This is a genomic window from Camelimonas fluminis (assembly GCF_014656355.1).
Lineage (GTDB): Bacteria > Pseudomonadota > Alphaproteobacteria > Rhizobiales > Beijerinckiaceae > Camelimonas > Camelimonas fluminis.
This window is the reverse complement of the sequence record NZ_BNCG01000002.1, coordinates 358,879-415,248: the sequence shown is the minus strand read 5'-3', so window position 1 is coordinate 415,248 and position 56,370 is coordinate 358,879. Positions and strand designations below refer to the sequence as shown.

The following is a 56,370-nucleotide window of genomic DNA, read 5'->3' as shown; positions in this document are numbered from 1 at the left end:
CGGTGGAAGGCGCCGTTGGCGTCCGTATCAGCCAGGCGGCGCGGGACAGGGCATGGGACGAAACCGGGTTGGTCATCAGCACGAAGCCGATGACCAGCCCCAGCTTCAGGGCCCAGCCCGGATGATGGACGGCCAGTCCGGCCAGCACCAGAATATTGCCGAGAGTAGTGGCCTTGGTGCCCGCCTGGATGCGCGTGAAGGCGTCAGGCATGCGCAACAGGCCAAGACCCGCCGAAAACAGGAACATGGCGCCCAGCAGGATGATGAGGCTGCCAAGCAGGTCGGTCATTCCACGCCTCCGGCGCCGGTTTTGCGAATGGCGTAAATGAACACGAAAGTGCTGAGGCCACAGCCGATGGCCGCTTCCGCCATCGCCACGTCCGGCGCGGCCAGCAGCAGGAAGGACACGGCCGCGAACAGGCTCGCAAGGCTGGAGCTCACCATCGCCGCCATCAGATTGTTGAGGCACACCGCGAGCACGCCGCTGAGCAGGATGCCGGCGCAGACCACAAGGATCAGGAGCTCCAGCATGTCAGAGCCCCTTTTCCAGGAAGCGGGCGATGGCAAGCACGGCCAGAAAACTGAGCAATCCATAAACCAGCGCCACGTCGATATAGACAAAGCGGCCGGAGACGTGAGCGTAGAGGGCGATCAGCGACAGTGAAATCACGGTCAGCATGTCGATGGCGACGATGCGGTCGACGAGGGTGCGGCCAATGGCCAGCCGGACGCCGCCAAACAGCAACGCCATGAAAATCAGCGCCGCGGCGATCTGGGTGATGACGGCTGCCAGGGAGGCGGTCCAGGAAGAATCAGCCAAAGACCTTCTCCAGATGCCGCTCGAACGGCGCGACGATCGCCTCGGTCGCCGCGTCGGTATCCGTGGTCTTCACGTCAAGCCAGTGGACGAATAGCAGATCGTCCTCCAGCGCCAGCACCAGGGATCCCGGCGTCAGCGCGATGGTGTTGGCGAGCGCGAGGCGTCCAAGGGGAGAGACAAGGCGCGTGCGGACCTGAACAATGCCGGGGTTGATGTCGATGCGCCGCGCATAGACATAACGCAGCATCTGCAGGTTTGCCTTGACCAGCTCAACAAGAAAAACGCCGACATACGCCAGCAGATGATACAGGCCGCGCGGCGTCCAGCGGACGCTACACCACGCGTCGTTATGTGTGGTGAACGCCCATGCCAGCGCGCCGGTGATCGCCGCGCCGGTGAGGGCGATGTCGAGCGCAAGGCTCGTATTGGCGATCGTCCACACCGCGAACAGAACCAGCCACAGCGTGAGCATGCCGTGCAGACGCGGCTTTCTGGCCCCGGCGCGCCCATCAAGGCCCGCGCGCGAACCGGCTTCACCTTCTGGAAGGCCATGTGCCGCCAAGATGCGCCCCCGTTCCTGCTTTTGCCTGCCGTCCCGAGTCGTTTTCACGGGCCTCCAGTTGCGCCTTCCTGGAGTGGAACGTTTCCTGGAGCGGGACACTGTGGCGGATGCCCGATGCACGCCGCCCCACCGCCGTATCAGGGGGTGGGGCTGGCGTTTATGTCAGGCGTAACCTGCCTGCCCCGACGGCAAAGCCGCCGGGGGGCGCCGCTGCGGCGCGCGCGCCGCGGGACCAGGCGCCGGCGTCAGCACTCCTGATAGGTGCGGCCGCGATAGACATAGCTCCTGCAGGTGGGCGTCGTCGCATTGCCGACGATGGCGCCGCCGACGCCGCCAATGGCCGCGCCAGCAAGCGCGCCGCCCGCGCGACCCGTGGCAAGGCCGCCAACCAGGGCGCCGGCGCCGGCGCCGATGGCCGCGCCGCCAATGGTGCGGTCCGTCCGGTCATTGGGGTTGCAGGCCGCCAGACCAAGCGCAAGCAGTCCGATAACGATGAGGCTCTTCATGATGATCCCCTTGATCTAGCCGGGTTGAGCAAGACGGCTGTATTTGCCGGATATCTTATAGAGTATCTGTCATATTGAAGTGCATGTGAAAGGCCAATTATATGCGTGATCCCCAACTTGTGTGATGCGCTTCGACCGGCTGGCCGCGTCCGCCGCCGCCTCGCCGGCGCCATTGGGCGATGATGCGGACGCGGGGCGTCAGGAAACAGGCTGCAGCCGGGATGGCGGCGAACTGAACCATGGAGAGGACTGGGGATGGAGGTTGACGCGGTGGCCGAAAAGGGCCTGCCGGATGGCGCGTTGCTACTGGTCGTCTGCGGGCTCGCAGCGATCTGCGTCGTATTTGGATTCGTTGTTTCGGGACCCGCGGACGTTTTTCACGGGCTCGGCAAGATCCTCTTCGTTCGCGACACGTTGATCACCGATTACATGGGGGTGGGGGGCGTTGGCGCGGCGTTCGTCAACGCCGGCCTTCTGACGCTCGTTGTGGCGGGCGTCTACCGCGTGTCCGGGGTGGCCATCGGCGGCGGGGCCATCGCCTGCCTGCTGCTGATACTGGGGTTTGCCCTGTTCGGCAAAAACCTCCTGAATATCTGGCCCATCGTCGGCGGGGTCTGGCTGTACTGCCGGTTCAAGCGGGAGCCGTTCGCGCAGCATATCAACACAGCGTTTTTTGGGTGCGCCCTTGCGCCGGTGTTCTCCGAGATACTGTTCAGTTCGCTGATGCCGATCTATCAGTCCCTGCCGCTGGCGCTCGGCTCCAGCCTGCTGATGGGATTCGTGTTGCCGCCGGCCGCCGCGCAGCTTTTTCGCGCCCATGACGGTTTCACCCTCTACAACATGGGGTTCACGGCGGGCATCGTCGGCACGGTGGCGGTGGCGATTTACCAGTCCTACGGCTTTGTGCCCCAGCCGGCGTTCATCTGGACCAGCGGCAACAATGTGTTGCTCGGCGGGTTTCTCTCGTTGCTGTTCGCGGGTCTGATCGGACTTGGGCTGTTCATCGACCGGCGGGCCTTCGTCAAAATGAAGGACCTGCTCGCCCTCGACGGGCGGTCGCCCTGCGATTTCATCGCCCTGGTCGGGCCGGGGCCGACATTCGTCAACATGGGAGCCAGCGGCTTTGTCGGAACCGCTTATGTGCTGCTGGTGGGCGGCGACCTGAACGGGCCGGTGATCGGCGCCATCCTGTCGATCGTCGGCTTCGCGGCCTTTGGCAAACACCCGCGCAATTTTATCCCGGTCATGGTCGGGGTGTTCATCGGCTCGCTGGCCAAGCCCTGGAGCGCCGGTGATCCGTCCATCGTGCTGGCGGCGCTGTTCGGCACCACGCTGGCGCCGATCTCAGGCCGTTTTGGCTGGCATTGGGGCATTGTCGCCGGCTTCATTCACTCGTCCGCCGCCCTCAGCGTCGGCGTCGTCCATGGCGGCCTCAACCTGTACAACAATGGTTTCGCCGCTGGCATCGTCGCCTCAGTCCTGAAGCCGGTGATCGTCGCCATTCAGTCCAGGTTTGGGGTCAATCCACCGGAGAGGCTTTGAAGCGCCTTTTTGCTGAACCTCTCCGGGCGCCGGGGCCGTCCCGCGTTTTTTGAAAGGCCCGGCTCCGCACGCGCCCGCAAGGCGGGCCCCGGGTTGCGTCAGCGCAGCATGCCCATCCGGGCGCCCCGGCGACGCATGGATTGACGCGCTGCTCGCGGCTCAGGGCGTCAGCGCCGCCTTCGCGCAGGGAACGCGGAAAAGAAAAAGCCTGGCCGCTGGCCAGGCTTTCTTGCGATCTGCGGCAGGCTGCGCCGGGGCTCAGCCTTCGTCGTCGTCGGTTTGCGCCGGCGGAACCAGCCCGTCGAGACCGCGCAGCAGGTCTTCCTCGCTCATGCGATCGAATTCCTGGAGGTCGTCGTCGTTGCGGGCGCTGACCGAGGAACCGATGGAGGCGCGGCTCGGCACGGCGTCCTCTTCCGGCTCGTCCACCTCAACATGCTTCTGCATGGAGTGGATGAGGTCTTCCTTGAGGTCGTCGACGGAGATCGTCTCGTCGGCAATCTCGCGCAGCGCGACAACCGGATTTTTATCGCGATCGCGATCCACGGTCAGCGGCGCGCCGGACGAGATCATGCGGGCGCGATAGCCGGCCAGCAGGACCAGTTCGAAACGGTTATCAACCTTGTCGATGCAGTCTTCGACGGTGACGCGAGCCATTAAGGGCTCCCTTCAAAGGATCTGAATGGTGCGGAATCAGGTTCAGATACACGTTGGCGCCCGCTGGCGCAAGCTTTTCCGCCCCGTGCGCCCGCCGCGGCACTTGACAGGCCGCCAGGTCGGCGCCACTGGCCGCCGCAGCGAACCAGGGCGTGAAAACGTCAGCCACCATGCGGGCGTTTCCCGGTTTTTCCTGCCGGCGCATGCTTTTCCCGCTGGCGCGCCCTGGTCATGATGCAAAACAGACGTCGCAGCATGGATGGAAACACGATGAAACCAGCTTTCACCTTCCCGGGACAGGGCAGCCAGGCTGTCGGCATGGGCAAATCGCTGGCGGACAATTTCGCGGTGTCGCGTGACGTGTTCGCTGAGGTCGACGACGCCCTTGGGCAGCGCCTGTCGCAACTGATGTGGGAAGGGCCCGCCGACGAGCTGACGCTGACCGCCAATGCCCAGCCGGCCCTGATGGCGGTGAGCATGGCGGCGATTCGGGCGCTTGAGGCTGAAGCCGGGCTCGATCTGGCGAAGGAGGCCGCGTTCGTCGCTGGCCATTCCCTTGGCGAATATTCGGCGCTGGCCGCCGCCCGCAGCCTGACGCTGGCGGATACCGCCCGGCTGCTGCGCATTCGCGGCGACGCGATGCAAAAGGCCGTGCCGGTGGGACAGGGCGCCATGGCGGCCCTGATCGGTCTGGAGTTCGACGCGGCTGACGCCGTGGCGCGCGAGGCGGCGCAGGGCGACGTCTGCTCGGCCGCCAACGACAATGGCGGCGGACAGGTGGTGATTTCCGGTTCGCGCGCGGCCGTCGAGCGCGCCTTGCCGATCGCCCAGGAGCGGGGCGCCAAGCGCGCCATGCTGCTGCCCGTATCCGCTCCCTTCCATTGCGCCCTGATGCAGCCTGCCGCCGAAGCCATGGCCGAGGCGCTGGCGAAGGTGACCATTTCCGCGCCGCTGGCGCCGCTGGTCGCCAATGTGACCGCCCAGGCGGAAACCGATCCGGACGCCATCCGCGCCAATCTGGTGAAGCAGGTGACCGGCACCGTTCGCTGGCGCGAGTGCGTGGCGTGGATGGCCGGTCAGGGCGTTGAATCGTTTTATGAGGTGGGCGCCGGCAAGGTGCTGACGGGCCTCGTGAAGCGCATCGCCAGCAACGGCAAGGGCGTGGCGATTGGCTCGGCTGATGACGTGAAGGCGTTCGTCGCCGCCCGGAGTTGAACCGGCGCGGCGGGAACCGCGTTTCTCCATTTTATCTTAATTATGACGTTATTTCAGTGTTATGGCTTGATGTATAAACGTAACGCATCAAGCCTGTTCCTCCGCTCATATGGAGTTTGGCATGTTTGATCTGACTGGCCGCAAGGCGCTTGTGACGGGCGCGAGCGGCGGTATCGGCGGGGCGATTGCCCGCGCGCTGCACGCCCAGGGCGCGGATGTGGCGCTCTCCGGCACCCGCCGGGAAGCGCTGGAGGCTCTGGCCGCCGAACTGGGCGCGCGCGCCCACGTCGTTCCGGCGGACCTGTCGAGCGTCGAATCGGTCGAGGCGTTGATCCCGTCGGCGGAAGCGGCGCTTGGCGGCCTGGACATTCTCGTCAACAATGCTGGCGTGACCCGCGATAACCTGTTCATGCGCATGAAGGACGAGGAGTGGGACGCGGTGATCGCCGTCAACCTCACCGCGTCTTTCCGCCTGATGCGCGCCGCGACCAGGGGCATGATGCGCCGCCGGTTTGGCCGCATCATCAACATCGGTTCGGTTGTCGGAACCACGGGTAATCCGGGCCAGGGCAATTACGCGGCCTCCAAGGCCGGCCTGGTGGGAATGACCAAGGCCCTGGCGGCCGAGGTGGCGAGCCGCAACATCACGGTGAATTGCGTGGCGCCTGGCTTCATCACCTCGCCAATGACCGACGCGCTCAATGACAAGCAGCGTGAAGCCATTCTGACCAATGTCCCGGCCGGGCGTCTCGGCGACGGCGGCGATGTGGCGGCGGCGGTGGCCTATCTGGCTTCGACCGAGGCCGCCTACGTCACCGGCCAGACCCTGCACGTCAATGGCGGCATGGCGATGATCTGAGGCCCCACGGGGCTGGCAGTGGAGATCCGGCGTCGGCCCGGCCGTGCGTCCGTAACCTGGGGGGGCCTGGCGACTGCGTTGTGGCGCGCGCCATGATTCGGCTGGCGGCCGGGGCTTCGGATCCGGCTGTCTTCGCGCGCCGGATCTGGCCATCCACGCCTCTGGAAAGCGCCGGAGCGCCACTCGTCAGGCGGTTTCCGGTGTGTTAACAGGGCCGGCCTGCCGCGTGGGTACTTGACGCGACAGGCAAAAGCAGGCTTGCACTAGCAATGGACAAGGCGCCTTGACGGGCAGGATTGATCCGACGATTAACGGCGCGAACTGGCCATGGCTTCCGAACCAGGCAACTCGAAGATCGGGCGGCCATACGCCATCTGCAAAATGAAACGAGGACCGAACGATGAGTGACATCGCTGAACGCGTTAAGAAGATCGTTGTCGAGCATCTCGGCGTGGAAGCCGACAAGGTCGTGGACAACGCCAACTTCATTGACGATCTCGGCGCCGACAGCCTCGACACGGTCGAACTGGTGATGGCGTTCGAGGAAGAGTTCAACGTCGAGATCCCGGACGACGCCGCTGAGACCATCGTGACGGTCGGCGACGCGATCAAGTTCCTGGAGAAGAACGCGGCCTGAGCCTGCGTCTGTTCCTGAACATTACTGGTGGTTGTTCCTGAGCTGACGCGCCAACGCGTGAATCCGCCGGGAGCGGCCGCATATCTCGGGGGCCTTGCGGCCCTCGAAGCATAACTGACCGCGTTGGACACGTTCTGTTTTTTGCACGGGTTGCTGGGTAAAAGGCAGGGCGCGCCCAAAGTATCGATGCATTCAAAAGGCGCTCCCTGCATGCGCGCGGCGATGGCTTTGCCCGTCCCGCCCATCTGCAGCCGGCTCCGGGACAGAACGGCATGACAATGAGACGGGTTGTTGTCACAGGTCTTGGCATGGTCACCCCACTTGGGGGCAATGTTGAGGCAACCTGGAGCAATGTGCTCGCCGGCAAAAGCGGCGCCAGCGCCATCACGAAGTTCGATGTCTCCGATATCGCCTGTCGCATCGCCTGCCAGATTCCGCTGGGCGATGGCTCCGCGGGAACCTTCAACGCTGACCAGTGGATGGACCCGAAGGACCAGCGCAAGGTTGATCCCTTCATCGTCTACGCCATGGCGGCCGCCCAGCAGGCGCTCGAGGACGCGGGCTGGGAGCCGAAAACCTCTGACGACCAGAACGCCACCGGCGTGCTGATCGGCTCGGGCATCGGCGGCGTTGGCGGCATTTACGAAGCGGCGACCATTCTCAATGAGAAGGGGCCGCGGCGCCTGTCGCCATTCTTCATTCCTGGCCGCCTGATCAATCTGGCCTCCGGCTACGTCTCCATCCGTCACGGCCTCAAGGGCCCCAATCATTCGGTTGTCACCGCCTGCTCGACCGGCGCGCACGCCATCGGCGACGCGGCCCGTCTGGTGGCGCTGGGCGACGCCGACGTGATGGTGGCTGGCGGCACGGAATCGCCGCTCAACCGGCTGTCGATCGCCGGATTCGCTTCCTGCCGGGCGCTGTCCACAAATTTCAACGATGATCCGACCCGCGCCTCGCGCCCCTATGACAAGGACCGCGACGGCTTTGTCATGGGCGAGGGCGCTGGCGTCGTCATCCTGGAAGAGCTTGAGCACGCAAAAGCGCGCGGCGCCAGGATCTACGGCGAAATCATCGGCTATGGGCTCTCTGGCGACGCCCATCACATCACCTCGCCGGCAGAAGACGGCGACGGAGCCTATCGCTGCATGCAGGCGGCGCTGAAGCGCGCCGGCATTTCGGTCTCGGACGTCGACTACGTCAACGCGCACGGCACCTCGACGCCGTTGGGCGACGAGATCGAGCTGCGCGCTGTCGAGCGGCTGCTCGGCAATTCCGCCAGCAAGATCTCCATGTCGTCGACCAAGTCGTCGATCGGCCATCTGCTGGGCGCCGCTGGCGCGGTCGAGTCGATTTTCGCCATTCTGTCCATCCGCGACCAGATCGTGCCGCCGACTCTCAATCTCGATAACCCATCCGTGGAAACGACGATTGACCTGACGCCGCACGTGGCCCGTCAGCGTGACGTGAATGTGGCGCTGTCGAACTCCTTCGGCTTTGGCGGCACCAACGCCTCCGTGATCTTCCGCGGCTTCGCGGCCTGATCAGGCCTGCTCCGCCTGGCCGGCGCGTTTTCGTCGCAATCGACGTTCATGCTCCGCGCCAGTTTCGAGACCGCCAGAAACGGGTTGCCTCTGGACCGGGGGGCCATCTGGCGGTCAATGCGAAGGGTTGGGCGCGCAGCCGCTGGCGGAATGGTACAGTTCCGCGGGCTGGACGTCAGGCAGCCGATTCGTCTGCCTGACGCGACGCTGGCGCCATCTGACGCTCCCGATACATGTCTTCTGGACCTGTGCAGCAGGTTCGTCCCCAAAACGGTGATTCCGGGCATCGTGGATCAGGCATGTGAGCCGGAGCGGTTTTGAACGGACCAGGGATGAGCGACAACAACAGGACGTCCATTGGCAAGGCAAACCCCGCTCCGGAGAAAGGCGCGCGGGTCCGTTCGCTGAAAAGCCCGACGGAAGCCATCAAGCCGGAGGCCGTGCCGCCGCCTCCGCCGTCGCGCCGGCGTCGTGATCGCGGTGGTTTCGTCAATGGCGTGAGCAATTTTCTCACCGCGATCGTGGTCGGGGCCGTGGCCATCGGCGGCGGCGTCTATGTGCTCAAGAGCGAGTTCAACGCCGCCGGACCGCTGACGGCGGACAAGGTCGTGATGGTCAAGGGCGGCGCCCGGGCCGTGGCCGATTCGTTGCAGCGCGAAGGCGTGATCTCCCAGCCGACCCTCTTCCTCGCCGGCGTCTACGTCTCCGGCGTCAACGACGAGGTGAAGGCCGGCGAATACCTGTTCCGCAAGGGCGCCAGCCTGCGCGAGGTCATGGACACCCTCGTCAGCGGCAAGACGGTGCTGCACAATTTCACCGTGCCGGAAGGGCTGACCAGCGAGCAGATCGTTTCCCGTTTGCGCGAGGTCGATCTGCTGACCGGCGACATCACTGAAATCCCGCCGGAAGGCGCCCTGTTGCCGGAGACCTACAGGATTTCTCGCGGCGCCTCACGCCAGCAGATCCTTGACCGCATGCGCCAGGACGGCCGTCGGGTGCTTGCCGAGGTCTGGGCCCGCCGTGCGCCGGACCTGCCGTTGAAAACGCCAGAGGAGATGGTGACCCTGGCCTCGATCGTGGAGAAGGAAACCGGGCGCGCCGACGAGCGCACCCGGGTGGCCGGCGTCTTCATCAATCGCCTGCAGAAGGGCATGCGCCTGCAGTCCGACCCGACGATTGTCTATGGCATCGTTGGCGGCAAGGGAGCGCTCGGCCGGCCGCTGTCGCGGACGGACATCACCACGTCGACGCCCTACAACACCTATACGATCAACGGCCTGCCGCCGGGCCCCATCGCCAACCCCGGCCGCGCCGCGCTGGAAGCGGTGGCCAACCCGTCGCGCACCCGCGATCTGTATTTTGTCGCCGACGGCACGGGCGGGCATACCTTCACCGAGACGCTGGACCAGCACAATCGCGGCGTCAGCCGTCTGCGCCAGATCGAGAGCGATCGCCGCGCCCAGGAAAACGCCGCCGGCAAACCGGCGGACGGCGAAGCGGGCGCCGCTGCGACGGATCAGGGGCGGACGGACCAGTCGTCGCCGGCCGGCCGGCCGCGCGCCTTTGACGCCTCCGAGGGAACGGACAAGGATCCGCTGCGTAACAAGACATACGATCTGAACTCGCCGCAGGTCGTGCCCAAGATCCGCTGAGACAGCTTCAGGACGCTTGTCCGCGCCGACGGGGGCGGGGATCCAGCGCACCGCGGGCGCATCCTGCTCCACCCTGTGGATTTGAGGCGTTTTGCATGGCGGAGTGTTTTCGCGGAAAGTGGTCTCCAGCTTTCGTGAAGTGAGTGCTTCCAGACAGATCGCGCGCTTTCTCCAACGCAGCGTGACATTCACGTGCGGGGAGCGCGCAAGGCCGGCGGAGTGACGCCAGATCGCAGAACGCGTGGCCGCGCCGTCCCATGGATGGCGCGGCGCCGTTTTGCCAACAGAAAACCAGGCGGACTCCGCCCTGGTTCGCGACAGACGACGACAGGAGCACAGGCGGTATGGCCATTGCCAGCATGACCGGTTTCGCAAGGGCCGACGGCGCGCATGGAGCGCTTTCCTGGGCGTGGGAGATCAGAAGCGTCAATGGACGCAGCCTCGATATCCGCATGCGCACGCCGCCGGGCTATGATCGCAGCGGCGAGGCGGGGCGTCAGGCGCTGGCGCGCGCCGTGCGCCGCGGCGCCTGCCATGTCTCGCTCACGGTGGTCAGCGCCGCCGCCGCGGCTGGCGTCCGTGTCAACCTCGATGTGGCCCGCATGGTCATCAACGCCTTTCGCGAACTGGAGCGGCCCGCCGACATGGCGCCGCTGACCCTTGATGCGGTGCTGGGCGTGCGCGGCGTGGTGGAGAGCGTCGACGTTGACAGCGCTCCAGGAGAGGACGCGTTCGCCGCGATCGCAGCCACGGCCGAGGCGGCGGTGGCCGCGATGGTCGCCGCCCGCGTCGCCGAGGGCGCGGCGCTTGAAATCGTGCTGCGCGGCCATGTCGACCGCATCGCCGCGTTGACCTCCACCGCAGAGGCGTCGCCGGCCCGGCAGCCCGAGGCCATCCGTCGTCGCATCCACGACCAGATCGCCCTGCTGACCGGCGGGACGGTGTCGCTGGATCCGCAGCGGCTGCACCAGGAAGCGGTGCTGCTCGCCAGCCGCGCCGACATCCGTGAGGAAATCGATCGTCTGCACGCTCACGTGGCGGCGGCGCGGGCCTTGCTGGACGAGGGCGGCGCCGTGGGCCGGCGGCTGGATTTCCTCGCCCAGGAACTGGCCCGTGAAGCCAATACGCTATGCGCCAAAGCCAATGACGCCAGCCTGTCGGCGATCGGCCTCGACCTCAAAACCGTGGTCGAGCAGTTCCGCGAGCAGGTCCAGAACGTCGAGTAACGCCCATGCAAGCCAACATTCCCGATGCGCCCGTGACCAGGCGCGGCTTCGTTCTGATCCTGTCCTCGCCATCCGGCGCCGGCAAATCGACCCTGACGCGCCGGCTGTTGCAGCGTCACGAATTGCAGATGCAGATGTCCGTGTCGGTGACGACGCGGGCGCGGCGGCCGTCGGAGATTGCCGGCCAGGACTATCACTTCATTACCCGGGAGGAGTTCGAGGTCGGCCGCGATCGCGGCGACTATCTGGAATGGGCCGAGGTGCACGGCAATTTCTACGGCACGCCGCGCGGCGCCGTGGAAAAGAGCCTCGCCGCCGGTCACGACATGGTCTTCGACATTGACTGGCAGGGCGCTGACCAGGTGGTGGAGAAGATGCCGGACGACGTGGTGACCGTCTTTATCCTGCCGCCTTCCATGACCGAACTGCGCAACCGCCTGGTGCGCCGCGCCGAGGACGCGAAGGAGGTCATCGACGCCCGCCTGGCCGCTGCCCGCGACGAGATCGCCCACTGGGAGGCCTACGACTACGTGCTGGTCAACGAGGACCTTGATCTGAGCTACAACGCGCTGATCGCCATCATTTCCGCCGAGCGCCTGAAGCGCCGCCGCCAGACGGCGCTGGTCCCGCTGGTCGCCAGCCTGATGGACGGCCCGCTGCCCCAGCACGACTGACGGCGTCCTTCCGGGGAGCGGAAGGCGCCTCGGGCGCGCCACGCCATCAGTGCGCGAACGCCCGGATCCGGGAATGCTCCGGCGTCTGGCGAGGCTCTTGCGCCGGGCGACCGGGAGCGAAGGGTCTCAGTCGCTCTCAGCCAGCATGGCGTCACGCTCATTGGCGAGGCGCACGAAGCCGGAGACGGGCACCGTTTCGGGGCGGGCGGTCTGATCAATGCCGGCGCGCGCCAGCAGGGCCAGCGGATCGGCGGTCACGCCTTTCAGGCTCTGCCGCAGCATCTTGCGGCGCTGTCCGAACGCCGCTTGGGTCACCGCCTCCAGCGCCGCGAGCCGGCATGGCTCCGGCGTCGCGCGCGGCGCGATGCGCACCACGGACGACATGACCTTTGGCGGCGGCGTGAAAGCGGCTGGCGGCACGTCAAACAGGATTTGCGCCTCCGTGCGCCAGCCGCACAGGACGCCGAGCCGGCCATAGTCATTGGGCGCCGCCGGGCCGGCGACGATGCGCTCCGCCACCTCGCGCTGGAACATCAGCGTCAACGACTCCCACGCTGGCGGCCACGTCTGCGTGGTGATCCAGCCGATCAGCAACGCCGTGCCAACATTGTACGGCAGGTTGGCGACGATGCGCAGCGGCCCGGCGTCAGGACCGGCGAGGGCGGCGAAATCCACCCTGAGCGCGTCGTCGTTGATCACCCGCAGCCGACCGGGATAGCGGGCGGCGATCTGCGCGAGCGCCGGCAGGCAGCGCTGGTCGCGCTCGATGGCGATGACTTCACGGGCGCCGCCGGCGAGCAGGGCGCGGGTCAGTCCACCGGGGCCGGGTCCTACCTCGATCACCGTGACGCCATCCAGCGGGCCGGACGAGCGGGCGATTTTGGCGGTCAGGTTCAGGTCGAAGAGAAAATTCTGGCCCAGCGACTTGCGCGGCTCCAGCCCGTGGGCGGCCACGACCTCGCGCAGCGGCGGAAGATCATCGATCATGTGGGCAGGGGTCCCTTTGCGCCCGTGAGGCGCCAGGCGAGGCGCAACGCCGCCATCAGGCTGTCCGGCCGGGCCACGCCCTTGCCAGCGATATCGAAAGCCGTGCCGTGGTCCGGCGAAGTGCGGATGATCGGCAAACCAAGCGTGACGTTTACACCCTCGTCGAAGGCAATGGTCTTGATCGGGATCAGCGCCTGATCATGGTACATGCACAGGGCGGCGTCATAACCGGCGCGGGCCCGAGCATGGAACATGGTGTCGGCCGGCAGCGGCCCGAAGGCGTCAATCCCCTCCGCCCGCAGCGCCGCGATGGCCGGAGCGACGATGGCCGCGTCCTCTTTCCCGAGCGCGCCGTTCTCACCGGCGTGGGGGTTGAGGCCGGCCAACGCCAGTCGCGGGTTGAGCACGCCAAAACGTTGCGCCAGATCGCGGGCCACGATGCGCCCCGTCTCAATGATGGACGCCGTGGTGAGCCGGCGCGGAACCTCCGCCAGCGGAATGTGGATGGTCACCGGAACCACCGCCAGTTCCTCGCACCACAGCATCATCACCGGCGTTGGCGTCTGTCCGGCCGGATCGGCGCACAGTTCAGCGAGAAACTCGGTGTGGCCTGGATGGCGGAAGCCGGCCGCATACAGCACCGATTTGGCGATGGGGTTGGTGACGACGCCGGCGGCGGCGCCGCTACGCGCCAGGCAGACAGCGTCGGTAATGGCGGCGATGGTCGCCGCCGCATTGGCGGGGTCAGGCTGGCCAGGAATAGCAGGCGCTGGCGCGGCGTTCACCGGCAGCAGCGGCAGCCGTTCGGCCGGAAGATCAGCAACGCCGGGAGGAGCGGACAGGACGGCGATCCCGACGCCCCGGGCGCGCGCCGCCCGCATCATTGCGCCGGCGTCGCCAACCACAAAGAACGGCGGCAGTTGCTGGCGCTGAAGCCAGGCGGCCACGGCGATCTCCGGGCCGATCCCGGCGGGATCGCCCATGGTGAGCGCCAGTGCGCCGCCCTGCGTCATTGTGAGACGCCGTCACGCGTCGAATTGCCGATCGACTGGCTGAGTTGCACCGCGCCGAGCGTCGTCAGCTCAAGCTTGAGCATGATGCTCTGGTTGTTGGTGCGCACGCCGGTGGTCGGGTCGTTGTAGGTATTGGTGTAGACCACGGCGAAGGTCGTGCATTCGTCCTGATATTGCACGCCGAACGACGTCGAGGCGACCGAGCCGTAGGGCGCCTTCACATAGCTCGTGGCCAGCGGGTTGGACATGAAGTACTGGCTGGCGTTCTTCTGGGCGCTCAGGTCGAACAGCACGCTGCCGTTGACGCGCCAGTTGGGCGTGAGCTGATAGGCCAGCGACGGCGCCAGGCCCTGGCGACGCACCGCATAACCCAGCGCTGGCTGCGCGGCGTACTGACCATAGGTCAGGCTGGCCTGCATGGAGCCGAAGTTCAGGCTGCTGGTCAGTTCCATGCGCTTCAGCGCGAAGGTTTCCTGGTCGAAGCGGCCACGCGCCGTGAACGAGTAGCGGCTGTTGGGCTGGATGTGAACGCGTCCCACATAGTCCGACGCCTGGCGGTCGAGGCCGGAGTCGAGACCGGTGTTGCTCGGGTCGCGATAACCTTCCGAGAAGGAGTTCTTGCCGGCGAGCTGCACCGACTGGCCGAACAGCATGTCGGCGTAGGCGCCCCCCTCGGTGGTCACGGCGTATTTCAGGCCGTAGTTCAGGCGCACGCCGCCTTCGACGCGGTCATAGCCAGAGAACTTGTTCCACTCGAACAGGGTGGTGTCGTCGAACACCAGGCTCTGGGCGTCCTCGTTCGGCAGCTTGCCGATGCGCGTTTCGTTGGGGCGCGCCACGATCTGGGCGATCGGCTCGATCGTGTGGGTGAGCCCGCCCGAGGTCGTCGCGACGAAGGGATAGCGATACTCCAGGCCAACCGCCGGCATGACGCGGCCGAGCACGTCCGGATCGGGATCCATGAAGTTCGGGATCTTGCTGTTCAGCGGACCGTTCAGATCGACGCGCGTCCAGGTTCCGTCAACCCGCATGGAGGCGAAGGGCGTCCACACCTGGCCGAACGGGTCGATGAACTTGCGCTTCCACGACACCTCGGCGCTGGCGCGCGAGTAGGTTCCCGCCATGCCGCGCATGATGCAGCGGCCCTTCTCATAGACGGCGCAGTTCGAATAATAGCCGAGCCAGTTGTTCAGCATGTCAGGCGTCTGCTGGAAGAACGCCTGGTCGCGACTGAGGCTGGTGACGTTGGTGTCGATCGTGATCTGGCCGCCAAGCCATTCGGGCGCGTTAAAGGACTTGTTGTAGTCAAGCACCGGATGGACGACCGGCTGCTGCTTCTGCCAGTCAAGGCTCGACAGGGCCTTGAAGTAGTAAGCGCGCAGGTCAAAGAAGCCCTGGTCGCCCTTGCCGGTCAGGAACACGGTCGAGGTCGACTCGCGGAAATAGGTGGTCGACAGGCTCTCCGACTTGATTTTGTAGTTGTCGAGGAACCACTTGTCGCTCAGCAGGGCGACGTCCCAGCCATATTGCCATTTGTCGTTGATGTAGAAGCGGCCGGCGCTCTCGATGGAGCCGCGGAAATCCTTGTCGCGCGGACCGATCGGCGAGGGGAGAAAGGCGTCCTTGTCCTGCTGGAAGATGCCCGCGGCGCGAACGTTGTAGCTGCCGGTTTCGAGGCGGTGACGCCATTCAGCCATGCCCAGGAAGCCCTGCCGCGTCATGTAGGTCGGCGTCAGGGTCAGGTCCATGTTGGGGGCGATATTGATGAAATACGGCAGCGCCACGCCGTAGCCGGTGGCCGACGTCGCGATAAAGCGCGGCGACAGGAAGCCGGTCTTGCGCTTCACCGTTGGGTCGGGCGCGGACATGTAGGGGATATACGCCAGCGGGATGCCGGCGAACTCGATCGTCGCGTCCTCGTAATAGATCATCCGTTCTTCGTTCTTGTGGATGATCTTCGCGGCGCGCACTTGCCACAGCGGCGGCCTGTCCGGCTTTTCGGCGCAGGGTTCGCAGGCGGTGTAGGTGCCCTTTTCGAACACCATGGTCTCGCCGGCGGTGCGCTCGGCGCGCGGCGCGGTGAAACGGGTGGTGACGGTCTTGCCGGCGAACACGCCAGTGCGCTTCACGCGCAGCGAGTCGATGAAGCCGTCCTTGAAATTGTCGGTGAGCTCGAACCGGTCGCCGGTGATGACCGTGCCGTCCGCCTCGGTGATGCGGGCGTTGCCGGTGGCGAATACGCGGCGGGAGTTGCGGTCATAGGTGACGGAATCCGCCTGCAGGGTGCGCCCCTGGTAGTACAGGTGCACGTCGCCCACAGCCGAAACCGTGTTCTTGTCATTGTTATAGACCAGCTCGCCCGCTTCCACGAGCAGCTTGTCCTTTTCGCCCGATTGCTTCTGTGACTTCGCTTGCAGCGCGTCGTTCAGGGTCTGGGCCGACAGGACGCAAGGGGCCGCGCTCGTCAGCAGAACCGCTGCGATCGCCCTCAACGCAACCATGCCAATCCGTGACTTCATACTGCCGTTCCATCCCGTCCGTGAGCGGACGCCAAAGTCCGCCAAAGACGCCATGTGCTGGGACGTCGCCTCGCGGCGGCGGCCGGTTAAGCGCGGGCGCTGTCGCGCCAGGGGCGTTGCGATTGCGCGCAACGTTCGCTGGGCGCCCCCGGTTCAGCCGTCCTCCTGATAGAGGAGGGCGAGCACGCCGAGAAGGGCGCCGGTTATCGCAGGGAACCAGGCGGCAACCGCCGTCCCCAACATCCCGGAGCCCCCGAGGTCCTGCATGAGCTCAGTCGCCACATAAAGCACGAAGCCGGCGACGACACCACTGAGAACCATTTTGGCCACGCCACCAAATCGGAAAAACCTTAAGGAAAATGACGCCGCGACCAGCACCATGGCGACGAACAGCATCGGCCGGGCGATCAGGACGTCGAACTGGAGCCGGTAACCCGTTGCATCAAGACCAGCTTTTTCCGTTCGCTCGATAACCTGTGGAAGTTGCCATAAAGGCACGCTTTCCGGCGGCGTGAAGGCCCGGCGCACCTGCGCCGCGTCGAGCGCGCTGGCGACCTGTTTTGTGGAGAACGGCTGTGGCGGCGCCCCGGCGGAGATCACGCGTCCGTCCGAAATATTCCAGTAACCATGTTCCAGGGTTGCGGTCTTCGCCTCGATGCGATCGAGGAAGCTGCCGTCCGGTTTGAAGTTGAAAAACGTCACCCGGTTGAGGGTCGTGGAATTCTCGATCACCTGGTCGGCGCGAATGATGACTTCGCCCTCCGGCCGCCGCTCGCGCAGCCACTGTTCCTTGCCGGGCTGGAACTTCTGGCTCTTGGCGAAAATGCGGGCCTCCACCTGGGAGGCGTGCTGTTTGAGGTGGGCGGCGAAGGGGTTGTAGATGGTGATGGCGACAACGCCGACCAGCAACGCCACCAGCACGGGCGGTTGCAGGAACTCCCATGCGGACACGCCAGCGGAGCGGGCGATCACCAGCTCCAGCTTGCGGCTGAGGTTGAGCAGCGTCGCCATGGCCCCAAACAGGATGGCGAACGGCAGCACCTGCTCCGCCACGGCCGGGGTGCGAAACAGCGCCAGCATCGCCATCATCGACGTGGAGGCGCCTTCGGCGTCGCCGGCGCGACGCATCAGCTCGACCAGGTCGAGCGTGTAGATCAGGGCGAACACCGTGCCGAAAACGATCAGCACGGCGCGGATGAAGTGGCGCGCGAAATAGCGGCCAAGCGTGGGTCCGATGATCATGCGCGTGGGGTGCTCATCAGGCGCGCCGCAGCGGCAGGGCGGGCAGGCGCGCGACAAGGCGCGCCCGTGCGGCGTCGAGGCGGTCAGTCAACACGGCGACCCGGTCCGGGAAGAAAATCAGCAGCAGGGAGAAAAGGCTCCCCAGCAACGGCGCGGCGTAGATGCCGATGACGCCCGCCGGAGAGCGCACCGCCGCCGAAGAGGCCAGAAATCCAAGCACCCGCACCGCCACCACGCCGGCCAGCGCCAGGATTATGGCGAAGCCGCGCCCCTGACGGGTGGTGCGCGCCTGGCCCAGGGCGGCGAAAGCAATGAGCATGAAGGCGACGGGATAGAGCGGCGCGGCGAAACGGTCGTGCAACTCGGCGCGGAAGCGGCCGGCCTGCATCTTGTAATAGCCGTCTTTTACGTTGGGATTGAGCAGGTCCGCGGTCGAACGCTCACGCGGTTTGTACACCACTTCGCCGCCTTCGCCGCCAAAGGCTGAGAGATCAATGGCGTACCGGTCGAAATTGACGATGGAATTGTCGCCGTTGCCGCCATCCTGACGCTGGATTGAGCCCTTCTCCAGCACCAGATAGCTTTGCCCGTCCAGCTCCACCGTCTGCCCGCGCTGGGCGAGGTAGATCGAGGTCTTGCCCTGCTCGCGCCTGTCCTGGAAGAAAATGCCCAGCAGCGTGGCGCCCTGACGTTCGCGGTAGTGGAACGTGACGCCGCTGTCGAGCGCCGTGAACTGGCCGGGCTTGACGATATTGGCAACGAAATCGGCGCGGATGTTGGTCACCAGATCACGCAACCCCTGAAAGCTGTTGGGCATCAGCCAGATGGTCATCCAGCCCGTCAGAAGGGCCACCGCGAGGGAGGCGTAGCCGAAGGGCCGCAACAGGCGGCCGGGCGCGACGCCCGCGGCGCTCATGACAATCAGCTCCGAGTCGCCGTTCAGCTTGTTCAGGGCGTAAACGGCGCCGATGAACAGCGCCACCGGCGCGATCACGGTGATCAGTGCTGGCAGCGACAGGGCGGTGACGGTGAAGAACACCCAGATGGTCTGCCCCTTGCCGGTCAGCAGGTCCATCTGCTTCAGCGCTTCGGTGATCCAGATCACCAGGGTCAGCGCCAGCAGGCAACTGATGAAGCCGGTTACGACGTTCCGGAAAATATAGCGTTCGATCAGTGTCATGCAGCGTGCTCTGGACCTTTTGCCCCATGCTGGCGCAAGCTTCCGCCCGGATTGGACGGAAATGTTGCGCCAGTGTTGCCCGACAGCGTTGTCCGCCGACAGCGTTCAGGCGCCATGGTAGCCGCGCCGCCTGAAGGAAACGTTGTCGCCGGAATGGAGCCGCTCCGGCGAAACTGTCGTTGAAGAGCCCGTATCTCCTGGCTTCCAATGTGTCCCACAGCCTGTAGCCTGGCGCGGGCGTCGCGTTAAGGGGTGCGTCGGCCCCATCGTTGGCCAGCCGGCTTGCGGCGAATGTTGCGCAAGCGCAAAAGGCCTTTTCAAGGCGCCGTGTCCAGCGTCCGGCCAGCGCCTGCATCGCGTCATATACGCGCGCCGGCGCCTTATCAGCGCCGGGCGTCCCGTTATATGTATGTGAAGGCAAGGCGTTGAAACGGGCGGGGCGGCCGTTTCAACGCCAGGATATGCAATTCAGCAGCAAGACCGGAGCCCCCCTCATATGGATTCCGGCCCGGATCGAGGGTTTCATGAGCGATCGTATCAAGGTTGATTTCCGGAGCGTCGAGCCGATTGTCGGCGGCGATGTGGTCGTTTTCGTCGGCGATGATCTGAAGCTGACGCCGCTGGCCCAGGATCTGCTGGGCGCCGCCGCCCAGGCGCTGGTGACGCGCGCCGCCGCTGTCGAGCGCTTCAAGGGCAAGGCGCGCGGCGCCATGGTTATCACCGCGCCGGCTGGCATCGCCGCCGATCGCCTGGTGGTTGTTGGCGTTGGCGACGCACAGGCGCGCGCGCGAATCGATTTTACCCGTCTTGGCGGCGTGGTCATGGGCAAGGTCGGCGCCGGCCGTTCCGCCCATGTGGTGTTCGACCTCCCCTCAGCCGGGGCGGGAGACCCGAAGGACGATCAGGAGAAGCTCTCCGGCAAGGACGCCAAAAAGGCCGCGAAGAAAGCCGCCAAGAAGGGCGCGGCGGGCGGCGACGCCGTGTCCGGCCCGGCCTCCGCCGGCGCAGGCGCAGCCGCTGATTTCGCTTTGGGGCTGCAACTGCGCGCCTATCGCTTTGACCAGTACAAGACGAAAAAGAAGGACGAAGACAACGGCGCCGAGGGCGGCGATTTCGCCATCTACCTCGCCGACCCGTCCGCCGCCCGCAAGGCGTGGCGCGCCCGTGAGGCGATCGCCGGCGGCGTCACCCTGGCGCGCGATCTGGTCAATGAGCCGCCGAACGTGCTCTATCCCGAAGCCTTCGCCGACCGCGCAGCCAGGCTGTCGAAGCTTGGCGTCGAGGTTGAGGTGCTGGACCAGAAGCAACTGGCCAGGCTTGGCATGGGGGCGCTGCTCGGCGTCGCCCAGGGCTCGGCCTTCGCGCCGCGCGTCGTGGTCATGCGCTGGAACGGCGGCCGCTCCGGCGACGCGCCGGTGGCCTTTATTGGCAAGGGCGTTTGCTTCGACACTGGCGGCATCTCCATCAAGCCCGCCGCCGGCATGGAAGACATGAAGGGCGACATGGGCGGGGCCGCCTGCGTCACCGGCCTGATGCACGCGCTCGCCGCCCGCAACGCGAAGGTGAACGCCGTCGGCGTCATCGGCCTTGTGGAAAACATGCCCGACGGCGCCGCCCAGCGCCCTGGCGACATCGTCACCTCGATGTCTGGCCAGACCATCGAAATCATCAACACCGACGCCGAGGGCCGCCTCGTGCTGGCGGATATCCTCTGGTACGCGAAGGAGCGCTTCAAGCCGCGTTTCATGATCGATCTGGCGACGCTCACCGGGGCCATCCTGGTGTCGCTGGCTCACGAGCACGCCGGCCTGTTCGCCAACGACGACCCGCTCGCCGGACAATTGTCCGCGGCCGGCGAGGCGACCGGCGAGACCGTCTGGCGCATGCCGATGGGCGATGCGTTCGACAAGATGATCGATTCCAAATTCGCTGACATGAAGAACACCGGCGGCCGTTTCGGCGGCTCGATCACGGCGGCGCAGTTCCTGAAGCGTTTCGTTGGCGACACTCCCTGGGCGCACCTCGACATCGCCGGCGTCGGCATGGGCCCGCCGGCCAGCGACATCAACCAGTCGTGGGGGCCAGGCTGGGGCGTGCGCCTGCTCGACCGCCTCGTGGCGGATAATTACGAGGGCTGAAGCCGACGCGCATCGCCTTCCCGTGGGCCCCAGGGCTCACGGGAAGGCGTGGATGCCTGCAAGGCGTGCGGGCGCGGCGTTGGCCGGCGCCGCCCGGGGATGGAACTGGCTGGCGTCAGGGGACAAAGCCCATCCGTGGGCATCGTGGTCTGGGCATCGTGGGTTTGGGCAGCCTGTCCTGACGCCCGCCAGCAGGCCGCCTCCCTGCGCCGGGCGCGATGTGACCGCGCCTCCATCCATCAGGGCGCGCCGCTTTCCCCGCGGCAGGGAAGGCCGGCCAGCCCGACGTCACGGTGCCGGCGCGGCCTGCAAGGCCGGGCCTGTCATGGCCATCTGCGCGGCGGCGTGCGCCGGGCGACGTTGCGCCGGCGCAAAGGTCCGCAACGATGTCTTCACCCCTGGCGTCTGTCTTAAGGGCGTCTCAAAAGGATCTGACCACGGATGGCGGAAGTCCTGTTCTACCATTTGCAACGACAGCCAGTTGAGGCGGTGTTGCCGGCGCTGCTTTTGCGCAGCCTGGAACGGGGCTGGCGCGTGGTGGTGGAGGCGGGCGACGAACAGCGCATGGCTGCGCTCGACGATCATCTCTGGACCTTCTCAGACGACAGCTTCCTGCCCCACGGCTCCGCCCGCGAGCCGGATATCGCCAGCCAGCCGGTGGCGCTGGTCTGCGAACCTGGCAATCCCAACGCCGCCAATGTGCGCTTTCTGGTCTATGGGGCCCGGACTCCGGACGACCTCGCGGGCTGGGAGCGCGTCGTGCTGATGTTCGACGGCGCCGACGAGACGGCGCTGGCGACCGCGCGCGAAGACTGGCGCAAGGTCAAGGCGCTTGGGGCCGATGCGACCTATTGGCAGCAGAACGACCAGGGCCGTTGGGAAAAGAAAGCCTGAGCCGGCCAGGGCCCCTGTCAAACTTCCGCCCCTGAATCAGGGCAGGGGTTCGGGATCGGAGCCTGCGCGGACATCCGTGGCAAAAAGCGTCTGTTTCGTCCCTTCAGCCCTCAACCGAAAGGAAAGCCATGCAGCCGGTCGAACGCCAGCGCCGCAATACGCGGCGGACGGAAACCGTGAAGACCGTGCTGGCCGCCCTGATGGTCGCCACGCTGCTGACCGGCCCGACCCTGTCCGGCGCCCACGCCTCGGACGAGGCGACGCCCGCCGCGGCTGGCGCGTCCCAGCCCGCGGCGCGAGACGCCAGCGCAGCGCGCGAACGCCTGCCGGCTCCGCGCAGCATCGCTCGCGACATTGATATTGCCGGCAAACCGCTACGCTATGTCACGACCGCCGGCAGCATCCCGTTACGTGATGCGGAAGGCGCCTTGCTGGCCGAAGTCGCATACGTGGCCTATGTGCGCCGCGACGCGGATGACAAGACCAATCCGCGCGCCAGTTCCAAATCCGCGAGCGACGGGACCGAGCGCGACGCTGCCACGCGGCCCATCACCTTCGTGTTCAACGGCGGCCCCGGCGCCTCATCGGCCTGGCTGAACTTTGGCGCCCTTGGCCCGCGCATCATCAGCTTTGGCAATCAGGGCGACACGCCGTCCGATGCGCCGCTGCTGCGTGACAATCCTGAAACCTGGCTGCCGTTCACCGATCTGGTGTTCATCGATCCGCCCGGCACGGGCTTCAGCCGGCTCGCCAGCGACAAGGAAGCGTTGCGCAAGAATTTCTGGTCGGTCGACGGCGACATCAAGGGGCTGGCCCGGGTGGTCAGCCGCTATCTGACTGACAACGGCCGCCTCGCGTCGCCCAAATATCTCGTCGGCGAGAGTTATGGCGGTTTCCGCGCGCCGAAGCTGGCCAGCGCCTTGCAGACCGGCGAGGGCATCGGCGTTAACGGCGTGGTGATGCTGTCGCCGGTGCTGGATTTCGCCCGCCTCGGCGCCCAGACCGATCCGGTGATCGGCCAGGCCGCCCTGTTGCCGTCGATGGCGGCGGCCCGGCTGGAGCGCGACGGCAAGCTGACGCCAGAGGCGTTGCAGGCCGTGGAGGACTACGCGCGTGGTCCTTATGTGACAGACCTGCTGCGCGGGCCGCGCGACGCGGCGGCGCAGGCGCGCATCAATGCGAAAGTGGCGGAGTTCACCGGTCTCGATCCGGCGCTGGTCGCCCGGCTTGGCGGGCGGGTGGACGGCCGCGCGTTTTCGCGCGAGTTCCGGCGTGACCGGAACCAGACCGGTCAAAACGAGGTGGTCAGCCAGTATGACGGCAACGTCGGCGCGCCGGACCCATGGCCGCAGTCCCTGATGGGCCGCAACGACGACCCGATCCTTGACGGCGCCCAGGCGCCGCTGGCCAGCGCGGCGGTGGATGAAATCACCCGCACCATCGGCTGGCGGCCGGAAGGGCGCTATCATCTGCTCTCCGATCAGGTGAATCGCGGCTGGGACTGGGGACGCGGCCTGCGCCCGCCCGAGGCGCTGTCCGATCTGCGCTCAGCGCTGGCGCTTGATCCGAAGATGAAGGTCCTGGTCGTCCACGGTTACAACGATCTGGTGACGCCATACTTCCAGTCGACCCTGGATCTGGCGTCCCTGCCGGCCATTGGCGGCGCCGACCGAACGCCATTGCGCGTCTATCCGGGCGGGCACATGTTCTATACGCGCGAATCTTCACGCCGCGCGTTCCTGGAGGATGCACGCAAGCTGTATCCTGCCGTGAAGGAGACGGAGACGCCGGCCGCCACGCCAGAGCGGAGCCGCTGAGGCTGCGTCGGGCAGGCGCGATCAGCGTGCGAACGCGCCCGGCCAGATCGGCGGGACAACGGCCGCGTTCCGCATGAACGGGTTTGCTTCAGGATCGGAAGGGCGTCTGAAAAACGCCGCGCTCTTTGCGCAACCACATGAAGGATCATCAGGTGCAGTTGGATCACGCGCGGTTTGATCGCTCGCAGCCCGGTTTGGTCATTTTCGCCCCATCCAGGGCTGGAGAACGCCGCGGAAACATGCGCCGGGTGGCGGCTGTGATCGCGCCGGCGCTGGCGGTCGCCCTGGCGGGCTGCTCCTACAACATCAGCGCCATCGGCGTCGCCAATGACCGCAGCGCCTCGGCGTCGGTCGGCTCTGGCGGCGTCCATGCCCAGCAGACGGGCCCATCCGGAACGTCGGTTTACAATTCGCCAGCCCCTGCGCCGGCGCCCAATTACGGGCCAGTGTTGCGCGCCGACGGAACCTGCTCGCAACCGTTCGCTGGCCCGGCTCCGGCCGCTATCGAGCCGGGGATCAGCGAATGCGCCCTGGTCGCCGCCAAGGGCGCGCCGGTCGACGTGCTGGTCGGCGGCAGCGGCAAGGGGCAGCGCGAGGTCCAGGTGCTGTATCAGGAGCCCACCGGCAAGAAGGTCTACCTGTTCTCCGACAACAAGCTGGTGCGCATCGTCGACTGAGGCGGCGGGACGCGCACGTTCCAGGCGGCGACAGCTTCGTCAGTTCCCGTCACGGCCACGACCGCCGCAGCGCCCCAACGCAGACTTGCCCGATAGCCTGGTCCGCCCGGCGCCCGGACATGCCAGATCGGCAGATTTGCCAGATCGGCAGATTTGCCAGATCGGCAGATTTGTCAGGCGGTCAGATTTGCCTGGCCACCCACGAGAGCGCTGCGGCGGCTGCGATCGCGCCCTGTTGGCGGCCGTGGCGCGAGGACGCCGGCAACACGCGCAGGCATGACGCTGTTGGGGCGGGCCGGACGCTGCGCCCTCACGCCTGCGTCTCAGGCGTCGCTCTCCAGTTGCGACGAGATCTCCAGCCATTCTTCTTCAGCTGTGGCGATCGCTTCCGCGGCGTCCGCCCGCATCTTGGCCAGTTCCGCCGCCTTCGCCGGATTCTTCGCGAAAGCGTCGCCTTCGGCCAGCGCCGCGTCCACCTTGGTCACGGCGGTCGTCAGCTTGTCGATCCGCGCCTCAAGAGCTTCGAGCCGCTTGCGTAGCGGGGCCTGGGCCTGGCGGCGCTCCGCGGCCTGGCGACGACGCTCCGCCTGCTCGTTGCCCTGGTTGTCAGCGCGGGATTTGCCCGCGTCCGGGCCGCCGAGCACCAGCGCCCGGTACTCATCCAGATCGCCATCGAACGGCTTCACCGAGCCATTGGCCACCAGCCACAGCCGGTCGACGCACGCCTCGACCAGGAAGCGGTCGTGGCTGACCAGCACCACGGCGCCGGGATAGTCGTTGATGGCTTCCATCAGCGCCTGGCGGCTGTCGATGTCGAGGTGGTTGGTCGGCTCGTCGAGGATCAGCAGGTGCGGTCCATGGAAGGCAGCGAGGCCCATGGTGAGGCGGGCGCGCTCGCCGCCGGAGAGCGACGACACCGGCGTATCGGCCTTCTGCCCCGGAAAGCCCATCTGCGCCGCCCGGGAGCGGATTTTTGCCTCCGGCGCGCCAGGCATCAGCACGGCGACATGCTGGAACGGCGTGTCGTTGATGCGCAGCACGTCGAGCTGGTGCTGGGCGAAGAAGGCGGTTTCCAGCTTGCCCGAGCGCGTCATGACGCCGGAGAGTGGCTCCAGCGAGCCAGCGAGCAGCTTGGCGAAGGTGGATTTGCCATTGCCGTTCTGGCCGAGCAGCGCAATGCGGTCGTCCGGCGCGATCGACAGGTTAAGGTTCTTCAGCACCACGCGCTCGCCATAACCGGCGGCGACGCCCTCCATGGCGATTATCGGCGGCGACAGCGGCCGCTCCGGGCCCGGCAGGCTGAACGGCAGCACCGCCTCGTCGGTCATGGCGGCGATTGGCTCCATCTTCTCCAGCCGCTTCAGCCGCGACTGAGCCTGCCGCGCCTTGGTCGCCTTGGCGCGGAAGCGGTCGACGAACGCCTGCATGTGCTTGCGCTCGTTCTCCTGTTTGGCGCGCAGGGCATTGTTTTGCGCCATCTTTTCCCGGCGTTGCCGGTCGAATGAGGCGTAGCCGCCGCGATACAGCGTCAGCTTGCCCCGGTCGAGGTGCAGGATGTGGTCAACCGCCTCGTCCAGCAGTTCGCGATCGTGGCTGATGACCAGCGCCGTGTGCGGATAGCGGCCGAGAAAGTCGTAAAGCCACAGCGTGCCTTCGATATCGAGATAGTTGGTCGGCTCGTCCAGCAGCAGCAGATCCGGCTCGGCGAACAGCACCGCCGCCAGCGCCACGCGCATGCGCCAGCCGCCGGAGAACGAGGCGCAGGGCCGCAACTGCGCTTCCGCGTCGAAGCCCAGGCCGTGCAGGATGGCCGCCGCGCGGGCCGGGGCGGAATGGGCGTCAATGTCCACCAGCCGCGTCTCGATCTCCGCCCGCCGCATCGGGTCGGTCGTCGTTTCCGCTTCACGCAGCAACGCCGCGCGCTCCGTATCGGCGGCCAGAACCACCTCGACCAGAGGTTCGGGGCCGGAGGGGGCCTCCTGGGCGACCGCGCCGATGCGGCGGTGACGGGGCAGGGAGAACGCGCCGCTTTCGGAGGAAATCTCTCCGGTGAGCAGGCGGAACAGGGTCGACTTTCCGGCGCCATTGCGGCCAACGAAGCCAACCCGCGCCCCATCCGGAATGGCGGCGCTGGCGCTGTCGAACAGAATGCGGGGGCCGAGGCGGTAGGTCAGGTCGCTGATGGTAAGCATGGCCGGGTTTTGGCCCCGGCCGCGCCATCGCGCAAGTCGCAAGTCATATGTCGCGCGAGCCGCCAAACAGCCTGGCGCGCGGCGTGGCCCCGGTGCATCAGGGCCTTGCCGGATATTCGGCCTGGACATTCGGCCCTGGACATTCGGCGGCGGCGATCTGGCGAGGCGCCTTTCCGCCTGACAGGAAGGCGGTCGCCACTCATTCCCTGACGCAGGCAGGATGGGCGACGCCGAAGGGCGAGAAGCGCCCCACCGGATCGACCTGCCCGACATATCCGGCAGGCTCTCACCCGGCCAGGCTCACCCGGGCAGGCTCACCTGGGCAGTCTCTCATCCAGACAGGCTTTCAGAAGGTCTTCTGGCAAAGGCGGCGGACAGGCTGTGGATGACGGGCGAGCGTGTCATCCGGCGCCGCCGTGCGTGCGTCAGTCGCGTGACTGTCCGCGTCTGCCGGAATGAAACCGCATTTGCCATGAGTCTCAGCGACCTATGTCAAAGTGTCGCCGTGTTTGCGTCACGCTTGCGCCTACCGTCCCCGCCTATCTATGCCTGTTGATAAGTTGTTGATTCGCAGTGATTCCCCATGATTGTCCGCCGCCTGTCCATTGATGCGCTGTTTCTGGTGCTGGTTTGCCTCGTCCTCGGGACGCTGGTGCTGGCGCAGACGTCGGTGCGCGCCCTGTCCGTTTCTGGCGCCCGCTCCGGCGCGGTTTCCGGCGTCACGGCCTGCATGGAAGAGATGACATGCGCTGCCCAACACGGGGCGTCCAAAGCGCGACCACCGACCGTGCGCGTCTGACAGCATTGGCGAAATCCGCCGCCGGCATGGGCAGGGCGTCTCCGGAAGCCCCCCGAAGGCGCGCATGCCGGCTGGCAGGCGGTTCCGTCGCTGGCGCCAGTGTCTTTCAACCTGTTATAACGTATAAATTTCACGCGCCCGATGCATCTGTCCTGATCCGCCATGCAAAAGCGTCACGGACTTGACGCAACCGTCACGGGAAACGACGATACGCGTCAATCATGGATCATGGCGCGTTTGGGCGAGCCTGTTCGGGCTCTGTGCGGGCGTTTTTCATGTTCCGGATACTTGGTGAGAGACGGTTGCAGGGAATGCGTGGAATTGCCCTCGCGTCGCCGGCCGGCTCCAGGGGTCCGCACGTTGATATCCTTCTCGCGCATACCATTCTTCAAGGACGCCGGGCTTGACCTTGCGCCCTTCGAGCCGCGTTGCCGCTGGCGCAAGTTTGACGTCGATGAAATCCTCGTCGATTTCGAGGACAGCTCGACCGACGTGTTTTTCGTTGTCGCCGGCGACGTGCGCATTCTCAACCGCACGCTGGCGGGCAAGGAAATCATTCTGGGCGAGATGCGCGGCGGCCAGTTTTTTGGCGAGCTGTCTGCCATCGACGGGGTCGGGCGCTCTGCGAACGTCACGGCGCTGACCCGTGGCGAAGCCTGCATCGTTCCGGCTCCGGTGTTTCGCGAGATGGTCTATGCGTCGCCGACGCTCTCCGAGCGGGTGATGCGCATGCTGGCCGGACGGGTGCGCGAACTCAACGCGCGGCTGATGGAGCAGTCGGTGCTGGACCTGCGCCACAGGCTCTATTCAGAGCTGCTGCGCCTGTCGACGCCGCGGCCAGGCCACGAGGGCGAGCGGGTGGTGACGCCGCCGCCCTATCATCACGTGCTCGCCGCCCGCATCGGCTGCCGGCGCGAACAGGTGACGCGCGAGTTCACCCACATGTCTCAGGAAGAGCTGATCGAACGCACGCGCGGTGCGCTGGTGCTGAAGAAGCCGCAGGTGCTTGAAGCGCGGGTCGTCCAGGCCCTGCGCGAGAGCGACTGACAGCGGCGGGCGGCAACGGTAGCGGTCAGCGCAAAAGCGCTTGCACCGAACCGGCGTTTTGCGCCAGCGCCCCGTTGGCGCCAGATCGCCTGCCATGGCTGGCGCGCTTTCTGGCCGGGCGGAAGAGCCTGATCGACCAGCGCGCGCTCTACTCAGGAAAGCCTGCAAACCTGAAAACCTGCAGCGGTTTTGCCGCCCGGATGGGGCGGAAGCCGCCACAGGCTTCACCTGGTCGAAAAGCTTGCCCGGGCAGACGAAGACGCCCTTACTGCACCCGCTTCCAGGTCTGGCTCTTGCAGATCAGCCCGCCCATGACGCAACCCTTCAGTTGCAGTTCCGAGGCGCTGGCTGGCTGCAACTTGCCGGTGTAGGTCTTGCCGTCCATTGGGTTGTATAGCTGGCCGGAATAGTTGCCGTCGCCGCCGCGTTTCATGCCAGAGATCATCTGAACGCCGGCGAGGCTGCGATCCCGCTTCGCCGGGTCCGGATTGTGGACGTCTTTCGCGCCGCTACGCGTCCAGACGATGGTTCCGCACCAGGCCCCACCGCACGGGCTGATCTTCACGCGTGAGTCGCCGGATCCGGTGAGCCAGACGCCGGCGATGTCAGGAGTCTGGCTGGCGGCGCCCGTGGCGGCCAGGGCGGCGAGTAGTCCAGCGCCGGCCATGACGCCGCGGATGGTGACTGAAAGCATGATTGTCTCCAGAGACAAGCTTTAATGCGCCGCCGGAGGCAGATACTCTCCGGCTCCACATCTTGCCTTCCAGCGATGATCGACGATGCGCCGCCTGTTACAAGCTGGCTTTAAGTCGAATACGCTGCGGCGAGCTGAGTAACTCTCAAGGCGTCCGTGACGCGGGGCCTGCGGAAAAAACGCCATGGGAATCAGTCGCCCAGGGTGGCTGCGCTGCTTGCCGCATCGGGGGCGCACGGCTATAAGGCGCTACTTTTTCTGTCTTTCCATCACTTCTGGACGAGTATTACGCATGGCTCTCGAGCGCACTTTCTCCATCATCAAGCCGGACGCGACCGCCCGTAACCTGACTGGCGCCGTCAACGCCGTCATCGAAAAGGCCGGCCTGCGCATCGTCGCCCAGAAGCGCATCCAGATGACCCGCGCCCAGGCTGAAGAGTTCTACGGCGTCCACCGTGAGCGCCCCTTCTTCGGCGAACTGGTTGATTTCATGATCTCCGCTCCGGTCGTCGTGCAGGTGCTGGAAGGTGAGAACGGCATCGCGCGTTATCGCGAAGTCATGGGCGCCACCAACCCCGAGAACGCCGCGGAAGGCACCATCCGCAAGCTGTATGCGAAGTCGGTGGGTGAGAATTCCGTGCATGGCTCCGATGCGCCGGACACCGCGAAGATTGAAATCGCCCAGTTCTTCGCCGGTAACGAGATCGTAGGCTAATCGGCCTACGCTTGACGCGTCGAAAGGGGCGGCTCATACCGCTTGTTGCAGTATTCGGCGCAGATTCAGAAAGACCACTCCGGTTTTTCTGGCGCTCTGCGTTTACGACGGGGCGGCGTCCAGGCGGCGCCTGCTCTGGGGGGCATGCGGTCCGGTGCAGATCGGAGCGGCGGCTCCAGCCTGTGACATCATGAACAGAGCCGCTCCCGTTTGGGGAGCAGGAGAGCAATCGTGCGCATCACGACCTTGTCGTTTATCGGGTTCCTCGTTGCTTCCGCCGCCGCGCATGCCGCCGGCAACCCCAGGGCGGTGAACCAGCTGCCGCCAAATGATCCCACTGCTGCGAAACTGACGCCGTATGAGATCACCTTGCGCGCCTTCGACGCCTGCCTCATCACCCAGTCGCGCCTGCTCGGCACGACCCGCGAGGCGGTGCACACGCCGTGCAGCTGCTACGCCCGGCGCACGATCGCCAATATGACCAAAGACGAGCTGAACGCCTTCCGCAAGACCGGCTATTTCAACGACAGCGCCCAGGCCAAGGGTCTTGAGGCGATCGACTACTGCAAGTTGAAGCGGCCGATCTGAGGCGCGGCCTCATGGCCGCCTGCATTCGCTGACAACCGGACCCGGGGCCCTGGCCACCGGGTTTTGTTTTGCCGACGTCATGGCCCCGGCGACGTCATCGCCCCGGCGAAGTCATGGCCCCGCCGACGCTGGCCTGCACCAGCGCAAATCCGCCTGCGCTGAACCGGGGGGCTCCGTCATCTGTTCCCTGACGCGGGTTCCAGACGCCAGGCATCCACTTTGCCGGGCGCATCGCTTCTGGCTGTCGTCACGCCAGGGCGCGGGGCTCATCGCGTTCAGGCGTTATTCCGCGAATGGCGAGGTCTCTGTGAAGCGGACGTTGCCGGCGGCGAGCCCGTCCAGCAGCACCTGCACGCCGCCCGAGCGCGCCAGCCATTCGAGGCGATGGTCGCGGAACTGTCGCTTCATCCGGCCATCGGCGAACGCCAGCCCCTTTTCCCGCAGGGCGATGCGAATCTTCTGCGCATATGGCGACAGCGGGTGTTGATACAGTTCCATGGATATTCCTGAAAACAGGGCGCGGCGCCCATGACAGGGATGGAACATAATATATGTTATGTTTCCATGCGCCGCCAAAACACGGTTGCGGCCAGGAGCGCCGCCGCCTTTCCGATCCAGGCGCAACGATCCATGGAAGCGCCATGACGCCGGAAACCATGCCGATTCTCCACCAGTATGAAGTTTCACCTTATTCGGAGAAGGTGCGCCTCGCCTTTGGCCTCAAGGGTCTGGCGTGGAGGGCCTGCAACCAGCCGGCGATCATGCCGAAACCGGAGCTGCTGGCGCTGACCGGCGCCTACAGGCGCATTCCGGTGCTGCAGATCGGCGCGGACATCTATTGTGACAGCGAACTCGTGCTCGATGAGATCGGGCGGCGTTTCGGCGGGCCTGACCTGTTCGCCGCCGGCGGGCGGCTCGCCAACCGCGCCATCCAGCAATGGGCGGACGGGCAGCTGTTTCCGACGGTGGTCGGCCTGCTGTTCGCTGGTGACTGGAATTATGACGCCGCCTTCGCCGCCGATCGCGCCGCCCTCAGCGGCCGGCCGTTCGATCCGGAAGCGTTTCGCGCTGCGGGGCCACGGCTGACCGGGCGGCTGCAGGAGTTGCTGGGGCTGGTCGAGGGGCAACTGGCTGACGGGCGGCGGTTCCTGTTCGGCGACGCCGCTGGCGCCGCCGATTTGCAAGTGGCGCACAACATCATCTTCATGCGCTGGGGCAAGGGCCGCACGGCGCAACTGCTCGAGGCATATCCGCGTCTCAATGCATGGGCGGACCGGATCGCCGCCATCGGCCATGGCGATCGCACCGACATTGACCGGCAAGAGGCGATCGCCATTGCAAGGGCCGCTCCGAAAGCCCCGGACGTGGGTCCAAAAGCGCGGTTCGTGACCAATGACGCCGACGCCACGCCAGTCGAAGGCAGGTTGTTGGGCCGGGAGGGCGGGCGCGTCTCGATCCGGATCGAGACGCGGGAGGCCGGCGCCCTGGCGGTTCATTTTCCTGAGGCGTCAGGAAAACTGCATCTGGACTGAATGCGCCCGACCTGGGAGACCATGCCAGGCTGGCAGTACGGCTGGTGATCCGGAGCTGGCGGCCGTCAGGGCGTGGGGTCGAACAGCGTCGCCCGCGCGGCGGCGGCCGCGTCGCGATAGGCCACGCGCCCGTTCTCCAGCCAGGCGGCCCCGCTGGCGATCAGTTCCAGCGCGCGCGGATACAACTGGTGTTCCTGGCGCAGCACGCGGGCGGCGAGGGCGTCCGGGTCGTCGCCGCTCACCACCGGCACAACCGCCTGGGCGATGATCGGCCCCACGTCCAGCACCGGCGTCACGAAATGCACCGTGCAGCCGTGCACGCGCACGCCGTCGTTCAGCGCCCGCTCATGGGTATGCAGCCCGGTGTAGGCCGGCAGCAGCGACGGATGAATGTTCAGCAGCCGGCCATCCCATGCGCCGACGAACACGGGCGTCAGCACGCGCATGAAACCGGCCAGGCAGACCAGGTCCACGCCGGCGTCGCGCATGCGGGCGTCGAGGGCCCGCTCGAAGCTCTCGCGATCCTTGCCGTAGGGGCGGTGGTCGACCACCGCCGTCGTGACGCCCTGGCGGGCCGCCGTGGCGAGGCCGCCGGCGTCGGCATTGTTCGACATCACAAGGGCGATTTCGGCCGGAAAGGCCGGATCGCTGGCGGCGGCCAGCAGCGCCTCCATGTTGGAGCCGCGACCGGACATCAGCACGCCGACGCGTTTGCGCGTCATCCTGGGGGCGCTCACCGGAACAGCCGGCCGCGCGTCGCGACCCGCTCGCCGTCGCCGCTCCACGCAACGAGTTCGCCAAGCACCACGGCGTTCTCGCCTTCGCCGAGCAGCGCCGTGCGCACGGCCTCCACCTTGTCCGCCGCGACCACGGCGACCATGCCAATGCCGCAGTTGAAGGTGCGCAGCATCTCGCTCTCGGCGATATTGCCAGCCTCCGCCATCCAGCGGAACACCGGATGGGGATCAATTGCGTCCAGGTTCAGCGCCACGCCGCAGCCTTCGGGCAGAACGCGCGGAATATTGTCCGGGAAGCCGCCGCCGGTGATGTGGGCCAGCGCCTTGATGGCGCCGGTCTTGCGGATGGCGGCGAGCAGCGGCTTCACATAAATGCGGGTCGGCGTCAGCAGCGCTGCGCCCAGAGACTTTTCCGGGGCGAACGGGGCGGGGGCCGACCAGTCGAGGCCCAGATTGGCCACCAGGCGACGCACCAGGGAGAAGCCGTTGGAATGGACGCCGGAGGAGGGCAGGCCCAGCAACACGTCGCCAGGGCGCACGTCGTCATGCGGCAGCAACTGGCCGCGCTCCGCGGCGCCAACAGCGAAGCCGGCAAGGTCGTAGTCGCCTTCCGCGTAGAGACCGGGCATCTCGGCCGTCTCGCCGCCGATCAGCGCGCAGCCGGCGTCGCGGCAACCCTGGGCGATGCCGCGTACGATCTCCACGGCCGCCGCCGGGTCGAGCTTGCCGGTGGCGTAGTAGTCGAGAAACAGCAGCGGCTCGGCGCCCTGGACCACCAGGTCGTTGACGCACATGGCGACCAGATCGACCCCGACGGTGTCGTGGATGCCGGTGTCGATGGCGATCTTCAGCTTGGTGCCGACGCCGTCGTTGGCGGCGACCAGGATAGGATCATTGAAACCGGCCGCCTTCAGGTCGAACAGGCCGCCGAAACCGCCGATCTCGGCGTCGGCTCCGGCGCGCCGGGTTGAGCGCACCAGGGGCTTGATTGCGTCGACCATGGCGTTGCCGGCGTCAATGTTGACCCCGGACTGGGCGTAGGTGAGGCCTTCTGCTTTCTGCTCAGTCATCTGTCTCGTGCGCTCCGGTGTTGGGGGGCAGGTACGACGACCGGCGCCAAGGCGCAAGGGTTGATGAAGGGATCATGCGTCGCCGCACTGGTTTTCTTGCGTAATTCTGCCTGTCGTTGCCTCGGGCTCCAGTCTGGTCCACGGATTTTTGCCTGGCTGTGTCCCGTTGGCCGCATTGTCCGCCCATGGTCGGCCCCGGTTCGAAATTCACGCGCCCGAACGCCATTCCAGGAAGTCATTCCGGAACGACGTTCAGTGGGACGCCCAGGTTCTCTTCGAGCATACGCCCTTCCCGGCGGCGCGGGGCGGACGATGTCCCCCGCACTGGCGGCTGACGGCGTTGCAGGCCGGTCGTCGCGTGCCCTACCATCGGGGCCGGAGGACGCATGACGATTCCAAATCTGATCACCATCGCCCGGTTGCTGATGGTGCCGCTGGTCGTCGTGATGATCGGCGCCGGGCACTGGGGCGCTGCTTTCGCCATTTTTCTGCTGGCCGGCGTCTCGGACGCGATCGACGGTTTTATCGCCCGACGCTGGGGCATGCAGTCGGAGCTGGGCGCCTATCTCGATCCGCTGGCGGACAAGGCGCTGCTGGTGTCCATCTATGTCGCCCTGGCCATTCATGGCGTGCTGCCAGGCTGGGTGGCGATCGTCGTGGTGTTTCGCGACATCATGATCGTCGCGGCGCTGCTGCTCTCCATGCTGCTGGACAAGCCCATGGAAGTGCGGCCCCTGATCGTCAGCAAACTCAATACCGGCGCGCAGATCGGCTTCGCGGCGCTGCTGCTGGGCTCCAATGCTTTCGGCGGCGCGCCGCCGCTGCTGGTGGAGATCGGCCTGCTGATCACCGTGGCCCTGACGCTCTGCTCGGCAGGCGCGTATCTTGTGCTATGGTTGCGTCACATGGCCGCCTGATCCGGCGTTGACCGGCCGCCAGCGGACGTATTCTGGAGCGTTATCCCGCCAGGCGACCGTCGCTTGCGCCAGGGCGCGCGTCAGATCAGGGCGATATGGCAAAGCTCCGGCGCCGCCGGGCTGTGCGAAGCGTTTGTCCGGGAGCGGTGATGCAGGTTAGTCGGGGCAGGTTCTGGATCGGCGTGCTTGTCGCCGCGGCGTTCTTTCTGTGGCTGTTCGGCGGGGCGATGTTCCCGTTCGTGGTCGGCATTGGCCTTGCTTATCTGCTGAATCCGTTCGCGGGGCGGTTGCAGCGTCTTGGCATGAGCCGCATCCTCGCCGCCTGTCTGATCCTGCTGCTGTTCGTGCTGCTGGTGGTGCTGGCGCTATGGATCGTCGTGCCGGTTCTGGCCCAGCAGGTCGCGGGCTTCCTCGACAACATGCCGCGCTATTTCGCCCGCCTGCACGACCTCGGCGACGCCTATGTGCGCCCGCTGTTCCAGCGCTTTGGCGGCGAGCAGGCCCTCAACGACGCCCAGACGTCCATGGGGCAGATTTTCTCCCAGGGCGCCTCCTGGGCGGGCGGCCTGCTGAAATCCGTCTGGAGCGGCAGCCAGTCCGTGCTCGGCGTCGTCGGCCTGGTGGTGATTGCGCCCGTGGTGGCGTTTTACATGCTGATCGACTGGGACCGCATGGTGGAGGCCGTCGATTCCTGGGTGCCGGTCGGCCAGCGCGAAACCGTGCGGGCCCTGGCGCGGGATATCGACCGGGCCATCGCCGGCTTTATGCGCGGCCAGAGCCTGGTGTGCCTGTTCCTCGGCGTGTTCTACGCCGTGGGGCTCAGCATTGTCGGTCTCAACTTCGGCGCGCTCATCGGCCTCGGCACCGGGTTCCTGACCTTTATTCCATATGTGGGCTCAACCATTGGGCTCGTCGTCTCGATGACCGTCGCCATCGTGCAGTTCTGGCCGGAATGGACCTGGATCATCGCGGTGCTGGCGATTTTCGTCGCCGGCCAGTTCATCGAAGGCAATATCGTTTCGCCCGTCCTGGTGGGCGACGCCGTTGGTCTGCATCCGGTCTGGCTGATGTTCGCGCTGGTGGCCTTTGGCTCGCTGTTCGGCTTTGTTGGCGTGCTGATCGCCGTGCCGGCCGGCGCCGCCATTGGCGTGCTGGCGCGCTTCGCCCTGCGCAAATATCTGGCCAGTTCCTATTACCAGGATGGGGACCGCTCGCCGGCGCCGCCGTCTCCGCGCGCCGTCACGCCGCCGCGCGGCGAAAGCTGACGCCCGCAACGGGCGCTCCGTTGTGGATCAGGCTGTTGAACGCGGCGGGAAAAGCCGCATTCCCGGCCGCCGGCGCTGGCCTGCCTGAGCGGCTTTCGCCATTGTGCGCCTGATCAGGGAGCTGGATCATCCTGATTTCCCGGCCCTACGCCCTGATATGGTCACGGGGATCAGGAAAAATCCGTCTGGTTTCAGTCTGTTGTCGGTGTGGGATGACGATCGCCCGCCAGAACATTTTCGAGAGAAGTGGCCGCCACTTTTCATGAAAAAATGTTTCAGATCAGATGAATAGGGCGCGTCCGGCGGGCCTGTTTCCAGCCGGCGCTCCCGGGCGCCTGCCGGCCCGGCTGAACCGTCGGGTCGATCGGAATGCGCCCGAAACCTGAAAGTCTGGAGCCGCTTCCGATCCATGTGGGTCAGAAAACGCTCCAGAACGGCATTCCATCAGGCTGAACTGGAATGTTGCTTTATCATTTTGAACCAAGCGCTTTTATGCGGTGCGGCGGTCGCTCGCCGAAAACGCCCCGCCACAGTGCGACAGGAAACGCGTGGTGTCTGAAGTCGCCGCCCAACTGACCTTTCCCTGGCCCATGCCGGACAGTTTCGCCGAAGAGGATTTTCTCGTTGGCGCAGCCAACCAGCAGGCATGGGACATGCTGGAGCGTTGGCCCGCATGGCCGGAGCCCGTATTGCGCCTGTCCGGTCCGGCTGGCGTCGGCAAAACGCATCTGGCGTCGATTTTTGCCCGGCGCGTCGGGGCTGTCTGGCTTCCGGACGCGACCATGCGCGTGCAAGATGGCGTCACGCCTGCTGTTCACGGCGATTTTGACAGTTGTCGCCCAATTGTCATCGATTCATGCGATGCGGCGCTGGTCGATGAGCACGCCCTGTTTCATCTTCTGAACCGGGTGCGGGCGGAAGGGGGGGCGGCCCTGCTGGTTTCCCGCGGCGCGCCGCAACATTGGGGCCTGAAAACGCCTGATCTGGTGTCGCGGCTGCGGCTGTGTCCGGTGGTCGGAGTCGATGCGCCGGATGACGCCCTGTTCAGGGCCATTCTGGTCAAGCTGTTTCACGACCGGCAACTGGCGATTGACGTCAGCGTGGTCGACTATCTGGCGCGACGGCTTGACCGTTCGGTGTTGCTGGCGCGGGATCTGGTGGCGCGCATCGACGCGCGGGCGCTCAGTCTGGGGCGACGCGTCACCCGCGCCCTTGCGGCGGACGTGTTGCGTGAGGCGAACCCGGACGCGGAAGATGGCGAGGATCCCCCGGCGATCTGAGCCCCTGTCGTCCGGCGCGAAACTGAAGACATTTGCCGGCCAGGCGTCTGGCCGGGCGACGGGCAGGAGAGCGGCAGTGGATACCGAAGAATCACGTGATCGCCCGGCTCAGGCTGACGGAATGCAGGCCGACCCCGTTGTGAACGGGGATGCGCCGGCGGAGCGGGACGGGGAGATCAGCGAGGCCACGCCAGGCGAAGCATCCGCTGACGCCCCGGCGGAGGACAATCCGCCTGCCGCCGCCGGAAAGGTCGCCGTCCGCCCGAAAGCCGTCTCACGCCGGACGACAGCTTCCGGCGGCGCCATGGGATCCAGGCCCGCCAGCCGGACCAGGAGCCCTGGTCGCGCCGCGAAGTCGCCGGAGGGCGCAAGGAAAGCCGCCGCCAGGAAGACGTCCTTGGCGGCCGCGCCGGACGCGACCGAAGCCGGAAACCTGGCCGCCGACAATGGCTCCGATCCGGGCGCCATCGCCGCCAGGCTTGCGACGTCCTACGCCGCCCTGTTTCACAACGACGCCGCCGACGAGGCGCGCCGCTCCGCCGCGCCGGATCCGCAGAACCTCGGCGTCGCCCGCAAAAGCGGCGACATCTCCGCCGCCGCCGCCGAGATCGAGACGCCGACCGACGGCGCCGCCCTGCGCACGACGCCGCAGCGCTTCATCAACCGCGAGATTTCCTGGCTGCAGTTCAACCGCCGGGTGTTCGAGGAGGCGTCCAACTCGGCGCATCCGCTGCTCGAACAGCTGCGTTTCCTGTCGATTTCCGCCAACAATCTCGATGAGTTCTTCATGGTCCGTGTCGCTGGCCTGCGCGGACAGGTGCGCACCGGCGTGATGAGCCTGTCGCAAGATGGCCTGACCCCGGCCGAGCAGCTTGCCGCCATCAGCCGCGAGGTGTCGCAACTGGCGGACGACCAGCAGCGCCGCTGGACCGAACTGCGCGACCAGTTGCTCGACAACGGCATCGTCACCGTCGAGGACAGCGACCTGACGCGCGCCGAGACCATGTGGCTGGAGGAGTATTTCCTCAACAACATCTTCCCGGTGTTGACGCCGCTGGCCGTCGATCCGGCGCACCCGTTCCCCTTCATTCCCAACCTTGGCTTCAGCATCGCCCTGTCGTTGTTCCGCCAGAGCGACAACCGCAAGCTGACTGCGCTGATCCGCATGCCGGGCAAGATCGACCGGTTCATCCGCCTGCCGGACTTCGCCGACACGGGGGCCGTGCGTTTCATTTCCCTGGAGCAGGCCATCGGACGGTTCACCGACCGGCTGTTCCCGGGTTACCAGGTCACCGGTCGCGGCGGCTTCCGCGTCATCCGCGACAGCGACCTCGAAATTGAGGAAGAGGCGGAAGACCTGGTGCGCCTGTTCGAAACGGCGCTGAAGCGCCGCCGGCGCGGCACGGTGATCCGCGTCGAGTTCGATGGAGACATGCCGGAGAACCTGCGCAACTTTGTCATGAAGGAGCTGGACGTCTCTGGCGACGAGGCGTTCCTCGTCGACGGCATGCCAGCGCTCAATGATCTGTCGCAGCTGGTGTCGATCGACCGGCCGGATCTGAAGTTCAAGCCGTTCAACGCCCGCTTTCCCGAGCGGGTGCGCGAGCACGGCGGTGATTGCTTCGCGGCGATCCGTGAAAAGGATCTGGTGATCCACCACCCTTATGAGAGCTTCGACGTGGTGGTGCAGTTCCTGCAGCAGGCGGCGCGCGATCCCAATGTCGTCGCCATCAAGCAGACCCTGTATCGCACCTCGTCGGACTCGCCGATCGTCAAGGCCCTGGCCGAAGCGGCGGAAGCCGGAAAATCGGTGACGGCGCTGGTGGAGCTGAAGGCCCGCTTCGATGAGGAGGCCAACATCCGCTGGGCCCGCGATCTGGAGCGCGCCGGCGCCCAGGTGGTGTTCGGCTTCATCGAGCTGAAAACCCACGCCAAGCTGTCGTCGGTGGTGCGGCGCGAGAGCGGTCAGCTGGTCACCTATTGCCACGTCGGCACCGGCAACTATCACCCGATCACCGCGCGCATCTACACCGACCTGTCGTACTTCACCGCCGACCCGGTGATCGCCCACGACGTCGCCTGCATCTTCAATTTCATCACCGGCTACGCCGAGCCGGACGAGCTGGAGCGCATGGCGGTGTCGCCGGTGACGCTGAAGCCGCGCATCCTCGGCCATATCGCGGAGGAGATGGCCCACGCCCGCGCCGGGCGGCCCGCCGCCATCTGGCTGAAGTGCAATTCGCTGGTCGATCCACAGATTATTGATGCGCTTTACGACGCCAGCCAGGCTGGCGTCGAGATCGATTGCGTCATTCGCGGCATTTGCGCCCTGCGCCCGGGTATTCCGGGTTTGTCGGAGAATATCCGCGTCAAATCCATTGTCGGCCGCTTCCTCGAGCACAGCCGCATCTATGCGTTTGGCAACGGCGAGGGACTTCCGAACCGGAACGCTCACGTCTATATTTCGTCCGCCGACCTGATGCAGCGCAATCTGGACCGGCGCGTGGAAGCGTTGTGTCCGATCACGACGCCGACAGTGCATCAGCAGGTTCTGGACCAGATCATGCTGGCCAACCTGCTGGACAATGAGCAAAGCTGGCGCATCCTTCCCGATGGTTCCGCCACGCGTATCCAACGCATGCAGGGCGAGGAGCCGTTCAACGCTCATCGTTACTTCATGACCAATCCGAGTTTGTCCGGACGTGGAAAATCCCTCAAGGATTCAAGCCCTAAAACCCTTCGCAAGCGTTCTGCAAGGCGCTGATATGGGTGGGGGCGGGCGCCTTCCCGCGCTAAGCCCGGTCGCCATCATTGACATTGGTTCGAACTCGGTGCGGCTTGTCGCTTATGAGGGCCGAACCCGTTCGCCGGCGATGCTGTTCAACGAGAAGGCCCTGTGTGGCCTTGGGCGCGGCGTCGCCAGCACCGGCAAGATGGACAAGACCGCCGTCGCCAGCGCGCTGGCGGCCTTGCAGCGGTTTCGCGGTCTCTGCGACGTGATGCAGATCGAGGACATTCACGTTCTCGCCACCGCGGCGGTGCGCGACGCCTCCAACGGCGAACGGTTCATCCAGAAAGCCGAGGAAATCCTGCGCCGGCCTGTGTCGCTGCTGGCCGGAACGCGCGAGGCAGAGCTGTCGGCCCTCGGCGTCGCCTCGGGGTTCTGGAAGCCGGACGGCGTCGTCGGCGACATGGGCGGCGGCAGCCTGGAGTTGGTGGAGATCGTCAATGGCGCGTTGCGGCCAGGCCTCAGCCTGCGCCTCGGCGGCCTGGCGTTGCAGGATGCCTCCGGCGCCTCGCTCAAGAAGGCCGGCGCCCTGGTGCGCGCCGCCCTCGCCAACGCACCGCAGATTGGCGCCCTGAAAGGCCGGGCGTTTTATGCCGTGGGCGGCACCTGGCGCGCCCTGGCGCGTTTGCACATGGAACAGATCGGCTATCCGCTCCATGTGATGCACGCCTATGAGATTAATCCCGGCGAGGCCATTGCCTTCGCCCGCATGGTGCAGCGCCTTGACGTGGGCGCCCTGGAGGCCATCGGCTCCATCTCGTCGGCGCGCCGGCCGCTGCTGGCCTATGGCGCGTTGCTGCTGGAGCAGATTATCCGGCGCGGCCACCCGTCCTCCGTGATGATCTCGCCCTATGGCGTCCGGGAAGGGCTGCTGTTCGAGGCGCTTGCTCCGGAGTTGCAGGCGCGGGATCCGCTGCTCGCCATGGCTTCGGAAATGAACTGGCTGCGCTCGCGTTCGCCACGTCACTGCGAGGAACTGGTGGACTGGGTCGGCGGCCTGTTCGCATCGCTGCACCTGAGCGAGACGCCGGCGGAAGCACGGGTGCGCGCGGCCGCTTGCCTGGTTTCGGATGTCTGCTGGCGCGCCCACCCTGACTATCGCGGCGAGCAGGCGCTGATCCTGCTGTCGCAGGCGACGTTCGCCGGCGTGACCCATCCGGAACGGGGTTTCATGGCCCTGTCCAACTATATCCGCCATGAGGGCCTGTCGATCGAAAGCAACGTCGCGCGCATCCGTGAGCTGATGCCGATGCACATGGTCGAGCGGGCGCGCATTCTCGGCGCCGCCATGCGCGTCGCCTACATTCTTTCCGCAGCCATGGCCGGGGTGCTGCCCCGCTGTCCGCTGACGGTGAAAAAGGGCGTGCTGACCCTGTCCATCCCGGTGGAACTGGAGAACCTGCGCTCGGATCGCATCGCCAACCGACTGCGCCAGCTCGGGCGGACGGTCGGCATGCAGGTTCAGATCTGCGTGGGATGACAGGGCGCCGCAGGCGGTTGGCGGGCGGCTGAAGAGGCGCGGCGCAACGGTTGGGCGATCAACCGCGCCGGCCATCGCCTCGTGAGGTCGCAACTGTTTTGCGGCTGTGACCGGAAGAGCATTTGGCAAAACGGCCTGACGGGTCCAGCGCGGCGAGACATGGCTGCCTGCAACAAGACATGGCTGCCTGCAACAACGCGCCGGCATGACGCGCTGGGGCGGGTCATGGGGCTGGCGCCAGCCTGCCCGTGCGGGCGACGGGCGCCGCAGGGGCAACCCTGTGTTCAGCCGGCCTTCTTCTCCGGCAGGTCCACGAACGACACCTTGCCCTTGTCCACCACCACGCCGATGCGGCCGTGCTTCAGCGCCAGGGCGCGCTCGCCGAAAATCGTCCGGCGCCAGCCTTTGAGCGCCTGGGCGTCGGCGTTGTCGTCGGCTGCGATGGCCTCCAGGTCGTCGGTGGTGGCGATCAGCTTCGGCGCCACCTTTTCATTCTCCGACACGGCCTTCAGCAGCACCTTCAGCAGGTCCATCAGCGCGCCGTTGGAGGAGCGGCCGCGCTCTTTCGACGGCAGGGTGATGGAGCGCGGGTCCTTGTCGAGCGCGCCCTTGATGACGGCGATGATCTCGCCGCCGGCGCGCGACCGCTCGAAGCCGTTGGGCGTGGAGCGCAACTGTCCCAGCGCTTCCGCCGTGCGCGGCGCGTTGACGGCGATGTCAATCAGCGCGTCGTCCTTGAGGATGCGCGAGCGCGGCACATCGCGGGAGCGGGCCTCGCGTTCGCGCCAGGCGGCGAGGTCGCGCAGGACAAGGGCGTCGCGCGTCTTGCGCAGCCGGCCGCCCAGCTTCAGCCATGCGTCGTCGGGATTGGCGTCATAGGTCGCCGGCGAGGTCAGCACCGCCATCTCGTCCGCCAGCCAGTCTTCACGCCCGGAGTCTGCGAGCTGGGCGCGCAGCGCTTCATAAACCGAGCGCAAATGGGTGACGTCGCCGAGGGCGTAGTTCACCTGCTGCTCGCTGAGGGGGCGGCGCGACCAGTCGGTGAAACGCGAGGTCTTGTCGATTCGCGCCCGCGCCAGATCACTGACCAGCTGCTCGTAGGAAACAGAATCGCCATAGCCGCAGACCATGGCGGCGACCTGGCTGTCGAACAGCGGCGTCGGGATCACATGGCCCATGAACCAGATGATCTCCACGTCCTGCCGGGCGGAGTGAAACACCTTCACCACGGCGGGGTTGGTCATCAGTTCAAAAAACGGGGCCAGATCGAGGCCTGGCGCCAGCGGATCCACGAGAATCGCCTCCTCGGGCGACGCCATCTGGATCAGGCACAGCTTCGAGTAATACGTCGTCTCGCGCAGAAACTCTGTATCGACCGTCACGTATGGATGGGCGGCGAGGCGGGCGCAGGCCGCCGCAAGTTCGGCGGATGAAGTAACTGGCAGCATAACCGGGCTATAGACCACGCTGGGAGGAATGTCCCGACTGTTTAGCTTTTTTGACGCGCCGGCGCCATAATTTCTCCGCAAGGAGCTGTCTGCGCGTCCTGCACGGCGTTCGCCATTGACAATGGGGGCGCCGTATGGGTTTTGTCGCGCTCCAATACGCCGCCGGCGTTGGCAAATTTCCCGGCGTTCCCGTTTTTTTCAAGGATCTGGCGCAAGACAATGCATCGTTACCGCTCCCATACGTGTGGCGCCCTGCGCGCGTCGGATATCGGCAGCCAGGCGCGGCTTTCCGGATGGTGTCACCGTATCCGTGATCACGGCGGCGTGCTGTTTATCGATCTGCGCGATCACTATGGCGTCGTCCAGTGCGTGGTCGATCCCGATTCGCCGGTGTTCAGCCTGATGGAGCAGGTGCGGTCCGAGTGGGTGGTGCGCGTCGACGGCAAGGTCCGCGCCCGTCCCGAGGGCACCGTCAACGCGGAGCTGCCGACCGGCGAGGTCGAACTCTACGTCACCGACGCGGAAGTGCTGGGCGCCGCCTCCGAGCTGCCGCTGCCGGTGTTTGGCGACCAGGAGTATCCGGAAGAGATCCGTCTGAAGTACCGCTTCCTCGATCTGCGCCGCGAGAAGCTGCACGCCAACATCATGAAGCGCGGCCGCATCATCACCAGCATGCGCAACCGCATGCAGGACCAGGGCTTCTTCGAATTCCAGACGCCGATCCTGACGGCGTCGTCGCCGGAAGGCGCCCGCGACTTCCTGGTGCCGAGCCGCATTCACCCCGGCAAGTTCTACGCCCTGCCGCAGGCGCCGCAGCAGTACAAGCAGCTCATCATGATGAGCGGCTTCGACCGCTACTTCCAGATCGCGCCGTGCTTCCGTGATGAGGATCCGCGCGCCGACCGCCTGCCGGGCGAGTTCTACCAGCTCGATCTCGAAATGAGCTTCGTCGAGCAGGAAGACATTTTCGCCGCTGTTGAGCCGGTGATCACCGGCGTGTTCGAGGAATTCGCCGACGGCAAGCCGGTGACGAAGAACTGGCCGCGCATTCCCTACGCCGAGGCGCTGCGCAAATACGGCACCGACAAGCCGGATCTGCGCAACCCGCTGATCATGCAGAACGTCTCGGAGCACTTCCGCGGCTCCAACTTCAAGGTGTTCGCGCGCATGCTCGAAAGCGCCGGCAATGAAGTGTGGGCCATTCCGGGCCCCGGCGGCGGCAGCCGCTCGTTCTGCGACCGCATGAACTCGTGGGCCCAGGGCGAAGGCCAGCCTGGCCTTGGCTACATCATGTGGGGCGCCGCCGAGGGCGAGGGCGAGGGCGCGACGGGCGCGGTTGGCCGTGGTCCGATCGCCAACAACATCGGCCCGGAGCGCGTCGAAGCCATCCGCGCCGCCCTTGGTCTGAAAGAGGGCGACGCCGCTTTCTTTGTCGCCGGCGATCCGCAGAAATTCTACAAATTCGCTGGCATGGCCCGCACCAAGGTGGGCGAGGACCTGAAGCTGGTCGATCACGACCGTTACGAGCTGGCCTGGATCGTCGATTTCCCGTTCTACGAGTGGAACGAGGACGAGAAGAAGATCGACTTCTCGCACAATCCGTTCTCGATGCCGCAAGGCGGTCTGGACGCCCTGAACACCCAGGATCCGCTGACCATCAACGCCTTCCAGTACGACATCGCCTGCAATGGCTATGAGATCGCGTCGGGCGGCATCCGCAACCACCGCCCCGAGGCGATGGTGAAGGCGTTCGAACTGGCGGGTTATGACGAGGCGACCGTGGTCGAGCGCTTCGGCGGCATGTACCGGGCGTTCCAGTACGGCGCGCCGCCGCATGGCGGCATGGCCGCTGGCGTCGACCGCATCGTCATGCTGCTCTGCGGCGTCAACAACCTGCGCGAGATCTCGCTGTTCCCCATGAACCAGCGGGCGGAAGATCTGCTGATGGGCTCGCCCGCCGAAGTGGGGCCGAAGCAACTGCGCGAACTGCACATCCGGCTCAATCTGCCTGAGGCGTGAGAACGGTGGTTGCCGGTCTGGTTGTCCAGATCACGGTCATGCCCTCGCGAGGGTCGTAATGTGAAAGGGGCGTCCGCCGTCGCTGGCGGGCGCCCCGATTCATGTAAGGCGGCGCCAGATCCGGTTGTCTGGAGCAGGGGGCGGGGCCGCGTGAATGAATGCGGCGCCAGGATTGCCAGCGGCGCCTGAGCGCCAGCGGTGCGTTGGAGAAGTCGGATGAGCGCTGACAGCCCGGTCACCGCCATCGTCGTGGCGTGGAACAGCGCCGACGCGTTGCCAGAGTGCCTTGAGGCGCTGACGCGCGAAGGCGTCGCCATCATTGTCGTTGACAACGCCAGCAGCGACGACACCGCAGCGGTCGCGACGGCCCATGGCGCCCAGGTCATTCGCAACGCCCGCAACGAGGGTTATGGGCGCGGCAACAACATCGGCGTCGCCGCCGCCCTCAGTGACTACGTTCTCATCATCAATCCCGATTGCGCGCCCGATCCTGGCTGCATCGCCGCGCTCGTCGCCGCCGCCGGACGCTGGCCGGACGCCGGCATGCTGGCGCCGCGCATCATCGAGCCGGACGGCCGGCTGTTCTTCCAGCGCCGCTCGTTGCTGTCGCCCTATCTGACCAATCCGCCCGACATTCTGCGCCTGCCGGAAGGCGACTGTTGCGCGCCGTTCCTCTCCGGCGCCTGCCTGCTGATGCGTCGCGCGGTTTTCGGGCGGCTGGGCGGCTACGATCCCAACATCTTCCTGTTCTATGAGGACGACGACCTGTGCCGCCGGGTCGCTGACGCCGGCCTGGCGCTGGTGCATGTGCACGACGCCGTCGCCCGGCACGGACGCGGCAAATCGGCGGGCAGGGCGCCTGGCCGGATCTTTCGCGCCCGCTGGCACATGGCCTGGTCGCAGGCCTATGTGGCGCACAAATGGGGCCTCAGATCGCCAGCGCCCACGACGGCGCTGGTCAACGGTTGCAAGACCCTGCTGGCGCTGTTCAGTTTCCGCCGCGCCACCATTGAGCGCTACGCCGGCAGCGCCGCAGGCGCCCTCGCTTTCCTTCGTGGCGGACAGGCGGTGACGCGGGAGCATCTGGAGCCGGCGCCCGATGAACGGAATGGCGGATGACCCAATGGGCCAAGGTCCCAAATTCGGTCAGAACCAGATCCGCCGTTCTGCAGCAATGTGCTTTCTTAACGCGAAGTGGTGTCTGCTTCGCGCGAGGGTGCTCCAGTCCTGCGTGTGTTTCATCCGCGATGGACGATACGGCAAGCTGGAGCGTTTGAAGCTGGAGTGTTTCCTGGTGCGCCAGGTTTCACCGGAGGCGCTTCAACCCTTTGTATTGACGCTTTTCACGAGACGTGAACGCGGCGTTTTAGGAAAATGCTCCGGGATATGACGGCGGGATGACCAGAGGGATGACCAGCAGGATCGAACGTGTGGGCGCGGTGCAGGCCGGCGAGGCGGTGGCGGTTGAGCCGTGGCGGGGCGGGCTTCTGGGCGCCCCCACGGTGACGGAGGCCTCCGTCGGCCGCGCCAACAATTTCAATCTGCTGCGCCTGGTGATGGCGGTGGCCGTCGTCGTCTCGCACGGCTTCAGCGTCATCACCGGCAATGTGCACGACGAGCCGCTGACGGCGGCGACCGGCTATACCCTGGGCGAGCACGCCGTGAACGGCTTCTTCGTCATTTCCGGGTTTCTCGTCACCATGAGCTTCGACCGGCGCGGCTGGCTCGATTACGCTTTGGCGCGCGTCTTGCGCATCGCGCCGGGCCTGATCGTCGCCACGCTGATGGTCGGCCTGGTGCTGGGCGCGGCGCTCAGTTCGCTTGGGCCATTCCGTTATCTGGCTGACGCGGGGACCTGGAAATTCGTCGTCCAGACCCTGAGCACCTACAAGAGCAACACGGTCCTGCCGGGGGTGTTTGAGAACAATCCATTCCGCTTCCCCATGGGAACGGTGTGGACGCTGAAATATGAGGTGATCTGTTACGCCGCCGTGTTCGTGATCGGCGCGCTTGGCCTGTTGCGCAGCCGCCGGCTGGCGCTTGGCCTGCTGCTGTCCCTGACCGCCGCCCTGCTGTTGCTGGACTGGTTGCAGCCTGAGGCGGCCAAGGGCTTGCAGACCGCCGTGCGGCTGCCGCTGCTGTTCACGGCCGGGGCGGTGTTCTATCGCTTCGGCGGCTCCATCCGCCTGTCGATCCTGGCGGCGATGTTCATGATCGCCGGCGTCGTGCTGCTGCGGCACACCTTCGCCTACAATACAGCGCTGTTTCTCACCGAGGCTTACTGTCTGATGTGGCTGGCGCTGGTTCCGGTCAGCCGTCTCATCCCCGAGCCGCGCGATGACATTTCCTACGGCGTCTATCTGTACGGCTGGCCCATCCAGCAGGCGTTGCACGCCCTGTTTCCGCTGGCCGGCGCGCTCGTCCTGCTGGCGCCGGCGCTGGCGCTCACCGTGCTCGTTGGCTTCGTCTCGTGGCGGATGATTGAGAAGCCGGCTCTCAATATCAAGCGCCGCATCCTTGACCGGCGCGACCGCCCACGACCGATCTGACGCCGTCGTCAGACCGTCAGGGCGCGCCGCTGAAACCGCCCGGCCTCTTTCCCGGATGCATCCCGTCCGGACATGACAATGCCCGCGCATGGCGCGGGCATTGTCATTGATGCTCAGGCAACCAGTGAAGCTGGCGGTTCAGCGCTTCCTGTTGCCAATGTCGCCCAGGTCGAACGGCGTCGTCTGGTATATCTCGTTGATCCAGTTGCCGAACAGCAGGTGGGCGTGGCTGCGCCAGCGGTTGTTCGGCATGTGCTCCGGATTGTCGCCCGGGAAATAGTCGTGCGGGATCGCCATCGGAACGTTGGCGCTGAGGTCGCGGAAGTACTCCTCGGCCAGGGAGGTCGAGTCATACTCGATGTGGTTGAACATGTGCAGCGAGGCTGTCGCCGGATCGTCCAGCAGGCACAGGCCCGCCTTGTCGCTTTCCGCCAGCACCTTCACGCCGGAACCCGCAGGAATGTCGGCCTTGTGGACCTCGGTCCAGCGTGACACAGGAACCGAAAAATCATCCGAAAAGCCGCGCAGATAGGGCGAGGCCGGACACAGGTTGCGATGGCGGAATACGCCGAACGCCTTCTGCTCCAGCTCATATTTCGGCATGCCGTGGAAGTGGTGCACGGCGGCCTGGGCGCCCCAGCAGATGTTGAAGGAGCGGTGCACATTGGTCTGCGTCCAGTCGAAGATGTGGCGCAGTTCGTCCCAATAGTTCACCTCTTCGAACGGCAACCGCTCCACCGGCGCGCCGGTGATGATGAAGCCGTCGAACTTCTCGTCGCGGATCTCCTCCCACGTACGGTAGAAGGCGATCATGTGCTCGGCGGAGGTGTTGCGCGGCGTGTGGCCGGAGATGCGCACCAGCGTCATCTCAACCTGCAATGGCGTCGCGCCGATCAGGCGGGCGATCTGCGTCTCCGTCCGGATCTTGTTGGGCATCAGATTGAGGAAGCCAATGCGCAGCGGGCGAATATCCTGACGCACGGCGTCGGTTTCACGCATGACCATCACGCCCTCCGCCTCAAGGGTGCTGAAAGCGGGCAGGTCATCGGGCAGCTTGATGGGCATTGGCGCATCCACTCGGGTTTCGCGTTCTCCGTGCGGACGGAAAACGCGTCGACAAACGACAGCGCTCAGGCGGCGGTTGGCCGTCTCGCGCTCCGGATTCGGGCAGGTGGATGCGGTGGCTGGTTCCGTTTGGTTGCCGGTCTGGCCACATCCTCCCCTGAGGGGAGCGCCACCTTGCCCGGAACAGGCAGGTTGGCGTTGGGAATGCATCCCAACTCCTGATGTAACGCCCTGTGTATGCCGGATTTCATCCAGGCACAAGAGGGAGGTTTCACGCCAGGACGCATTTGCGGAAAATAATTCTGCGGCAGGTCATTCGTCTGGAAAAAATTCGTTGAGGCGGGTGCCGTTTCGCGCCGGGAAGCCGCGTCAGTGCAGGCAGGCGGAGCAAATCAGGATCGGCGCCAGCCCATGTCGCGCCCATATCGCGCCTTGATGTTGCGCCACCTGGTGTCGCGTCAGCTGCCGTTGCGCCAGTCGCGGATCGCGACGGCCGCCGGTGGCGCTCCCACTCAGCCACCATCGCGAATTTTCTGCACGGCGGCGGCGAAGGCCTGGACGTCCGTATCCTGCAACAGCGGCAACAGCGTCTGAACCTGCTCCTTTGGCAGGTCCCACCAGGCGCTGGCGAGCAAGGCGGCGATGTCCGCCTCGCTGAAGCGGTGGCGGATGACCCGCGCCGGATTGCCGCCGACGATGGCGTAAGGCGGCACGTTCCTGGTCACAACGGCGCGGGCGGCGACCACGGCGCCATGGCCGATGGTGACGCCAGAGAGGATCATGCAGCCGGAGCCAAGCCACACGTCATGGCCGATATGCACGTCGCCAGAAGTGGCGTGGTAGTCACTGTTCACGCCGGGCCAGACCGTGGGGAAGGCCGGGAAGGGAAAGGTTGAGACCCAGTCCAGCCGGTGGTTGCCGCCGAGCAGGATCTCGACCTTGTCGGCGATCGAGCAATAGCGGCCGATGCTGAGCTTCGCCCCAGATTCCGCGAACCGCACCTTGGGCCGGCCATAGCTGTAGGCGCCGAAGCTGAAGCCACGCTTCTTCGCCAGATTCGCCAGATGCACGCGGGTTTCGTTGTGCGGATTCCGCCACTGTCCGATCAGCCCCATGCCTGGTCGTTCTCCCGGGAGGTCAGTTCAAAAGCCCCGCAAGTGCAGCGGGCGCCGCAATGTGCGACGCCCGCGCCATAACGTCAAAGCGCAAGGTGGCCTACTTTTCCGTGGCCTGCTTTGCCGTGGCCTTGAAGTCGAGCGCCTGGAACAGCGCATCGGGATTGCCCGATGCGGCGCCGACGATCAGTTCGCTCATCTGGTCGCCTTCCGGTTTCCGCGACGTGGCGGAGAGGCTCAGGGAGCCGCTGTCGCGGATGAACTTGCCGAGAGCGCCGGTGAGCGCCTTGGCGCCGTCGCTGGAACCAATCATCGACGGCAACAGCATCTGCGCCAGGGCGGCCCAGCCCGCGCGCACCTGGGTCGCGTCGCCATCGCCCTGTTCCTTCGCCTGCAATTCAGCGAAGCGCTTCGCAAAACCGCTGTCAGTCACGTCAAGCGACAGGTTCTTCAGGCGTGAGGAGAGCAGCAATTGCTGGCGCCTGTCGTCGCTGGCGGTGAACAGCTCCTGGCTCACATTGCCCAGCAGGCCGGTGAGCCTGATGCTGCCGAGATTGGCGGCGCCGAAGGAAAACGCATTGACGCGCAGGTCCTTCGTGGCGGCCTCCCACTTGCCGTCAATCGACGCCGACAGGTCGAGCTTGTCGTAGCCCATGGCGTGCAGCTTCGTCAGGGTGGCGTTCACCGGGGAGTCGTCGTCCTCCTCATCGTCGCCCTTCTTCGGCCTGGGCAGATCGATCACCAGCCGGTCGAGATTGGTTTTGAGGGCGGTGGGCACGCCGTTGACCGGGTCGCTGTAGGAGCCGGAGAAGCCCTGAATGGTGAACTTCACCCGCTCGCCGGGCGCGTCCGGGCTGGCGACGTTGACGTCGATATTCTTCAGGGTCAGGCCGGCGGCCGCCGGGGTCAGCGACGCAAGGGCTGTATTGTCGTCCTTGCCGTCGGCCGCGGCGCCGGACAGCTTGCGGAACATGTCCGCCAGCTTCGCCATGAAATTGCTGACGTTGCCTTCGCCAATGGACACATGGTCGCCCTCGACGGGCGCGATCTTCAGGCCGGAGAAGCTGAGGCCGCCCTGGGCCACGGCGGAGCCGAACGACAGCGAGGCGATCTCGCCGCGCACGCGGGGAGCCGGCTTGTCGCTTTTGGCGCTCTTCTCCTTCGCCTCAGCCTGCTTGCCAGTTTCCTTGTCAGCCTCCTCGCCTTCGTCGTCGCTCTCATCCGGGACGTCAAACGTCATGCCGGTGACGGCGGCCTCGCCGAACGAGAAGGCCTCAAGGATGTCGGCGACGCTGCTGTAATAGGCGGCGCGGGCCTTCGGTTCGAGATCATCCGGATTCTTCACCGCCTCGATGCTGGCCGTCAGCTCGAGCAGGGGCGTGTTGAGCAGGCGCGCCTTGAAATCCTTGCCGCTCACGCTCTTGATCGCGAAGCTGGCGTCGTCGCTCCTGACCGTGATGTCGCTGGCCGAGAACGCGCCATAGGCCGGCTGCAACTGGCGATCGGCCTCATTGGCGGCCGCCTCGGTGTAAAGCCGGGCGACAAGTCCGAGGTTGACCTTCTCCATGGCCGTCTGGCCGATGGCGCCGCTGGAGCTGGTCTCGCCCGCTTTGGTGGCGAACGTCGCGCCGCTGGACGTGATGGCGCCCGCGACGCCGTTCTTCAGATCCGTGATGGTGATCTGCTTCCAGGTGGAGGACGACATGGCCTTGTCGCTCTTCTGGACGAGGACCAGCTCGGGCAGCGTGGCGCGGCTGACGCTTATGTCTGACAGCCGCTTCGCCAGCGGCGTGGCGCTCGTCTTGTCAAAAATGGCGCGCAGACGCGCTTCGTCCACATTGTCGCCGGCGACTTCCAGCCGGGGAATGCGCACGGTGAGCTGCTTGCTGCTGATTTCAATGTCGGTCAGCGTAACCGGCCCCGCCGCCTCGGCGGCGCTTGAAAGGCCGAAGTGGCCAGGCGTGGCGATCGAGCCGACTGAAATCCGCAGCCCGTCATGGCTGGCGGCGACGCGATCAAGCGTCACGGAGCCGGACACCGGGTCCACCGAGACGCCGGCCACGTCGACCCCGACGCTGGCAAGGGCGCCGCGCACCTCATGCGCCGTCCATTGGGCGCCGCCGGCCAGCACGGCGCCGGTGACGACGAACGCCAGGGCGCCGCCAGCTGCGATCCGGCGTGCGGGCCGCCTGCTGGGTCGCGCCGGGGCGGCAGCCTGGTGCTGCGCATGGGACTGCAGTCTGGATTTCATGGGGGTAACGGTCCTCGGTGGCGTGCGGTTGGCCGTGATTGCGGGCTGATTCCGGCCTTTCACATCCCTGTCACATGCCCCTGTGCGGGGGAGGACGTGGCGTGGGCGCGGGAATCAAGACCACCAGCAATGTATTGATTTTATGTTGGAACTTGAGGGCTCCACATTTGCCCGTCGCCTCATGTGACGGTGGATGCAAACGTCAAATCCGTTCCACCAGTTGTGAACCACAACCATGGCGACTGTAGAGCAAAATCTGGTCGCAGGGGCAAATCCGGCCCGGCGGGAGATCGCGCGGCGCCGGCCGGCGCGCAAGAGGCGGCGGACGGCGCCAGCGGCAACGTTGGGGAGGCGCCTACAGGGCGAATGACGTGCCGCAGCCGCAGGAGGCCGTGGCGTTGGGATTCTCGATCCTGAACGCCTGTCCCATCAAATCGTCGACAAAGTCGATGACCGATCCCTGCATGTATTCCAGCGACACCGGGTCAACCAGCACGCCGGCGCCGTCGCGCTCAATGACGATGTCGTCATCGGCGCGGTCGCGGTCGATGTCAAAGACGTACTGGAAGCCCGAACAGCCGCCGCCGTTGACGCTGATGCGCAGCATCGCGCCCTTGGGTTCATCGGCCAGCACCTGCCTGATGCGGCGGGCGGCGCGCTCTGTAACGGTGACGTTCTGCATCGCGGATGTTCCTGCAACATACGGGCCAGGAGCCTGCCAGCCGGAGGCTTTCCCTGGACCTGTCCCAAAGGTATGTCCACCAGGGCGAGGCTTCAACCACCGGCGCCGTTTCCTGTCCTGGGTAAGTTCTGACCGACCGGACGATTCTGTCTGGCAAGAGGCGCCCCAGGACGCCGGCGGGCAATTCCCCGGCCGGAAAGTCACCGGCGTCATTGATTGGCTGGTTGGGGAAAGGGAAGACGCCCGCGCTGGCCGGGCTGCCGCGCCTTTCATGCCCGATGCGGCGGTGGCGGTGATGGAAAAGTTTTGGGGGGAGCCCAGATGACGCATCTGCGTCTGCACGGAGAGCGGTGGACGGCTGCCTGGGCCTGCAACCCGGCGGAGAGCCGCGGGCGTCGCTGGCCTGATGACGATTCGCCGACCCGCAGTCCGTTCCAGCGCGACCGCGACCGGATCATCCACGCCACGGCCTTCCGGCGGCTGAAACACAAGACCCAGGTGTTCGTGCAGCACGAGGGCGACCACTATCGCACCCGCCTGACCCACACCATCGAGGTGAGCCAGATCGCCCGGGCCATCGCCCGCTGTCTGGGCCTCGACGAGGATCTGGCCGAGGCCATCGCCCTGGCGCACGACCTGGGGCATACGCCGTTCGGGCATGCGGGCGAGGATGCTCTGGAGGCCTGCACGCGGGCCATTGGTGGCTTCGACCATAACGCCCAGGCGCTGCGCGTGGTGACGCGCCTGGAACGGCGCTACGCCGCCTGGGACGGCCTGAATCTGACCTGGGAAGCCCTCGAAGGTCTGGTGAAACACAACGGGCCGCTGCTCGACGCGGATGGCCGGCCAACGGCGCGCTACGCCGCCCAAGGCGCGCCGGTCGCCATTCTGGAATACAACGCCATCCATGATCTGTGGCTGCACACCCAGGCCAGCGCCGAGGCCCAGTGCGCCGCTATCGCCGACGACATCGCCTATAACGCCCACGACCTTGATGACGGCTGGCGCGCCGGGCTGTTCTCGGCCGACGACGTGCGCAAGGCGCCTTTCCTGGCGGGCATTCTCCACGAGGTGGAGCAACTCTGGCCCGACCTTGATCTGGCCCGGACAATTCACGAGGTGGTGCGGCGCGTCATCACCCGTTTCGTCGAAGACGTCATTGTTGAAAGCGGTCGTCGAATCACCGCGCTTGATCCCGCAAACGCCAACGATATCCGTTTCGCGCCGGAGCCGGTGATCGCCTTCTCGGAGCGGCTGGCCGCCGCTGACCGCGACATGAAGCGGTTTCTGTTTCCCCACATGTACCGGCACAAGCGGCTGATGCGCCTGCGCGAGGGGGCGGACGCGATTGTCCGCGATCTTTACGCCCGCTTCCTGGCCGAGCCTGAGCTGCTCCCGGCGGAATGGCGGCGGGATCTGAACGGCGGGGCGGGTGAGGACATGCGCCTGCAGCGCCGGGTGGCGGACTATATCGCCGGCATGACGGACAGCTATGCCCTTGCGCGCCATCAGGCATTGTTCCCCCATACGCCCGACGTCATCGCCAGGCCTGACGCCTGGGCTGGCGGCCCCGACACGCCGGACCGCTGATCGCCCGTCGCGGCGTGGCGGCTGTTTGCCAGCACATTTTATGGCGGCCTGATTTGCCTTCCGGGTTCTGGTCGCGAGGCGCCGCAGTAGCCGGCGCCCGCCAAACCCGGGCGGCGCAGGCCCCGCCAGGGCTGGATGAGTCGGGCAGATTGGGTTTTGGCATGAGTCCTGCTATTGCGGGCGGCAGGATTATTGGGGGCGGCAGGATCCGGAATTGACGCCCTGCGGCCGCCAGGCGTGTGAAGAAGCGTTTTGCAATGAACATTTTTGATATTTACGAACAGCGTTTGAAAACGGTGCTGGAAGGGCTCGTCGCCGCCGGCGCCATGCCGCAGGGGCTGGACCTGTCGCGCGTGGTGGTGGAGCCGCCGCGCGACATGAGCCATGGCGATCTCGCCACCAACGCCGCCATGGTGCTGGCGAAGGAGGCGAAGACCAATCCGCGCGCCCTGGCGGCGCTGATTGCCGGACCGCTCGCTGAAGTGGAGGGCGTGGCCTCTGTTGAGACCGCTGGCCCTGGTTTTATCAATATTCGATTGAAACCAGATGTTTATCTTGATGTTCTGAAGAACATCATCAACGATCCACAAGCCTACGGCCGCGGCGCCGCAGGTCGTGGCGCGGTCAATGTGGAATATGTCTCGGCCAACCCGACCGGCCCGATGCATGTCGGTCACGGGCGCGGCGCGGTGTTTGGCGATGCGCTCGCCAGCCTGCTTGCCTTCGCCGGCCATGACGTGACCCGTGAATATTATATCAATGACGCCGGCGCCCAGGTCGACGTGCTCGGCCGTTCCGCCTATCTGCGCTATCGCGAGGCGCTTGGAGAGGACATCGGCGAGATCCCGGCTGGTCTTTATCCGGGCGACTATCTTGTTCCGGTTGGCAAGGCTCTGGCTGAAGCTCACGGTCAGGCCCTGCGCCAGATGCCGGAAGAGGCGTGGCTGCCCATCGCCCGAGACGCCGCGATCGACGCCATGATGGAGATGATCCGGGGTGATCTCGCCGCGATCGGCATCAGTCACGAGGTGTTCTTCTCGGAGCGTTCGCTCTCCCGCGGAGCCGATGGCGACCAGATTGGCGCGACCATCGCCGACCTGCGCTCCCGCGATCTGGTCTATGAAGGCCGGCTGCCGCCGCCGAAGGGCCAACCGGTGGAGGATTGGGAAGATCGCGAGCAGACCCTGTTCCGCGCAACCGCCTTTGGCGACGACGTGGATCGCCCGCTGCTCAAGTCCGACGGCTCCTATACCTATTTCGCCGCCGACATCGCCTATCACCGCTCCAAATACCAGCGCGGTTTCGCCAGCATGATCGACGTCTGGGGCGCGGATCATGGCGGTTATGTGAAACGCATGAACGCCGCCGTCGCCGCCGTCACCGGCGGCAAGGGCAAGCTTGACGTGAAGCTGTGCCAGCTCGTTCGCTTGCTTCGTGATGGCGAACAGGTTAAAATGTCCAAGCGTTCCGGTGACTTCGTCACACTTCGTGATGTGATTGATGAAGTCGGATCAGACCCGGTTCGCTTTATGATGCTGTTCCGCAAGAACGACGCCACGCTGGATTTTGATCTTGCAAAAGTGGTTGAACAGTCCCGGGATAACGCCGTGTTTTATGTGCAATATGCGCATGCGCGGTGCGCTTCTGTGTTCCGCCAGGCGGGTGAGGCTTTCCCCGGGCGCAGTTTTGACCAGGCGGCCCTCGCCAGCGCCAGTGTGAGCGCGCTGTCCGATGTCGCCGAGGTCGATCTGCTGCGGTGGCTGGCGCAATATCCGCGGGTCATCGCGGCTGCTGCTGCGGCGCATGAACCGCATCGCGTCGCATTCTACCTGTATGATCTGGCGAGCGCCTTCCACAGCCTATGGAACAGGGGGCGCGACGCCGTGGCCTTACGGTTTGTTAACCAGGAGAATCCAGAGTTGACCCAAGCACGGCTGGCCCTCGTTGACTCGGTCCGGTCGGTTCTGGCTTCGGGTCTCGGGGTGCTGGGGGTCGGAGCGCCTGAGGAAATGCGCTAGGCGGACCGTTCGCGTCGGTCGCTGTGCGCGTTCCCTGGCTGCCAGCTCACAAAAGGAAACGGAACGCGCCGATGACTGACCGATCCTCCTCCCGCGTTGCGCTCGATCTTGATGCGCTTGAAGCAGGCATCGCCAGCACTGGCGAGCCTCCGCGCGTTGGTGGGGCGT

Annotated in this window: 49 protein-coding genes and 1 riboswitch (2 of these 50 cut by a window edge); of the genes, 28 read left to right on the top strand and 21 right to left on the bottom strand. The window is 65.9% G+C overall.

The genetic code is table 11. The features are described from left to right. The 5 genes from mnhG to IE243_RS05205 all read right to left on the bottom strand — a co-directional run. Window positions 1-289, bottom strand: the 5' portion of a protein-coding gene (mnhG, locus tag IE243_RS05225; RefSeq protein WP_191318277.1) for a monovalent cation/H(+) antiporter subunit G. The gene continues 86 nt to the left of window position 1, outside the view; the window shows 289 of its 375 coding nt (coding positions 1-289); it begins with the start codon at window positions 287-289; its stop codon lies off the left edge, out of view. Continuing rightward, on the bottom strand, window positions 286-531 hold the full coding sequence (locus IE243_RS05220; RefSeq protein WP_191318276.1) for a hydrogenase subunit MbhD domain-containing protein: 246 nt from the start codon (window positions 529-531) through the stop codon (window positions 286-288). The genes mnhG and IE243_RS05220 overlap by 4 nt, the downstream gene beginning before the upstream one ends. 1 nt (window position 532) lies before the next feature. Then, the gene (locus tag IE243_RS05215; RefSeq protein ID WP_244642763.1) at window positions 533-820 is read right to left on the bottom strand and encodes a monovalent cation/H+ antiporter complex subunit F; all 288 of its coding nucleotides are present in this window, start codon (window positions 818-820) and stop codon (window positions 533-535) included. Further along, entirely contained in the window at window positions 813-1,382 is a 570-nt protein-coding gene (locus tag IE243_RS05210; RefSeq protein WP_244642760.1) for a Na+/H+ antiporter subunit E, read from the bottom strand. The genes IE243_RS05215 and IE243_RS05210 overlap by 8 nt, the downstream gene beginning before the upstream one ends. Window positions 1,383-1,627: 245 nt before the next feature. Then, the gene (locus tag IE243_RS05205; RefSeq protein WP_191318275.1) at window positions 1,628-1,888 is read right to left on the bottom strand and encodes a YMGG-like glycine zipper-containing protein; all 261 of its coding nucleotides are present in this window, start codon (window positions 1,886-1,888) and stop codon (window positions 1,628-1,630) included. 255 nt (window positions 1,889-2,143) lie between these two features. Here IE243_RS05205 and IE243_RS05200 point away from each other — a divergent pair, with 255 nt between their 5' ends. Next, a complete protein-coding gene (locus IE243_RS05200) occupies window positions 2,144-3,430 on the top strand; it encodes a DUF1576 domain-containing protein (protein WP_191318274.1) in 1,287 nt (428 codons plus the stop codon). 258 nt (window positions 3,431-3,688) lie between these two features. Here IE243_RS05200 and rpoZ read toward each other — a convergent pair whose 3' ends face one another. Continuing rightward, window positions 3,689-4,087: a DNA-directed RNA polymerase subunit omega gene (rpoZ, locus tag IE243_RS05195; protein ID WP_132003643.1), complete on the bottom strand. Its 399-nt coding sequence runs from the start codon at window positions 4,085-4,087 to the stop codon at window positions 3,689-3,691. 270 nt (window positions 4,088-4,357) lie between these two features. On the opposite strand from rpoZ, the gene fabD reads away from it, so the two are divergent. From fabD to gmk, 7 genes are all read left to right on the top strand, one after another. After that, a complete protein-coding gene (gene fabD, locus IE243_RS05190) occupies window positions 4,358-5,302 on the top strand; it encodes an ACP S-malonyltransferase (protein WP_191318273.1) in 945 nt (314 codons plus the stop codon). A 121-nt stretch (window positions 5,303-5,423) separates the two neighbouring features. Beyond that, on the top strand, window positions 5,424-6,161 hold the full coding sequence (fabG, locus tag IE243_RS05185) for a 3-oxoacyl-[acyl-carrier-protein] reductase (RefSeq protein ID WP_191318272.1): 738 nt from the start codon (window positions 5,424-5,426) through the stop codon (window positions 6,159-6,161). Window positions 6,162-6,561: 400 nt separating this feature from the next. Next, window positions 6,562-6,798, top strand: coding sequence for an acyl carrier protein (locus IE243_RS05180; RefSeq protein ID WP_132003634.1), 237 nt, complete (start codon window positions 6,562-6,564; stop codon window positions 6,796-6,798). Window positions 6,799-7,076: 278 nt separating this feature from the next. Next, complete coding sequence (fabF, locus tag IE243_RS05175) at window positions 7,077-8,342, top strand: beta-ketoacyl-ACP synthase II (RefSeq protein ID WP_191318327.1); 1,266 nt, start codon at window positions 7,077-7,079, stop codon at window positions 8,340-8,342. A 332-nt stretch (window positions 8,343-8,674) separates the two neighbouring features. Then, window positions 8,675-9,994, top strand: coding sequence for an endolytic transglycosylase MltG (mltG, locus tag IE243_RS05170; protein ID WP_191318271.1), 1,320 nt, complete (start codon window positions 8,675-8,677; stop codon window positions 9,992-9,994). Between the two features lie 344 nt (window positions 9,995-10,338). Continuing rightward, window positions 10,339-11,220, top strand: a complete 882-nt coding sequence (locus IE243_RS05165) for a YicC/YloC family endoribonuclease (RefSeq protein ID WP_191318270.1) — start codon at window positions 10,339-10,341, stop codon at window positions 11,218-11,220. Between the two features lie 5 nt (window positions 11,221-11,225). Then, window positions 11,226-11,894: a guanylate kinase gene (gene gmk, locus IE243_RS05160; protein ID WP_191318269.1), complete on the top strand. Its 669-nt coding sequence runs from the start codon at window positions 11,226-11,228 to the stop codon at window positions 11,892-11,894. A gap of 126 nt (window positions 11,895-12,020) precedes the next feature. Here the strand turns inward: gmk and rsmA are convergent, their stop codons facing one another. From rsmA to lptF, 5 genes are all read right to left on the bottom strand, one after another. Beyond that, window positions 12,021-12,881: a 16S rRNA (adenine(1518)-N(6)/adenine(1519)-N(6))-dimethyltransferase RsmA gene (rsmA, locus tag IE243_RS05155; RefSeq protein WP_191318268.1), complete on the bottom strand. Its 861-nt coding sequence runs from the start codon at window positions 12,879-12,881 to the stop codon at window positions 12,021-12,023. Further along, complete coding sequence (gene pdxA / locus IE243_RS05150) at window positions 12,878-13,894, bottom strand: 4-hydroxythreonine-4-phosphate dehydrogenase PdxA (RefSeq protein ID WP_191318267.1); 1,017 nt, start codon at window positions 13,892-13,894, stop codon at window positions 12,878-12,880. Before pdxA ends, rsmA begins: the two co-directional genes overlap by 4 nt. Next, on the bottom strand, window positions 13,891-16,413 hold the full coding sequence (locus tag IE243_RS05145; RefSeq protein WP_191318266.1) for an LPS-assembly protein LptD: 2,523 nt from the start codon (window positions 16,411-16,413) through the stop codon (window positions 13,891-13,893). Before IE243_RS05145 ends, pdxA begins: the two co-directional genes overlap by 4 nt. Window positions 16,414-16,566: 153 nt before the next feature. Further along, on the bottom strand, window positions 16,567-17,655 hold the full coding sequence (lptG, locus tag IE243_RS05140; RefSeq protein WP_191318265.1) for an LPS export ABC transporter permease LptG: 1,089 nt from the start codon (window positions 17,653-17,655) through the stop codon (window positions 16,567-16,569). A 16-nt stretch (window positions 17,656-17,671) separates the two neighbouring features. After that, window positions 17,672-18,835 (bottom strand): LPS export ABC transporter permease LptF, encoded by a 1,164-nt coding sequence (gene lptF / locus IE243_RS05135; RefSeq protein WP_191318264.1) that lies wholly within the window; start codon window positions 18,833-18,835, stop codon window positions 17,672-17,674. 524 nt (window positions 18,836-19,359) lie between these two features. Between lptF and IE243_RS05130 the strand changes: the two genes are divergently transcribed. The 4 genes from IE243_RS05130 (at window position 19,360) to IE243_RS05115 (ending at window position 24,361) form a co-directional block, all read left to right on the top strand. After that, complete coding sequence (locus tag IE243_RS05130) at window positions 19,360-20,973, top strand: leucyl aminopeptidase (protein ID WP_191318263.1); 1,614 nt, start codon at window positions 19,360-19,362, stop codon at window positions 20,971-20,973. Between the two features lie 441 nt (window positions 20,974-21,414). Beyond that, window positions 21,415-21,867: a DNA polymerase III subunit chi gene (locus tag IE243_RS05125; protein WP_191318262.1), complete on the top strand. Its 453-nt coding sequence runs from the start codon at window positions 21,415-21,417 to the stop codon at window positions 21,865-21,867. Window positions 21,868-21,995: 128 nt separating this feature from the next. After that, a complete protein-coding gene (locus IE243_RS05120; RefSeq protein WP_210319796.1) occupies window positions 21,996-23,684 on the top strand; it encodes a S10 family peptidase in 1,689 nt (562 codons plus the stop codon). 239 nt (window positions 23,685-23,923) lie between these two features. Further along, a complete protein-coding gene (locus IE243_RS05115; RefSeq protein WP_373301563.1) occupies window positions 23,924-24,361 on the top strand; it encodes a hypothetical protein in 438 nt (145 codons plus the stop codon). A 323-nt stretch (window positions 24,362-24,684) separates the two neighbouring features. Here the strand turns inward: IE243_RS05115 and IE243_RS05110 are convergent, their stop codons facing one another. Further along, window positions 24,685-26,553: an ABC-F family ATP-binding cassette domain-containing protein gene (locus IE243_RS05110; protein WP_191318260.1), complete on the bottom strand. Its 1,869-nt coding sequence runs from the start codon at window positions 26,551-26,553 to the stop codon at window positions 24,685-24,687. A 583-nt stretch (window positions 26,554-27,136) separates the two neighbouring features. Here IE243_RS05110 and IE243_RS05105 point away from each other — a divergent pair. After that, window positions 27,137-27,352, top strand: a complete 216-nt coding sequence (locus IE243_RS05105) for a hypothetical protein (protein WP_191318259.1) — start codon at window positions 27,137-27,139, stop codon at window positions 27,350-27,352. Between the two features lie 321 nt (window positions 27,353-27,673). After that, window positions 27,674-28,399: a Crp/Fnr family transcriptional regulator gene (locus IE243_RS05100; protein ID WP_373301569.1), complete on the top strand. Its 726-nt coding sequence runs from the start codon at window positions 27,674-27,676 to the stop codon at window positions 28,397-28,399. Between the two features lie 265 nt (window positions 28,400-28,664). Here the strand turns inward: IE243_RS05100 and IE243_RS05095 are convergent, their stop codons facing one another. Continuing rightward, on the bottom strand, window positions 28,665-29,093 hold the full coding sequence (locus tag IE243_RS05095) for a DUF2147 domain-containing protein (RefSeq protein ID WP_191318257.1): 429 nt from the start codon (window positions 29,091-29,093) through the stop codon (window positions 28,665-28,667). A gap of 292 nt (window positions 29,094-29,385) precedes the next feature. Between IE243_RS05095 and ndk the strand changes: the two genes are divergently transcribed. After that, a complete protein-coding gene (ndk, locus tag IE243_RS05090) occupies window positions 29,386-29,808 on the top strand; it encodes a nucleoside-diphosphate kinase (protein WP_191318256.1) in 423 nt (140 codons plus the stop codon). 231 nt (window positions 29,809-30,039) lie between these two features. After that, complete coding sequence (locus IE243_RS05085) at window positions 30,040-30,396, top strand: hypothetical protein (protein WP_191318255.1); 357 nt, start codon at window positions 30,040-30,042, stop codon at window positions 30,394-30,396. Window positions 30,397-30,678: 282 nt separating this feature from the next. On the opposite strand, the gene IE243_RS05080 is transcribed toward IE243_RS05085, so the two are convergent. Then, a complete protein-coding gene (locus IE243_RS05080) occupies window positions 30,679-30,894 on the bottom strand; it encodes a glutathione S-transferase N-terminal domain-containing protein (RefSeq protein WP_191318254.1) in 216 nt (71 codons plus the stop codon). Window positions 30,895-31,037: 143 nt separating this feature from the next. On the opposite strand from IE243_RS05080, the gene IE243_RS05075 reads away from it, so the two are divergent. After that, entirely contained in the window at window positions 31,038-31,928 is an 891-nt protein-coding gene (locus IE243_RS05075) for a glutathione S-transferase family protein (RefSeq protein ID WP_191318253.1), read from the top strand. Window positions 31,929-31,993: 65 nt separating this feature from the next. On the opposite strand, the gene purN is transcribed toward IE243_RS05075, so the two are convergent. Both purN and purM read right to left on the bottom strand, forming a co-directional pair. Next, complete coding sequence (purN, locus tag IE243_RS05070) at window positions 31,994-32,650, bottom strand: phosphoribosylglycinamide formyltransferase (protein ID WP_191318252.1); 657 nt, start codon at window positions 32,648-32,650, stop codon at window positions 31,994-31,996. A gap of 11 nt (window positions 32,651-32,661) precedes the next feature. Beyond that, window positions 32,662-33,735 carry a phosphoribosylformylglycinamidine cyclo-ligase gene (purM, locus tag IE243_RS05065; RefSeq protein WP_191318251.1) on the bottom strand — a complete coding sequence of 358 codons (1,074 nt, stop codon included), beginning with the start codon at window positions 33,733-33,735 and terminating at the stop codon, window positions 32,662-32,664. Between the two features lie 386 nt (window positions 33,736-34,121). Here purM and IE243_RS05060 point away from each other — a divergent pair, with 386 nt between their 5' ends. The 5 genes from IE243_RS05060 to IE243_RS05040 all read left to right on the top strand — a co-directional run bounded on the left by IE243_RS05060 (window position 34,122) and on the right by IE243_RS05040 (window position 41,465). Then, window positions 34,122-34,652, top strand: coding sequence for a CDP-alcohol phosphatidyltransferase family protein (locus IE243_RS05060; protein ID WP_191318250.1), 531 nt, complete (start codon window positions 34,122-34,124; stop codon window positions 34,650-34,652). 149 nt (window positions 34,653-34,801) lie between these two features. After that, the gene (locus IE243_RS05055) at window positions 34,802-35,917 is read left to right on the top strand and encodes an AI-2E family transporter (protein WP_191318249.1); all 1,116 of its coding nucleotides are present in this window, start codon (window positions 34,802-34,804) and stop codon (window positions 35,915-35,917) included. Between the two features lie 551 nt (window positions 35,918-36,468). Further along, window positions 36,469-37,197, top strand: a complete 729-nt coding sequence (locus IE243_RS05050; RefSeq protein ID WP_244642757.1) for a P-loop NTPase family protein — start codon at window positions 36,469-36,471, stop codon at window positions 37,195-37,197. Window positions 37,198-37,318: 121 nt separating this feature from the next. Further along, window positions 37,319-39,961 (top strand): RNA degradosome polyphosphate kinase, encoded by a 2,643-nt coding sequence (locus IE243_RS05045; protein WP_373301568.1) that lies wholly within the window; start codon window positions 37,319-37,321, stop codon window positions 39,959-39,961. A 1-nt stretch (window position 39,962) separates the two neighbouring features. Then, a complete protein-coding gene (locus tag IE243_RS05040) occupies window positions 39,963-41,465 on the top strand; it encodes a Ppx/GppA family phosphatase (protein WP_191318248.1) in 1,503 nt (500 codons plus the stop codon). 284 nt (window positions 41,466-41,749) lie between these two features. Here the strand turns inward: IE243_RS05040 and rnd are convergent, their stop codons facing one another. After that, window positions 41,750-42,913 (bottom strand): ribonuclease D, encoded by a 1,164-nt coding sequence (gene rnd / locus IE243_RS05035; protein ID WP_191318323.1) that lies wholly within the window; start codon window positions 42,911-42,913, stop codon window positions 41,750-41,752. 219 nt (window positions 42,914-43,132) lie between these two features. Between rnd and aspS the strand changes: the two genes are divergently transcribed. From aspS to IE243_RS05020, 3 genes are all read left to right on the top strand, one after another. Then, window positions 43,133-44,932, top strand: coding sequence for an aspartate--tRNA ligase (aspS, locus tag IE243_RS05030; RefSeq protein ID WP_191318247.1), 1,800 nt, complete (start codon window positions 43,133-43,135; stop codon window positions 44,930-44,932). A gap of 216 nt (window positions 44,933-45,148) precedes the next feature. Then, a complete protein-coding gene (locus IE243_RS05025) occupies window positions 45,149-46,051 on the top strand; it encodes a glycosyltransferase family 2 protein (protein WP_191318246.1) in 903 nt (300 codons plus the stop codon). Between the two features lie 290 nt (window positions 46,052-46,341). After that, a complete protein-coding gene (locus IE243_RS05020) occupies window positions 46,342-47,481 on the top strand; it encodes an acyltransferase family protein (protein ID WP_191318245.1) in 1,140 nt (379 codons plus the stop codon). 138 nt (window positions 47,482-47,619) lie between these two features. Here the strand turns inward: IE243_RS05020 and metA are convergent, their stop codons facing one another. From metA to erpA, 4 genes are all read right to left on the bottom strand, one after another. Continuing rightward, window positions 47,620-48,546: a homoserine O-acetyltransferase MetA gene (gene metA / locus IE243_RS05015; RefSeq protein WP_191318244.1), complete on the bottom strand. Its 927-nt coding sequence runs from the start codon at window positions 48,544-48,546 to the stop codon at window positions 47,620-47,622. Window positions 48,547-48,665: 119 nt separating this feature from the next. Next, window positions 48,666-48,776, bottom strand: a riboswitch (SAM-I-IV-variant riboswitch). Window positions 48,777-49,058: 282 nt separating this feature from the next. Next, on the bottom strand, window positions 49,059-49,661 hold the full coding sequence (locus tag IE243_RS05010) for a CatB-related O-acetyltransferase (protein ID WP_191318243.1): 603 nt from the start codon (window positions 49,659-49,661) through the stop codon (window positions 49,059-49,061). Between the two features lie 100 nt (window positions 49,662-49,761). Next, window positions 49,762-51,912 carry an aq_1923 C-terminal domain gene (locus IE243_RS05005; protein ID WP_191318242.1) on the bottom strand — a complete coding sequence of 717 codons (2,151 nt, stop codon included), beginning with the start codon at window positions 51,910-51,912 and terminating at the stop codon, window positions 49,762-49,764. A 355-nt stretch (window positions 51,913-52,267) separates the two neighbouring features. After that, window positions 52,268-52,594, bottom strand: a complete 327-nt coding sequence (gene erpA, locus IE243_RS05000) for an iron-sulfur cluster insertion protein ErpA (RefSeq protein ID WP_191318241.1) — start codon at window positions 52,592-52,594, stop codon at window positions 52,268-52,270. Between the two features lie 321 nt (window positions 52,595-52,915). Here erpA and IE243_RS04995 point away from each other — a divergent pair, with 321 nt between their 5' ends. From IE243_RS04995 to IE243_RS04985, 3 genes are all read left to right on the top strand, one after another. Further along, window positions 52,916-54,184, top strand: coding sequence for a deoxyguanosinetriphosphate triphosphohydrolase (locus tag IE243_RS04995; RefSeq protein WP_191318240.1), 1,269 nt, complete (start codon window positions 52,916-52,918; stop codon window positions 54,182-54,184). Between the two features lie 257 nt (window positions 54,185-54,441). Next, entirely contained in the window at window positions 54,442-56,202 is a 1,761-nt protein-coding gene (argS, locus tag IE243_RS04990; protein WP_191318239.1) for an arginine--tRNA ligase, read from the top strand. A 71-nt stretch (window positions 56,203-56,273) separates the two neighbouring features. Continuing rightward, window positions 56,274-56,370: the start of an SPOR domain-containing protein gene (locus IE243_RS04985; protein ID WP_191318238.1), read on the top strand. Its footprint extends 1,421 nt past the window's final position; the window shows 97 of its 1,518 coding nt (coding positions 1-97); the start codon lies at window positions 56,274-56,276; its stop codon lies beyond the right edge, outside the window.

What these genes read in the sequence shown, in the direction of transcription:
- IE243_RS05045 (WP_373301568.1), top strand. Translation starts at nt 37,319, where the DNA reads ATGCAGGCCGACCCCGTTGTGAACGGGGATGCGCCGGCGGAGCGGGAC.
- IE243_RS05080 (WP_191318254.1), bottom strand. Translation starts at nt 30,894, where the DNA reads ATGGAACTGTATCAACACCCGCTGTCGCCATATGCGCAGAAGATTCGC.
- IE243_RS05220 (WP_191318276.1), bottom strand. Translation starts at nt 531, where the DNA reads ATGCTGGAGCTCCTGATCCTTGTGGTCTGCGCCGGCATCCTGCTCAGC.
- IE243_RS05180 (WP_132003634.1), top strand. Translation starts at nt 6,562, where the DNA reads ATGAGTGACATCGCTGAACGCGTTAAGAAGATCGTTGTCGAGCATCTC.
- IE243_RS05025 (WP_191318246.1), top strand. Translation starts at nt 45,149, where the DNA reads ATGAGCGCTGACAGCCCGGTCACCGCCATCGTCGTGGCGTGGAACAGC.
- argS (WP_191318239.1), top strand. Translation starts at nt 54,442, where the DNA reads ATGAACATTTTTGATATTTACGAACAGCGTTTGAAAACGGTGCTGGAA.
- IE243_RS05020 (WP_191318245.1), top strand. Translation starts at nt 46,342, where the DNA reads ATGACCAGCAGGATCGAACGTGTGGGCGCGGTGCAGGCCGGCGAGGCG.
- lptF (WP_191318264.1), bottom strand. Translation starts at nt 18,835, where the DNA reads ATGACACTGATCGAACGCTATATTTTCCGGAACGTCGTAACCGGCTTC.
- IE243_RS05200 (WP_191318274.1), top strand. Translation starts at nt 2,144, where the DNA reads ATGGAGGTTGACGCGGTGGCCGAAAAGGGCCTGCCGGATGGCGCGTTG.
- IE243_RS05105 (WP_191318259.1), top strand. Translation starts at nt 27,137, where the DNA reads ATGATTGTCCGCCGCCTGTCCATTGATGCGCTGTTTCTGGTGCTGGTT.
- pdxA (WP_191318267.1), bottom strand. Translation starts at nt 13,894, where the DNA reads ATGACGCAGGGCGGCGCACTGGCGCTCACCATGGGCGATCCCGCCGGG.
- IE243_RS05205 (WP_191318275.1), bottom strand. Translation starts at nt 1,888, where the DNA reads ATGAAGAGCCTCATCGTTATCGGACTGCTTGCGCTTGGTCTGGCGGCC.
- IE243_RS05095 (WP_191318257.1), bottom strand. Translation starts at nt 29,093, where the DNA reads ATGCTTTCAGTCACCATCCGCGGCGTCATGGCCGGCGCTGGACTACTC.
- purM (WP_191318251.1), bottom strand. Translation starts at nt 33,735, where the DNA reads ATGACTGAGCAGAAAGCAGAAGGCCTCACCTACGCCCAGTCCGGGGTC.
- mltG (WP_191318271.1), top strand. Translation starts at nt 8,675, where the DNA reads ATGAGCGACAACAACAGGACGTCCATTGGCAAGGCAAACCCCGCTCCG.
- erpA (WP_191318241.1), bottom strand. Translation starts at nt 52,594, where the DNA reads ATGCAGAACGTCACCGTTACAGAGCGCGCCGCCCGCCGCATCAGGCAG.
- IE243_RS05130 (WP_191318263.1), top strand. Translation starts at nt 19,360, where the DNA reads ATGAGCGATCGTATCAAGGTTGATTTCCGGAGCGTCGAGCCGATTGTC.
- rpoZ (WP_132003643.1), bottom strand. Translation starts at nt 4,087, where the DNA reads ATGGCTCGCGTCACCGTCGAAGACTGCATCGACAAGGTTGATAACCGT.
- IE243_RS05125 (WP_191318262.1), top strand. Translation starts at nt 21,415, where the DNA reads ATGGCGGAAGTCCTGTTCTACCATTTGCAACGACAGCCAGTTGAGGCG.
- aspS (WP_191318247.1), top strand. Translation starts at nt 43,133, where the DNA reads ATGCATCGTTACCGCTCCCATACGTGTGGCGCCCTGCGCGCGTCGGAT.
- IE243_RS05010 (WP_191318243.1), bottom strand. Translation starts at nt 49,661, where the DNA reads ATGGGGCTGATCGGACAGTGGCGGAATCCGCACAACGAAACCCGCGTG.
- purN (WP_191318252.1), bottom strand. Translation starts at nt 32,650, where the DNA reads ATGACGCGCAAACGCGTCGGCGTGCTGATGTCCGGTCGCGGCTCCAAC.
- IE243_RS05115 (WP_373301563.1), top strand. Translation starts at nt 23,924, where the DNA reads ATGCGCCGGGTGGCGGCTGTGATCGCGCCGGCGCTGGCGGTCGCCCTG.
- fabD (WP_191318273.1), top strand. Translation starts at nt 4,358, where the DNA reads ATGAAACCAGCTTTCACCTTCCCGGGACAGGGCAGCCAGGCTGTCGGC.
- fabF (WP_191318327.1), top strand. Translation starts at nt 7,077, where the DNA reads ATGAGACGGGTTGTTGTCACAGGTCTTGGCATGGTCACCCCACTTGGG.
- IE243_RS05075 (WP_191318253.1), top strand. Translation starts at nt 31,038, where the DNA reads ATGACGCCGGAAACCATGCCGATTCTCCACCAGTATGAAGTTTCACCT.
- lptG (WP_191318265.1), bottom strand. Translation starts at nt 17,655, where the DNA reads ATGATCATCGGACCCACGCTTGGCCGCTATTTCGCGCGCCACTTCATC.
- IE243_RS05145 (WP_191318266.1), bottom strand. Translation starts at nt 16,413, where the DNA reads ATGAAGTCACGGATTGGCATGGTTGCGTTGAGGGCGATCGCAGCGGTT.
- IE243_RS05060 (WP_191318250.1), top strand. Translation starts at nt 34,122, where the DNA reads ATGACGATTCCAAATCTGATCACCATCGCCCGGTTGCTGATGGTGCCG.
- ndk (WP_191318256.1), top strand. Translation starts at nt 29,386, where the DNA reads ATGGCTCTCGAGCGCACTTTCTCCATCATCAAGCCGGACGCGACCGCC.
- fabG (WP_191318272.1), top strand. Translation starts at nt 5,424, where the DNA reads ATGTTTGATCTGACTGGCCGCAAGGCGCTTGTGACGGGCGCGAGCGGC.
- rnd (WP_191318323.1), bottom strand. Translation starts at nt 42,913, where the DNA reads ATGCTGCCAGTTACTTCATCCGCCGAACTTGCGGCGGCCTGCGCCCGC.
- IE243_RS05120 (WP_210319796.1), top strand. Translation starts at nt 21,996, where the DNA reads ATGCAGCCGGTCGAACGCCAGCGCCGCAATACGCGGCGGACGGAAACC.
- IE243_RS05055 (WP_191318249.1), top strand. Translation starts at nt 34,802, where the DNA reads ATGCAGGTTAGTCGGGGCAGGTTCTGGATCGGCGTGCTTGTCGCCGCG.
- metA (WP_191318244.1), bottom strand. Translation starts at nt 48,546, where the DNA reads ATGCCCATCAAGCTGCCCGATGACCTGCCCGCTTTCAGCACCCTTGAG.
- gmk (WP_191318269.1), top strand. Translation starts at nt 11,226, where the DNA reads ATGCAAGCCAACATTCCCGATGCGCCCGTGACCAGGCGCGGCTTCGTT.
- IE243_RS04995 (WP_191318240.1), top strand. Translation starts at nt 52,916, where the DNA reads ATGACGCATCTGCGTCTGCACGGAGAGCGGTGGACGGCTGCCTGGGCC.
- IE243_RS05110 (WP_191318260.1), bottom strand. Translation starts at nt 26,553, where the DNA reads ATGCTTACCATCAGCGACCTGACCTACCGCCTCGGCCCCCGCATTCTG.
- IE243_RS05040 (WP_191318248.1), top strand. Translation starts at nt 39,963, where the DNA reads ATGGGTGGGGGCGGGCGCCTTCCCGCGCTAAGCCCGGTCGCCATCATT.
- rsmA (WP_191318268.1), bottom strand. Translation starts at nt 12,881, where the DNA reads ATGATCGATGATCTTCCGCCGCTGCGCGAGGTCGTGGCCGCCCACGGG.
- IE243_RS05005 (WP_191318242.1), bottom strand. Translation starts at nt 51,912, where the DNA reads ATGAAATCCAGACTGCAGTCCCATGCGCAGCACCAGGCTGCCGCCCCG.
- IE243_RS05165 (WP_191318270.1), top strand. Translation starts at nt 10,339, where the DNA reads ATGGCCATTGCCAGCATGACCGGTTTCGCAAGGGCCGACGGCGCGCAT.